Below are 57,671 nucleotides of genomic sequence, written 5' to 3'. Positions count from 1 at the left end.
AGATTATCGTTTTGGTGATAGTGGGCCAAAGTACTTGATGAAAGGGCCACGTTCCAATTTTGCAGTAGTAAGATTTAATCCGGGACAAGATTTTCCAGCGCATTATCATGAAATTATGGAAGAAAATTTCTATGTTCTTGAAGGGAAAATTGATATTTATGTTGATGATGCAAAAGTCACTTTGTCTAAAGGAGAGTTTATTCATATTGAACCTAATGAAGTTCATTATGTAAAAAATCCTTATGATGAACCGATTGTCATGGTATCGACATTGGCACCTTTCCAAGAAGTGGATAAGATTGAAGCACCTGATTTCAAGCCTGAAGATTAAAATAGAGCCCCCTGATGAATGATTCACAGGGGGTATTGTAATTATAATTTTTAATTTTTTATAGAAATGAAAGGAGATTTGTATGACATACCCAGACTATATTTATGAACTCTGCCATGTGACATATGACATGTGGAATAAGGGGTGGGATGAATACAATGGTGGTAATGTAAGTTATCGTCTCACAAAAGAGGAAGCCAGTTCGATTGAAGCAGACCTTGAAGGAACCTCGTACACTTATTACACTGAAAATAGAAAAGAAGTGGAAGTGCTTGATGTCCCTGAGCACGTACAAGGAGAATATCTCTTAATCACCGCTTCAGGAAGTCACTTCAGAACATTGTGTTTACAACCTCATGAGGACACTGGAATCATTCAATTGACTCCAAAAGGGTACCGAGTAGTAGCAGGATTCGTGACGGGAAAACGTCCAACCAGTGAAATCTTCATGCATATACTCGCTCATGCTGCGCGTCTAAAAGTGGATTCCAATCACCGTGTTGTGATTCATAATCATGCGACCAATATTGTTATTTACTCATTATTAGATGAAGTAACGAGTGAATCATTAACGCTTGATTTATGGTCAGTGTTAACAGAATCTATTGTTGTATTCCACGACGGAATCGCTGTGTTGCCTTGGGAAGTACCAGGAACCCAGTTAATCGGTGACGATACAGCCCGTGAACTGGAAACTCATCGCCTTGTTGTCTGGGCTAAACATGGAGTGCTTTCAACCGGAAAAGACTACCAGGACTGCTTTGGTCTCATTGAGACAGCTGATAAAGCAGCACATATTGCCTTAGAACTAAAACGTGTTAGTGGAAAGAGCATCTACGAAAACAACGTCCTTTCAAAAGCAGACTTGAAGAAAGTTTGTGATGTTTTAGGAGTAGAAGGTAAGTATTTAAATAATTAAGTATCTTCATTTTATTAGAAAAGAGATAGACATAGTTCTATCTCTTATTTTTTTATAAAGTCTAGTATAAAATCTGAAATATTCCCATTAACACCTAAATTAAATCTAATTATGGTTGCTATATGTTAATGAAAATATAATAAATAGAGATAAAAATATAATTAGTTCCACATTAATCTGGAACTAGAAAGAATAAAAATAATTGTAGGCATATCATATACTAGAAGTGTGATAAAACGCTTGCAGTAGAAATAAATTGATTAGGGAGTGAAAGCATGAATGCAAGACAAATTTTCCTATTAGAATTTTTGCTTAAACAAAATGAGTATCTCTCAGCAAACCAATTATCTGAAAAGTACGGAGTTTCTACGAAAACTGTTTATCAAGATATTGACAAAATAAATTACTTTTTAGAAGAAGGAGCATTGAACAGCAGAATTATTAAAGTTCCAAGAAAAGGAATCAAGTTATCTGCTGATGAAGAAAGAAAAAGGATTCATGCTTTTCTTTTGGAGAATAAATTTGAATCTGGGGCAGAAAATTATACGCCAGAGTATAGAGAATCAGAGATTATTAAAAGGTTATTTATTAATCAAGATAAATTAGATATCTATGAGTTTGCTGAAGGAATGTTCGTTACAGAATCAACCGTTCATAGAGATATTGATAAATTAGAGAACAATTTAGGAGAGTTTGATTTGAAAATCCGAATCAAACATGATTGTTTTTATGTGGATGGTGATGAGTGGAGTATTAGAAAAGCATTACATTCTTATATAACTCAAAATCCAACAATCCGTAGTGAAGAAGGGTTAGAAGGATTTTTTACAAAAGGCGATGTTGAAAAATGTAGAGAGGCTATTGATAGATTATCTCAAAAGTATCATCACCAATTTTCAGATGATTATTCATGGTTATTACTTACAGAATGTCTAGTTTTTAAAAAGAGAACTGATCAAAATAATTACTTAACGAAAAGAACAAGTAACTTGATAAATGATCTTAACCACTTAGAAGTTTATTTCTTTTCTGGAGAATTGTTGGAGAACATTATTGATAAGCCTTTTTCAGAAATTTCTCCTTATGAGATTGAAGCAATGGCGTATAGTTTGCTTGCTTACGGGTTTAGTATACAATCAGCTGATTATATTCAAAATATTGAGGAGCAGGTAAATGAATTAATCGAAAAAGTATCTAGTTTACTTAGTCTTGACTTAACTAAAGACAAACATTTGAAATTGATGTTATCAAACCACATTTCAAAAATGATTTTCAGATTACGAAATCAAATTTACATTACAAATCCGGCTATAGAGGAAATAAAAAAACAATATTCTAGTTTGTTTAATGTCATTTGGATCGCTATTCGAGACTTGGGTAAATACTATGAAATCAATATTCCTAACGAAGAGTTGGCATTTATCGTAATTCATTTTCAATTGGCAATTGAAAAAATACTAAAACCTTTGAATGTCGTTGTTATCTGTCAAAATGGTATCGCAACTTCAGAATTAATCATGAGTAAGCTCCACAAGATTTTTGATGCAGATGCAAAGATTACAAATATTAGTGTACGAGAAATCGATTTTTATGATTTAAGCAATATCGATTTAATTATTTCTACAATTTCGCTTCCAGATATAACGATTCCTGTGATTGAGGTTAGCCCAATTCTTACAAAAGGGGAAATTGAATCTATAAGAAGTTTCTACACTGATCATATGACTGATAATTACACATTAATGCGAACAAGTTTAGATGGTAGAAAGTTTAACATGGAGTCATTACAAACATTAATTAAGACACCTAAATTAGTTCATGTATCTGTGAAAAATAAAAAAGAATGTATTGAGAAAATGATTGATGAATGCGACCTGTCTAATCGAAGAATTCAAGGGTTTAAAGAGTCAATTCTTGAAAGAGAAACGTTAGGTAGTACAAGTGTATACACAGGAGTTGCTTTACCTCACTGTGATCCAAGATTTGTTAATCAGTCTGAATTAATATTTATGACATTAGATAAGCCGATTAATTGGGGTAAAAATAATGTTAAATTAATCATCCTTATTGCCGTTGCAGAAAATGATATTCCGATTTTTAAAGATAGTTTAATCGCATTATATTCTGTGATTGAAAATCAAGAATTAATGAATGAATTGGTGTTCATGAATAATGGTGATGAAATTAAGGAAAGACTATTAAAGGAGGTGAGCCAAAATGCTAAATGAGGAAGTCTTTGAAATGAATGTTCCAAACATGAAAACGAAAGAAGAAGCGTTAAGCTATTTGGCTGATAAATTAATCAGTAAAGGAATTGTAAAAGAATCTTATAAACAAGCAATTATTGATAGAGAGCATGTTTTTCCGACAGGATTGCAGTTTGAAGCGTATGGAATTGCTATCCCACATACAGATGTAGAACATGTGAATAAAGAACAAATAGCGTTAATGACATTGAAAGAAGCTGTTTCATTTTATCAAATGGGAACTAATGATGTTGAAGTTCCCGTGAGAGTAATTTTTATGCTCGCTCTGAAAGAAGCACACAGTCAATTGACGATGCTTCAACAACTGATGGAAGTCTTACAGGATAAAGACATAATGGAAAGAATCTTGAGCATGGATGAAAATACACCTAACTCGGAGATAAAAGAAGTATTAGCATTAAAAAATATTAAATAATTAAATGGTTTAGTAATAGGAGAGGAGGACAGAAAGCTACTAAATCATCAGTATCAGACTGATATTCTGATTATTATACATTAGGAGGAAATTATAATGTTAGAATTATTTCAAAAATTTATTGATTTAGGAGCCATTGTTGTTCTACCAATTTTAATTTTTATTTTTGGTATGGCTCTTGGAACAAAACCTAAAAAAGCCTTTGTATCAGGTATTATTGTTGGGGTTGGTTTTGTAGGATTAAATATGGTAGTCGATTTGCTAGGAGGTAGCTTAGGACCTGCGGCTCAAGCAATGGTTGAACGTTTTGGTTTAAACTTAACAACAATTGACGTTGGTTGGCCAGCTGCTGCAGCAATTTCCTATGGTACATTGTTAGGTTCGCTTGCTATTCCAATTGGTATCGGTATTAACATTTTACTTTTATTCTTAGGGTTAACAAAAACATTGATGGTTGATATGTGGAATTTCTGGCATGCAGCCTTTGTTGCTTCGCTAGTTTACGCAGTTACACAAGATTTCACATTGGGTTTATATGCTACTGCTACTTATTTAGTAATGATTTACTTATTAGCAGATCTTATTGCACCAGCAATCAAAAAATTCTATGGATTTCCTAATATTACATTCCCACACGGAACTTCAGCACCTGGATTCCTAGTTGCGATTCCTTTAAACTGGTTATTTGACCGTATTCCTGGATTTAACAAAATTGAAGCTAACCCAGAAAGTATCCAAAAGAAATTTGGTGTGTTTGGTGAAAGCACAGTTTTAGGTTTGATTATTGGTATTGCTATGGGACTTTTAGCTGGTTATGATGCAAAAGGAGTTCTTCAATTAGGTGTTAAAATGTCTGCTGTAATGGTTCTTATGCCACGTATGGTATCTCTATTAATGGAAGGTTTAACGCCAATCTCAGAAGCTGCTAACGAATTCGTTCAAAAACGTTTCCCAGGTCGTGAAGTAAATATTGGTATGGACTCAGCATTGTCAGTAGGACATCCAGCAGTATTATCAAGTTCATTACTTTTAGTACCAATTACAATTTTACTTGCAGTCATCTTGCCTGGAAACCAAACATTACCATTTGGTGACCTTGCAACAATCCCATTCGTAGTCTGCTTAATGGCAGCTGTATTTAAAGGAAATATTGTTCGAACAGTTGTCGGTGGAGCGATTTATATGACAAGTATTTTCTATATTACATCATGGGTTGCGCCTCTTGTTACGCAAGCAGCAAAAGCAGCTAACTTTGATTTAGGTGGAAATACAAGTATTACAGCGCTAGCAGAAGGCGGCTTATGGCCAACTTGGTTATTTGTCTTTGCTGGACAAACAGCTCCATGGGTTATTTTAACGATTGTATTAGTAGGCTCATTAGCTGGATTATTCTATATTAACAAAGTGCGTGCTGCAAAATAGGAGTGTATATTATGAAAAAATTATTAGTTATGTGTGGTTCAGGTATCGCAACATCTACTGTGGTAGTTGGTAAAGTAAAACAATGGTTGAAAGATAATGGGTACGAAGATAAAGTCCAAGTATTCCAATCTAAAGTATCAGAAGAAGTAAATAGACTTGATGAATATGACGTAGTTATTTCTACAACAGTAGTTCCTGATTCCGTAAAAGATAAAGTAATTATGGGATTGCCATTACTTACAGGTATGGGAATCGATTCTTTATGGAATGAATTGAAACAAGCATTGGAGGCTTAATCATGAAAGCAAGAATGAGAGATGTTTTGGGAAATGCAAAAAAAGAGCATTATGCAGTTCCAGCAACTAATTTCATCGATTGGAATTCTGCAAAAGCATACAGTGAAATCAGCGAATCTAGAAAATTACCGTTAATTCTTGCTTATGCACAAGTACATTCTCAATATTTAAGTTTAGAAGACGCAGCAGCAATTGGACGTTATTTCCAAGAAGTAACAAATACTCCGGTTGTGTTGCATCTCGATCATGGTCAAGATTTTGAATTCATTAAACGTGCTATTGAACTTGGATTTAATTCAGTCATGATTGATGCTTCATTAGATACATTTGAGGAAAATGTTCGTAAAACGAAAGACGTTGTGGAATACGCACATCAATTTGGTGTAGATGTAGAAGCTGAAATTGGATTTGTTGGAGCAAATGCTGCTTCGAATAATGAAGAGGTGAAATCCATTTATACGAGTGTTGAAGATGCTAAGAAATTTGTTGAAGAAACGAATGTAGATTCATTAGCTGTTTCTATTGGTACTTCTCATGGGTTGTATAAAGGTACTCCAAAATTAAACTTTGAACGGTTAGAAGAGTTGAATGAAGCACTTACTATTCCTTTGGTATTGCATGGCGGGTCAGGTTCTGGAGATGATAACCTAAATCGTTGTGCTACACATGGTATTTCAAAGATTAACATTTATAGTGATTTTATATACTCTGGTGCCAAAGCAGTTGCTGATGGATATGTAGAAAACTATATTGATATTGTGAATTTATCAAGAAAGGGTATGGAAAATACTCTTGAACATTATTACAAAGTATTTGAAACCAAATAAATTAGGAGGAGAAATATGAAAATTGTAAAAAGCAAATTCTTTATCTTCAATCCCAAATCATATTTATTTGGTGATGAATTACTAGAGTTAGCTAAAGAAGCGGACCATTTAGCAGAGGTTTATCCTGAAATTAGTATTTTTGTGACTTGCCCATATGCAGATATTAGTAGAGTTGCGAGTGAAACAAAAAATATTATTGTAACGGCTCAACATTTAGATGGAATTGATTGCGGTAGGGGAATGGGAGCTGTATTACCAGCATCGTTATATAATGCTGGTGCTAGAGCAACGTTCTTAAACCATGCCGAACATCCATTAACAACATCACAAGTAGTGGCGTCCGTAAATAAAGCAAAAGAACTAGGAATGATTACAGTTCTATGTGCGGATTCTATTCAAGAAGCGAGAATGCTTGCAATGTTAGAGCCAACAATTATGCTTTGTGAACCGACAGAGCTTATTGGTACTGGACAAACCAGCGATGATTCTTATATTGTGAAAACGAATGAACAAGTGAAGTCAGTAAATCCTAATATTCTTATGATGCAAGGTGCAGGAATTATGAATGAAAAGGATGTCTATCGGACTATTAAATTAGGCGCAGAAGGTACTGGTTGCACAAGTGGTATCGTAAAAGCTGAAAATCCAAAAGAAATGTTGAGATTAATGGTTGAAGCGATTGATCAAGTGATGAATGAGGGTTAATCATGAGTGTATTTCAAAAAGAGTTTAAAGTTGAAACAAAAGAAAAGGCTGTATCCTATGTGGATATTACGCAAAGTGTAAAAGATACTATTTTAGAAAGTGGTATTCAATCGGGAACTTGTACAGTTGTAACAGCACATACGACATGTTCTATTTTCTTTGAAGAAGATACACATGATCGAGATGAAGACGGAGTGGATTTCTTACAATTAGATTTGAATCGAATCTTAGAAAGTATAGTTCCGCCCCATATAAATGCGCAAAGTTACAATTATCCAGGCGAAGCACACTATAAAGAAGTAGAATCATGGCCTAACCCAGAAGAATGGCTACCAAATGGAGATCGTAGCTACCTTTGGAATGGAGATGCGCATATCAAGGCCACTATTATAGGTGCAAGTGAAACATTAGCAGTAGTGGATGGTCAATTAGGAATTGGTAAAACTGGGTATGTTTATTTTGCCGACTTTGATAAAACACGAGAAAGAACAAGAAAGTATAGAGTCATTGTTTTAGGAGAATAAAGGCATGAAAATAATCATGCAATATATTTTAATTACTAGTTAAGAAAATGAATAAAACGAAAACTAGAATTGCCAAAAACTGGTCGCCATCTATTCATTTTAGGTGCAATAAGATTTTCTTATTGCACCTTTTTTTGAAAAAATCAAAAAAGGTTTTTGTCAACTCGCTTTGTGAAACCGAGAATTTCGAACTAAAATATAATGCTAATTTATATCTATTTTAAGGCGTTTTTGAAGTTCGCATCCAATCTACATATTGTGAAATACGCCAGAAAATATTTTAAAAAGAACAAGTTTACGTGTTAACACGTTAAGTTTTACTTGAAACTGGTTTCGTTTAGTGTTAGACTGAACGCGAGAGCGCTACCAAAGGAGAAAAAAGATTTGGTAGTAAAAAGCTTTTATGAATCAATTAAGGAGGAGAACTATGGAAACGAGATATACACACAGTCCAGAGGACATCAGACATTATTCTACGGAGCAATTAAGAAAGGAATTCTTAGTTGAGAAAGTATTTGAACCAAATCAAGTGAAGTTAACGTACACTCATAACGACCGCATGATTTTTGGTGGGGTAATGCCAGTTGAAGGGAAATTAACTATCGAATTATCTAAAGAGTTAGGAGTGGAATACTTCCTTCAAAGACGTGAAATGGGTGTGATTAATATTGGGGGCCCAGGTGTCATTGAAATTGATGGTGTTTCAGAAAATATGGTGAAACAAGATGGATATTACATCGGAAAAGAGACAAGAGAAATTGCTTTTTCAAGTATTTCTGCTGAAGATCCTGCGAAATTCTACGTTGTGTCCGTTCCAGCACATCATAAATATCCAAACAAAAAATTAAGCATTGAAAAAATTGTTCCACTTTGCATGGGTGAATCTAATACATTAAACCAAAGAAAAATTTATCAATATGTTCATCCAAATCAATGCGAAAGCTGCCAATTACAATTAGGGTACACAGTCCTTGAACCAGGTAGCTCTTGGAATACAATGCCATGTCATACGCATGAACGTCGTATGGAAACATACCTTTATTTTGATATGGAACCTGATACAAGAGTCTTCCACTTCATGGGGACTCCGCAAGAAACAAAACACTTAGTCGTTGGAAACGAAGAAGCATGTATTTCACCAAGTTGGTCTATTCACTCAGGTGTGGGAACGTCAAACTACACATTCATCTGGGGAATGGCTGGAGAAAACATCACCTATACCGACATGGATATGGTTCCAATGCAAGATCTTAAATAGTGAGGAGTAAGTAAAATGACAAATGACATGTTTTCATTAAAAGGCAAAGTTGCACTCGTAACAGGTGCAGTATACGGAATCGGGTTTGCGATTGCAGAAGCGTTAGCTAGTGCTGGTGCCACTATCGTATTTAATGATAGAAATGAAAGTGGAGTAGAAAAAGGGCTAGCAAACTATGCGGAAAAAGGCATTAAAGCTTACGGATATGTTTGTGACGTTACGGATGAACCTGGTGTTCAAGAAATGGTGAAAAAAATCGAAGAAGAAGTAGGCGTTATTGATATCTTAGTCAACAATGCTGGAATCATCAAACGAATTCCAATGCATGAAATGGCGGCTGAAGATTTCCGCCAAGTCATCGATGTGGACTTAAATGCGCCATTTATCGTATCAAAAGCCGTTATTCCTTCAATGATTAAAAAAGGTGGCGGTAAAATCATTAACATCTGTTCAATGATGAGTGAATTAGGACGCGAAACTGTTTCTGCCTATGCAGCAGCTAAAGGCGGATTGAAGATGTTAACACGTAACATTGCATCAGAATATGGATGCTACAATATTCAATGTAATGGAATTGGACCTGGTTATATTGCGACACCGCAAACAGCTCCTCTTCGTGAAATTCAACCGGATGGAGAAAGACATCCATTTGATAAATTTATTATCGCAAAAACACCAGCAGAAAGATGGGGAGAAGCAGAAGATTTGAAAGGTCCGGCCATCTTCCTTGCAAGTAGTGCAAGTGACTTTGTAAATGGTCATATCCTCTATGTGGATGGCGGTATTTTAGCGTACATCGGTAAACAACCTTAATCCTAAACGCCCCTTCCCGTAGAAGGGGTGTTTATTCTGTTTACTTGAGGAAATTATTTTGTTATGATGACTTTAAAATAAAAGGACGGAAGTGTTTATGTGTGTTACCAAAGTATGAAATTATAAAACAAAACATTTTAAAAGAGATTGACGAAGGCAAATTTAAACCTGGCTCTAAAATTTATTCCGAAGGTGATTTGAAAAAAATCTATCAGGTTAGTAATACAACAGTCGTTAAAGCATTAAATGATTTAGTGGCAGAAGGGTACTTGATTCGAAGACAAGGAGAAGGGACCTTCGTTCGTAAAAACATGTTGCATCGAAAAGTTAGTTTCAGTGAAAGACTAACGAAGAAATTCAATCCGCAAAAGAATTCGGAACGAGTAGAGACTTCGATACAAATCTGTAAAGATAAACGAGTTTTAAGTCAATTTGAAGGGAAAGGTCCTTTATATGAAATCGTTCAAAGAGCGATGATTGACGATACTTTATGGAAAATTCAAAAGCGTTTTGTTCAAACGACTTTATTAAGTGAAGAGGCAGTTCGTCATATTACTGATGGTGGAAGTGTCTCTAAAGAGTTGGGTATTGAAAATAACTTAGTAAATATGCCTATGAGCATGACGATTGAATTTAAGACAGTGGATATTCTTGAAACAAACGAGCTCCAAACCAATTCGGTAGTGATTGTAAAGAAAACAATCTTTAACAATACAACCAAAGAAGTGATTGAATACTCGGAAAGCTTTATCCATCCTGATTTTTATGAAGTTAATTTGATTGCTGAATAAAATAAGAATCCTCCTAATGTGGGGGATTCTTATTTTTTTTAATTTTTTAAATAAACCGTTTACAAATTCTAAAAGGAGTGGTAGAATTCATTTATAGGGTTAACACGTTAAGTTAAAAACGGAAGTATGGTCATGATGAAAAAAGTTTGGTCGAGCTGTTTAGTTTTAGCTTTTGCTTTGGTTTCGTCTCTGGGAGTCTCTCAGGGAAATCTTGTATATGCTGAGGATCATAAGGAAACTCAGGCAGAACAAACAGTCAATCTTGTAAAAAATGGAACGTTTGATTCGACCCTCGATACAGGGGAAAAATGGACTGGAAAATCAGCAGTTGATTGGAATACTCCTTGGATTGCTAAAGGAGAAAAAGGAAAGTATAAAATTCAAATTACAGATGAAGCGAATCTTTTAATGGAAGCTGAATCTGAAATGAGAGCGGTAGTAGGACAAGATATTCCAGTTGAACCGAATCAAAAGTATACTTTTTCAGTGAGAATCAAAACAGAAAAATTAGACTCAAAAATTGGTGCTAGAGTTCGCATTATGTCTTATGACAGCAATAACAAACAGCTTTCACCACTTTGGTATAGCAAGAGTTTAGTCGGAGATAACGATTGGACGACGATTACGGAGGAGTTTGTCGCAGGAAGTGAAGCGACAAAAATCCGAGTGGAGTTATTCTTTGAAACAGGAAAAGGAAAAGTTCAATTTGATGATGTGAGCTTGACCAAAAAAAAGGAGAAGAAAGAGACTCAACCGCAAAAGACAAAAGAAATTGATTTTGATGATTCAGTTACTTTAACGACTGACAAACGATGGGTGCTCGATTCCAAATATACGTACAAGATTAAAGACACTTCTGTTGCTACCATTGAAAACGGAGCAATTGTTCCTAAAAAGGCTGGAAGTACTGAATTAGTTGTAAGCGCTCCAGGAAGTAAGGATAAAGTAGTTCCACTGAAAGTGCTTGAACCAAATGCAACCTATGAAAACTTGTTAAAAAAATGGGATGCCATGATTTCTGGGAATGACTTTTACTCGACAGAGAGTAGTTATATGAAAGAAATCTTTAACATTAATGAAAAAGAAGTAGAAGGGTATCTATCTAGTTTCTTAGCAAATGATGAAAAGAAAATTTGGGATGCAGTTGGGGATTACTCTAAATCAGCCAATTTAACGAAGACGTATAGACGTGTGGAACAAATTGCAAAATCAGTTACGAATAAAAACTCAAAATACTATAACGACGACAAAGTTATTCAAGTAGTCAAACATAGCATGAAATTCATGTATGACCATTACTACAATGAAAATACTGAATCTAAAGGAAATTGGTGGGATTATGAAATTGGAGTTCCTCGTGCCATCAACAATATCCTAACGATTATGAATCGTTATTTCAGTAAAGAAGAAATTGCGAAATACTTAAAACCAGTGAGCAAAATGGTTCCAGACCCATCTAAAATCATGGTCAGCCAAAACCGTGGTAAAACAGCTGTTGGTGGGAACCTTTCAGATTTGGGAAAAGTTAAAATCATTGAAGCGCTACTCCTTGAAGATGACGCGAAATTAGAACGCTCAATTCAAGCCGTAAGTAATGTATTAGCATTAGTTTCTGAGGGGGAAGGGTTCTACTATGATGGTTCTTATGTAGATCATACAAATATTGCTTATACAGGGGCATACGGAAATGTATTAATTGATGGATTTTCTCAATTACTCCCTGTTATTCAAGCAAGTCCTTATAAGATTAGTAATGACAAATTAAATGTTCTTTATCACTGGATTCATCAAGGATTCTTACCTTTGATTTATAAGGGTGGGTTGATGGATATGACAAGAGGTCGCTCACTTAGCAGAAAAGTACAAAATGATCACTATGCTGCAGTGGAAGTTTTAAGAGGTATTTTAAGAATTGCCGAAGCAAGTGATCAACAAGAAAAAGCGAAACTTCAAGGACTAGTGAAAGATATCGTTTCTTCCGATGATTTCTACGATACCTTTAAATCATTGAAGTCTTTCTACGATGTTCATCTCTTTGAAAGTCTAATGTCTAATCAGATGGTAGAGGCGACTCCAAGAGATACGTATCTCAAACTCTATCAAGCGATGGACAAAGTGGCTTACTACAATAAAGAACGTGAATTTGCTTTCGGAATTAGCATGTATTCGAACAAGATTCAAAACTACGAATTCATGAATAAAGAAAATGCTAAAGGTTGGTATACAAGTGATGGTGCCTCTTATCTCTACAATGATGATTTAAGTCATTATAGTGATGATTATTGGGCAACCGTTGATCCTTATAAACTAGCAGGGATTACTGAAACGAACGAAGCTAGAGCAAAAGGGTCTGGGATGACAACAATGGATCATTCATTTGTTGGAAGTACAGCGCTAGGTAATAAATACGGAACGGTTGCGATGGACTTCCAAAACTGGAATAAAACACTAACTGCCAAAAAATCATGGTTTATTCTAGGCGATCGAATCGTATTCCTCGGTTCGGATATTAAGAACAGTACGGATAATGAAGCTTATACAGTAGTCGATAACCGTAAAGTTCAAAGAGAATCAAGAAATCGCAGTGCTTCGAAGAATGATTATAGTGTGGTTGCAGACGGAAAAGAAGTTCCTGTTTCAGACGCTGATACCAAAATGCAAGTGAAAGATTTACTCTTAAAATCTAAAAATACGCAAATGAATATTGGATATAAATTCCTAGAACCGACAACTGTTAATGTGAAAAAAGAAAACCGTAAAGGAACTTGGAAGGATATTAATGAAGGACAAAGTGATGAAGAAGTAGAAAATAGCTTCATTTCAATTGTTCAACCACATGATGCTACGAATAATAAATATGCGTATGTCCTCTATCCAAATCGTTCAGCTAAAGAATTTGAAGAGGAAAAGAACAACGATGACATTCAAGTTGTAGAAAATTCTGAAAAAACGCAAGCAGTCTTTGATAAGACGAATCAAATTTACGGAGTTGTAAAATATGATGACTCTGAGTTGACGTTAGAAGATGGTCTCGTATTAAAAGAAAAAGGGATTTATACCATTAAGAAAGAGGGCAATAAACTAGATATTGCATTCTTAAATCCAGAAGATCCTTCAGCAGGCCTACCAGCACTCAACACAGACAAATACGAATTACAAAATTCAACAGAACCTACTGTTGAAAACAAGATTAGATATTACTCGTATTTAGTGAAAAAACAAACAGAAGAAGAAACAACTCAGGAACAAACACAAGAGCAAACACAACAAAGTTCAAGTGAATCAACTACTGAAATTAGAAACACAGAAGATTCAAAAGACTCCAATACAACAAAAGAAGAGACTTTACCTGCCACAGGGGCTAAGAATTTTGAAGTGTATACGTTACTTGGAATTTTATTATTAACAATTTCACTTATTTTTTCAAAAAAACGTTTACAAAAATAAAAAAATAGGGTACAATGAACTTAACGAGTTAACGTGTTAAGTTGCCTTATAGAGAGGTGCAAGAATGATTGATAAAAATATCGAACTTTTGAAAGTGTATCAACCGAATGAGGCGGAGGTCTTAACTCCTGCTTTAGTAGATGAAGCGATCAAAGTTTGTTTAGAAAAAATTGATAGTAACTTAGAGCAGTTGGGGGAACAATACCCAACGCCAGCAACATTCGATAATGACTATAAACCGATGGAAAATATCGAATGGACCAATGGTTTTTGGACTGGAATGTTGTGGCTCGCTTATGAATTTACTGGGGAAGAGAAATATAAAGTAGCTGCCGAAAAGAATGTGGATTCCTTCATTGAACGAATTGAACGATTAATCGAAGTTAATCACCACGACTTAGGCTTCCTTTATACTCCTTCTTGTGTCAGCGCTTATAAGCTAACAGGAAATGAGAAAGCAAAAGAAGCAGCCATTAAAGCTGCGGACCAACTCGCTTCAAGATATCAAGAAAAAGGAAACTTCATTCAAGCTTGGGGAGAATTAGGAGCACGTGATAACTACCGCTTAATCGTGGATTGCTTATTAAATATTCCTCTTCTATTCTGGGCAAGTAATGAAACTGGAGATAGCAAATATGAAGAAATGGCCAAAGCTCACTTCAAGACAACGTTGAAAAACGCTATTCGTCAAGATGCTTCTGCTTTCCACACTTTCTACTTTGATCCAGAAACAGGAGAACCTGCATATGGAAAAACAAGACAAGGGTATTCGGATGATTCTGCATGGGCAAGAGGGCAAGCGTGGTTAATTTATGGAATTGCACTTTGCAATGCGTATGCTCCGGCAGAAACTAATGTCGAATATTTCCAAGCCGTAACAAATTACTTCTTAAACCGTGTACCGGAAGACTTTGTATGTTATTGGGACTTAATCTTTGATGATACTTCGGGCCAACCAAGAGATACTTCCGCAGCTGCCATTGCAGTTTGTGGAATCCAACAAATGGCTAAAGAGCTTCCAAATAATGAAGCGATTAAAGAGTATGAAAAATGGGCAGACAGAATTCTATATAACCTAATCACCAAATATACGGATAAAAAAGGATCTACTATCGTTGCCTTATTAAATGAAGGAGTATATTCATGGCATTCAGGGAAGGGGGTTAACGAGGGAAATATTTGGGGTGATTACTTCTATCTAGAAGCGCTTATGCGTAAAAAGAAAGACTGGGAAATGTACTGGTAAAAAAGAAAAGAAAGGAATGAAAACATGGAAAACAAACCAAACATTAAAATGGTCAGAATTGACGAAAGACTTATCCATGGTCAAGGACAATTATGGATTAAGAGTTTAGGAGTTAACTTAGCCATTTGTGCAAATGATGCAGTGTCAACAGATGAATTACAACAAACATTAATGACAACTGTATTGCCAAAAGAAGTGAATGTACGTTTTTGGACGATTCAAAGAACTGCTGAAATTATTTGGAAAGCTGCCCCACACCAAACAATTTTTGTAGTGGTATCCAGTCCAGCGGATGCACTTCGCTTATGTGAACTAGGATTTCCGATGGAATATGTGAATGTAGGTAACATTCATGCAGCTCCTGGAAAGGATAAAGTATCACAATTCATTTATCTAGGAGAAGAAGACAAACAAGCACTTCGAACAATGAAAGAAAAATTCAATGTTCAATTCAATACAAAAACTTCTCCGGTTACAAATGACGGAGCACAAACTTTAGAAAAATTATTAGAAATGATTAGCTGAAAAGAGGGAGAACAATGGAAATTTCATTAATGCAAGGTATTTTGATTGGTCTAGTGACAGCATTCTGTTATTCAGGGATGTTACTAGGAATTTATACAAACAGAGCAATTGTTATGGCGTTTTTTGTAGGGTTAATTTTAGGAGATATTCCTACAGCATTAACATTCGGAGCTTTAGCTGAATTAGCTTATATGGGATTCGGGGTAGGTGCTGGTGGTACAGTTCCACCTAACCCAGTAGGACCTGGTATCGTAGGTACGATTATGGTAATTACATTAAAAGATCAAGGGATTACACCTGAAAATGCATTAGCACTTTCATTCCCATTTGCGGTATTATTCCAATTCGTTACAACATTCTTATACACATTCTTCGCTGGTAATCCAAAAATGGCTGAAAAAGCGATTGAAAATGGTCACTTTGGTAAATTTAAACTAATTGCACACTCAACTTATATCGGTTTAGCTGTTGCTGGTTTCATTATTGGTATCTTATCTGCACTAAGCCGTCCAGCATTAGAAGCATTTGTTAATGCTTTACCTAAATGGTTGATTAGTGGTTTCGGTGTAGCTGGTGGGTTAATTCCTGCAATCGGGTTTGCAATGATTTTATCTGTAATGTTGAAGAAAGAATTAACTCCATACGTAATCCTAGGTTATATCTGCGTGGCTTACTTAGAATTACCAACAATGGCTGTAGCATTAGTTGGTTCAGTATTTGCATTAATTGCTTACTACCAAAATTCTAATAAACAAGAAGTAGTTGTGGAAACAGTTCAAACTAGCGAAGTGGAGGATTTTAGCAATGGAATCTAAACAAAATAAATTAACGAAACGTGATTATTTTAGAACATCATTAAGATCATACATCTTACAAAATGGATTCAATTATAATACTTATCAAGGGGTCAGCTACTTAAACGTTATCTTACCTGGCTTAAAGAAGATTTATAAAGATGATCCAGAAAAATTAAAAGAAACTGCTAAAGCAAACTTGGAGTTCTATAACACAAGTCCACATTTAGTACCGTTTATTTCGAACTTACAATTAGCGATGTACGAAGATGGTCAAAGTATTGATTCTGTACGTAGTATTAAAATGGCTCTTATGGGTCCTTTAGCAGGGATTGGAGATTCTATCGCACAATTCGGTTTAGCGCCATTGTTCTCTACAATCTTTGCAGGTTTAGCTCTAGATGGTCTAGGATTTGCTCCAATGGGATATTGGTTGGCAATGTTATTAAGTATGTTTGCTATCAAAGTATTCATGGGATATCTTGGATATCGTTTAGGGACAAATGCTATTAAAACTTTAAGCGCTCAAATTAGCAAAATCTCTGAAGCAGCCAATATTGTTGGGGTAACTGTTATCTCTGCATTAGCAGCCTCATTTGTAAAAGCTAAAATTGCCATTCAATATGCGACAACTGTAAGTTCTGGTGAAGAACAAATCGTTTCTATCCAAAAAATCTTAGATAAAATGATGCCAAGATTATTACCAGTATTAATTACAGTATTAGTGTTCTATCTATTGAAGAAGAAAAAATGGAACACTTATCAATTATTAATCCTATTATTCGCAATTGGTATCTTAGCTTCTGTTCTAGGAATTTTAGCATAAGGTGATGAGATGTTTACGAATCTAGAGACATATCAATCTAGATTTTGGTTAAAAGAAGAATTTCTAAAAAAGATAGGGAAAAGTTCAAGTGGGTTTCTGCTTGAACTTTTTTCTAGAGTAGATGCTTTAGTTGACCAGGATTTAGTCTACTATGATCATCAAATGGATATGGAAACGTGTTTTGAAAAATATTCATTTCATGAGTTTAAATGGCACCAAACGCCAAATGGAGATATGGAATGGATCTTCATGTTAAATCGGCAAGGATATCTGGTTGATTTAGCTGTGGCATTTTATATAACAAAAGAAGAAAAATACTTGAAAAAGTGGAAGGAAATCGTTTTTGATTTTATTTTGGAAAATGAAAAAGAGATTTCTCACCCAGAAGCTTCATGGAGAGTTTTGGATGCAGGCATCCGCTTAATGAATTGGGTGAAAAGTTTAACCTATCTTCCTCTATCAAAGTTTAGTGAGGTAGAAAGAAAGCAAATTCAAGAAGCGATGTCTTTGCATGTTAATTATATTCGTACTCATTTACAAGAGAAGCATCTTCTAAGTAACTGGGGAGTGCTTGCAGTCAGTGGTGTTCTTTCTTTCGTATATTTCTTTGATGAACAACCTGAGCTGTATTTGTGGGCTAAAGAAACACTTTTAAAGCAAGCGTCTCTTCAGTTTACAAAAACGGGACTTCATTGGGAACAAAGTCCACTGTATCATCATCAAGTTGTAATGTGTTTTGCTTATTTATTTCAGATTGCTTGTTACATGGGAGATGAGGATCAACACATTTGGAAGGAAGTTTTGATCGAACCCATTCGTGCGAGCTATTATTTATCGAATTCCTCTCACATGCTTTTAGCGTTAAATGACAGTGATACGGTTGATTTTTCTTGGGTCCATTCCTACTATCATTTGCTGGGGTTTGAGAGTGAATGTCCAGAGTATACAATGGGAGTTTTATATTCAGGGAGAGCGTTTGATAAAAAACATAAAGTGAATTTCGAAGACTGGTTTTATGATGAAGTAGGCGGATTAGCGGTTGTAAAAAGTTCAGATATTTACTTCAGTCTGTTTTGTGGCCTTCATGGAAGCTCACATGGTCATGCATCCCTCGGAGCAATCAGTTTAGAAATGGATGGAGTTCATTTTATGACACATCCCGGACGATATACTTACACGGAATGTGAAAATCGAGTTCGATTTAAATCAGAACGGATGCAAAATACGGTTTTAGTAGAAAAAGGGCATTATCCTTCTATTGAAAATTCATGGGGATATCATTGGGTAGCAAAACCTTTATCGATTCAGATGAAAAAGGAGGAAGCTCTCTATTATTTTGAAGCACAATGGAGTATTCCTATGAAAGATAATGAAACTTCTAGTAGAGCTTATGTTAGTCGAAAAATGATTTTGGATACGCAAGCAAAACTTCTTTTGGTGATTGATGAAGAAGAAAGTGGACATGCTTTAGCCCAAAACTTTATCATCCCAACGAAACATTCGAATGATGTGTATTCCAGGTTCTGGACGAATGGAGAGATGGTTACAGAGGCTATCCAATATTCTAAACGATACAATTCGTTGGATGAAGGCATTCAATTAAAAATCAGAAATAAAAAAGATCCCATTTTTACATGTATTGCATTGGAACCTTATTCAGTGGAGAAGGAGAGCATCCCTCGCCTAGATTGTCCAGGAGAAGAAAGAGGGACAAAAATAAAATGTAAAACCAAGAGTGGAGAGTTAACGATCTATTATTCTCCAGAAGATATTCATAATGGACTGAAATATCTAAAAGATTCAAATGGAAATATCGTTTATGGGAGAATGGTTGCTGAGAAAAATAATCAGAAAATAAGATTCAGATAAAAAACTAACCTTTGTTTCATAGCAAAGACGGATTTATAAAGGAGAGAAAGGACATGTCAAGTGTATTAGATCAATTAAAAGAAAACTATATTTTTGCAGTTATTCGTGGAAAATCATCAGATGATGCGATTGAAATTTCAAAACATTCTGTATTAGGTGGAATTAAAAATATTGAAGTGACTTATACAACACCTGAGGCTTCTAAAGCAATTACTGAATTGAAAGCTCTTTATGCAAAAAAATCAGAAGTTGTCATTGGTGCTGGAACGATTATGACAGTAGAGTTGGCTAAAGAAGCAATTGCTGCTGGTGCGGAATTTTTAGTAAGTCCTCACTATGATGCACATATTCAAAAGGTTGCTCATGAAGCTCATATCGATTACTTCCCAGGTTGTGCAACTACGACAGAAATCGTACAAGCGATGAATGGTGGAGCAAAAATCATTAAACTATTCCCTGGTGGAGTTTTAGGCCCTTCATTTATTAAAGATATTCATGGCCCAATTCCAAATGTAAATTTAATGCCTTCAGGTGGAGTTTCTCTAGCCAATATTAAAGAGTGGAAAGAAAAAGGCGCAGTAGCAGTAGGTGTAGGAAGTGCTCTTGGTGCGAAAGTTGCAACAGAAGGGTATGAAAGTGTAACACGAATTGCCAAAGAATTTGTGAATGCTTTGGCTGATTAAATGGAGGTAATTCATCCTTCTTAAAGAATTCTATTTAAGAAAAGAGGAGACAAGATGAGAGTCATCACTTTAGGTGAAATTTTGTTAAGATTATCGACCGCAGATGATGTACGGTTAAAAAGTACAAAAGAGTTCAGAGCCTGCTATGGTGGAGCTGAAGCAAATGTAGGGATTTCGTTAGCTCACTTTGGTCATAATGTCTCGGTAGCAACAGTTCTACCTCAAGATAACCCTTTAAACGACGCTGTCAGTTCCAGATTACGAATGAATGGAATCAATACAGATTTGGTTGCGACAGAATATGGAAGATTAGGAACATACTTTTTAGAGCAGGGGAATGCAGGACGTGCTTCTCGCGTTACATATGATCGTTTATACTCTAGTATCTCTGTTGTGAACGAACTCTGCTGGAATCTAGATAAAATTTTCAAAGGTGTGGATTTGTTGCATATTTCTGGAATTTTGCCAGCACTTTCGAAGAAATGGCAATCATGGACCGTTGAAGTCGTTTGTAAGGCAAAAGAATATGGATGTCGTGTAAGTTTTGATATGAACTACCGTAGTAAGCTTTGGAGTTATGAGGAAGCCTATCCTTGTTTCCAACAAATTTTACCGTATGTAGATATTCTTTCTGCAGGTAGATTAGATGCGATTCATTTCTTGAAAGTTGCATCAGAAGACGAAAATGTTTCCCTAGAAGAAATTTACAAACGAATTCAAGCAAAATATCCAAATATTAAAGTGTTGTATTCAACAAAACGAAATGTCATTTCAACAAATCATAACGAATTACAAGGATTTTTCGTAGGTGAAGATGGAGCATTCGTAGAGTCTAAACTATATGACATTAATCCAATCATCGACCGAGTAGGTGGAGGAGATGCCTTTGCTGCAGGAATTCTAAACGGCGTTCTAAAAGGGTGGGATAGCCAACAAATTGTTGACTTTGGAACTGCAAGTTCAGTCTTAAAACATACTGTTTTTGGAGACTGGAATCCATTCAATGAAGATGAAGTCTTTGAATTTATGAACCAAAAATCGGGACAAATTGTCCGTTAAATTGATATAACAACAATTAGACGTCAGTGTTTATCTCTGACGTCTTTTCATTTGGGCTTATCAAGCGCGAGGAAAACTGTTAAAATAGTGGAGAATAAGCAGTAGAAAGGGAATCGCCATGGTTAAAAATTCTGTATGGATCCAACAAGAAATTGAGGGAGTGAAGCTATATGTTTATCGTTCCAATGTCAAAGATGCTACGACCATTTATTTTTTAGATGGAGATCAATTCGAAGAACCTTTTAATCATTGGATTCGCAAACATCAACCTGCACTCAATTTTGTACTCATAAATGCAAATAATCGAACAGATGATTATACACCGTGGCCTCTCCAGGCGTCAGAAAGCATGCCGATGGATTTCGGTGGGAAAGCTGCAGAACATCTTTCGTTTTTCGCAACACATGTTATTCCATTTTGTGAGAGTAAATATGCTTTTGCCTCAAGCGAAGAAAAGAGAGTTATCGGTGGTTATTCGCTAGGTGGATTATTCAGCCTGTACGCAGCGGTGAACACTAATTTATTTGGGACCGCCCTCAGCTGTTCTTCATCGCTGTGGTTTCCTGATTTTCTGGACTATTTAAAAGAACATCCTTTTAAAGCCGCTCATCCAAAATTATACATGAGTGTGGGAGACCAAGAAGGAACGACTGCGACGAATTTAACAGCAGACCAAACTCTAAATACGATAGCATTAAAAGATTTTTATGAGCCGAAATTTCAAGCAGGTGATTTCCAGTTTACGTTGGAAGTGGGAAATCATGGAAATGATATTCCAGGACGTGCCTGGCGTGCTATTGAATGGGTAGAAGAGAATTGTAGATAATGAACAAAAAATCCACTGGTTTAACCAGTGGATTTTTTTCTAGCGGTGTCAAAGGGTCTCGAACCCCCGACCTAGCGTTTAGGAAACGCTTGCTCTATCCAACTGAGCTATGACACCCTGATACATTTATTGAACCACAGAACCTGCAATCTGTCCATACACAGTCACTTTTTCTTAACAAAATGAGGAATGACAATCTTCATCCGCAAAGCAGATTTAAATAATAAAACTCAATTATGTCTTTAAACAAGAAGGTTTAGAGACCACAGATTTTATGAAAAAAGATGGAGTCCCTTGGGATTCTATGGTGGGAGTAAGAGCGTTTCGTAACTGATGCGAATATGAGACTCTAGGAATTTATTCCGTAGAGACTCATTGAGGCTCAGTAGGTGAGAGACATCGGCTCGAACCGGTAAAGCTCTTATCCCTACCATGAAGATATCCCAAAGGGACGGAATCTAAAGTTTTTAATAGCAATGAATTTAATCTCTAAATCTTCGGTTTATGTATAAAAAAACCGCCAAAAAATTTTGGCAGTTTTTAAGGTTTATTTAGTTTGCTGATTGACGGCGTGAAGATTGCCAATGCGAATACAGACGGAAAATCGAATCGACCGTAAAGATAGCAAGTGCAATCATCCCGGCAGTAATCATTGTTTGACCGAAGAAGAATTTTCCTTTTTCAACATCTCCTACAAAGAAGGCGTATACGGTACGATACATGCCTGCACCAGGAACGAGTGGGAAAAATCCAGGGATAAAGAATACCGTTACGGGAGCTTTAAAATAGCGTGCTGCTAAGTGCGATAAAAACGCAATTGTAAGGCCGCTATAGTAAGTAGCTAGTTGTAATCCAGAACTATCCAAGAAGAAGAGATATACAAACCAACCAATGCCTCCAATAATCGAAATATGAATGAGGAGTCGTTTTGGTGCTTCAAAGACAATACAACTGAAGTAGACAGCGATGAGAGCACTAATCACTTGATAAATCATAAGGGATTTGCACCTCCTGCTAAGACGAGTCCCAAAGCAACAGCAATAGCGACGGAAAGAGCCGTCACAAACGCTTCAATTGCCCGGGCTGCTCCTGAGTTGTAGTCTCCGCGTAATGTATCGCGAATGGCATTTGTAATGGCGGTTCCAGGAACGGCCGGCATGATTAATCCTACAATGGAGATGCCGATTCGAGCGTCCGGAACGAAATGTTTCTGAATCAAAATGATAATGACAATCGCAGGAATAATCGAGATGAGGTTCAACACGAATGTTCCTAATTTTAATTTCGGATCTAACTTATAAACAAATGGCATGATAATCGCTGCTACGGATGCAATGACGAGTTCAATTGGCGTTGCTCCAAATAGAGCAGCGTAGAACCCACACATCAGAATAAGGCCTAAGTCTTTTAACCACTGTGGATATTCGGATTCTTTTAAATCTTGTAATCGTTGATAAGCCGTATCAAGGTCGATTTCTTTTGTCACTAATTGACGAGAAATGGCGTTAACTTTATAGATACGATTTAAATTTGTGTCACGATTTGGAACACGGCGGATTTCTGTAATAGAATCGATGCAGTCATCATCGAGCGTTGCAAAGATTCCAGTCGCCATTGCGAAGGCTTCGCAAGTTTCAAAGTTTGAAGTGGAGAGAATATAGTTCATTGTTTCTTCCACGCGATACGATTCCGCATTGCATTCAAGCATGATTTGACCAGCCAGAATAGCGGTATCCATTAATTTTTTTGCATATGATCGCACAAAGCCTTCCTCCTTACTAAAACACTCTCTAAGTATAGCATACTAGCGGTGTTTTGCTAAGTAGAAATTTTTATGAAATGAAACTGTACTATTTTCATATTGCTTACAAATTAGTACAGCTGTTTTTTTGATGATTGTTTTAACATTGTACTGTTTTTTTAAAAGTATTTAGTGTATTATTAAGATAGCAAATTTTTGGAGGGATATCCGTGGAATTATTTGAAGAATTATCACTTAAATTGAAAGGGAAAGACGTTAAAATCGTATTTCCAGAAGGAGATGAACCAAGAATTATCGGTGCAGCAGTTCGTTTATTAGCTGATGGACTTTGCCAACCAATCTTACTTGGAAATGTAGATGCTATTAATGAAGTAGCAGAAGCTCGTGGATTTAACATTTCTCATTTAGAAATTATCGATCCTGAAACTTATGCGGACGATAAATATGCTGAAATGGTAGCAAGCTTTGTAGCACGTCGTAACGGTAAAGTATCTGAAGAAGATGCGCAAAAATTATTACGTGACGTAACTTACTTCGGAACAATGATGGTATACATGGGCTTAGCAGACGGATTAGTATCTGGTGCGGTTCACTCAACAGGGGACACTGTACGTCCAGCATTACAAATCATCAAAACAAAACCAGGAGTATCTCGTACAAGTGGTGCGTTCATTATGATCAACAGCGACAAATCTAAGAAATACTTATTCTCAGACTGCGCAATCAACATTAACCCTAACGCACAAGAATTAGCTGAAATCGCAGTAGAATCTGCTAAAACAGCTGAATTATTCGGTATTGAACCAAACGTTGCAATGTTAAGTTTCTCAACTAAAGGTTCTGCTAAATCTGAAGAAGCATTAAAAGTAGCTGAAGCAACTAAAATCGCTCAAGAATTAGCTCCAAACTACAACATCGACGGAGAATTACAATTCGATGCTGCATTCGTACCAAGCGTTGGTAAACAAAAAGCTCCAGACTCACCAGTAGCTGGACAAGCAACTGTATTCGTATTCCCAGAAATCCAATCAGGTAACATCGGATACAAAATTGCACAACGTTTCGGTAACTTCGAAGCAATCGGACCAATCTTACAAGGATTAAACAAACCAATCTCTGACTTATCACGTGGATGTAACGAAGAAGACGTCTACAAACTAGCTATTATCACAGCTAACCAAGCGTTGATGGAAAACTAAGGTGCGACAAAGCGCGCTCAAAAGCGATGACGGTTCGAACTTTGCCGTAAGCGACTAGTATAGTCGTGCGGACAAAGTGAGAAAGGCTTGAGCTTTTGCACTTTGGAGCCCGATTTCAAGAGAAAGACAGAAGACAAAAACGACTCGCATCGCGAGTCGTTTTTCTATTTATATAGGCTTATTAGATATTCCCGAATCACAGGTGATGAAGAGAACATCAATAAGCTACTGAGCGGTGCGAGACTTCGCGATTTCTGCGATGGCGAACTCAACTACATAAAAGAAGATAGAATATTTCTAAAGCACAAAAAAAGCAGGTTTAAAACCTGCTTTTTTACTTAAAACGATTATTCACCTTCAGGAAGTACAAATGATAAAACTGCGTATGCTAAAGCTCCAGTTCCTGCAGCTAAGACAGATATTGCCCAGCCGATACGAACTAATGAAACATCGATACCATAGTAATCAGCTACACCAGCACAAACTCCCATAATTTTCTTTTCTTTTACATTACGTGTTAAACGTTTTTCCAAATGAAATCACTCCTAATTGTTAAGATTATATTAAATGTATCGTAGGCTATTTATGGAAGACAATTAGTTTTACTACATTTCACGGAAAGAACTAGATTCTTTCAAAAACAGATATGAATTTTCGGTGAATTTCACAAAATATTCATATTCCGGCTGATGTTCTTATTATGAGAATGGAGTAAATTTATATACTTTATTATTAAATAATATATCTCATCCGAAAGATTATTTATTAGATTTCTATTTGAGAAATCTCTTGATAGCAAGGGTTCTGGTTCATTGTTAGAGGTTCTAAATTTATAATAATTTTTTATGAGCAAATAAATTGCTTTAATATTTAAGTGATGATAATCTTTAATTAAGCCAAGAGAGAAGACGTCGCTTTCTTGGAAAAACAACGAAAAAGAAATGAGGAATTTAAGAATTTAATATGAAAAACATTTTATTTGTAGTAGGAAGCTTACGTAAAGGAAGTTTTAACCACCAAATGGCTAAAAAAGCAGAACAACTTTTAGAAGGAAAAGCAACAGTATCATACTTAGACTACTCAAACCTTCCATTAATGAACCAAGATTTAGAAACTCCAGTATTACCTGAAGTACAAGCAGCACGCGATGCTATCGGTAAAGCAGATGCTATTTGGATTTTCTCACCAGTGTATAACTTTGCTATTCCAGGAACAGTGAAAAACTTAATTGACTGGATGAGTCGTGCTCTAGATTTATCAAACCCAAGTGGACCTTCTATTTTACAAGATAAAGTAGTAACAGTATCTGCATTAGCAGCAGCTGGGCATGATCAATTATTCGCTTCATATCAATCATTATTACCATTTGTACGCATGCAAGTAGTAGGTGATTTCACAGCTGCAACAATTAACCCAGAAGCCTGGGGAACTGGTGTTGTTACATTAAGCGATGAAGTAGTAGCAGGACTTGAAAAACAAGCTGAAGCATTATTAAATGCATAATTAAATTTCAAACTTAACTTAAGGAAGCAGTCTCTCTTTGAAGGAGGCTGCTTTTTTTGAACAGTATACGAACAGACATTTGCCCTAGACCTTCCTGTTATGCTAGAATTGTACTGATATAGACATAAAAAGGAGCATTATTCATGTATGAATATTTTAATGGAGAGTTAGCGCATATCTTACCAACAGCTATTGTTATTGATGTGCATGGCGTAGGCTATCAAGTGGTATTTGCAAACCCATACCGCTTGCAAGATTCTCTAAAAAAACAAATTAAAGTTTTAGTACAACAAGTTGTTCGTGAGGATTCGATTACATTATACGGATTTATCTCAAGCGAAGAACGCGAATTATTCCAACGATTAATTAGTGTTTCTGGTATTGGTCCAAAGAGTGCGATGAGTATTTTAGCAAATGACGATACAGAAGGATTCGTGAACGCTGTAGAAAGTGGGAATGTCACTTATTTAACAAAATTCCCAGGAGTTGGTAAGAAAACAGCGCAACAAATTATTTTGGACTTGAAAGGGAAGTTTGAAGCACTACCAGAGGAAACAACGAAAGCAGTCGTTTCAACGAACCAAGCCACTCTTGAAGAAGCGAAAGAAGCATTACTGGGCCTTGGGTATTCTGCAAAAGAAATTACAAAGATTTGGAAGTCACTGGAAGCTACTGCTCCAAGTACGACGCAAGAGGCATTAAAAGTGGCCTTTAAACTATTGATGAAATAATGGAGGATTATCGTGGAAGAAGAACGTTTTATTGACCAAAACCCGCCTGACGAAGTGGAAGTACAAGACGAGTTATCACTAAGACCACAGACGTTACAACAATATATCGGGCAACAAAAAGTAAAAGAAGAACTTGCCATTTATATTCAAGCGGCGCGTAGTCGTTCTGAAGCCTTGGACCACGTGTTACTATACGGACCTCCGGGGCTTGGGAAGACGACACTTGCGATGGTCATTGCTAATGAATTAGAAGTTGGTATTAAGACAACCAGTGGGCCAGCGATTGAACGCCCAGGAGACTTAGTCGCTCTTTTAAACGACTTAGAAGCAGGAGATGTTTTATTTATCGACGAGATTCACCGATTGCCACGTGTAGTGGAAGAGATGCTGTATTCAGCGATGGAAGATTTCTTTGTGGATATCGTAGTCGGACAAGGGCCAACTGCGCATCCGGTGCATTTTCCATTGCCGCCGTTTACGTTGATTGGAGCAACAACTCGTGCAGGGGCACTTTCTGCACCGCTTCGTGACCGTTTCGGGATCGTAGAACATATGGAATACTACGATGAGGCTTCTCTGTCTGAGATTGTTAAACGCAGTGCAAATGTCTTTGATAGTGAAATTAAGGATGAAGCCGCTCTTGAGATTGCGCTTCGTTCTCGCGGGACACCGCGTATTGCCAATCGTCTCTTAAAGCGTGTACGTGACTTTTCTCAAGTATACGAAGAAGGGATGATTTCAAAAGAAATTACGCAACAAGCCCTAAAAGTCTTGCGAGTAGATGCTAAAGGGTTAGATCATATTGACCGTAAATTATTAACGGCGATGATCGATTTATACGATGGTGGTCCTGTTGGGCTTGGTGCCATTGCGGCGAATATTTCAGAAGATGCGGAAACCATTGAAGATATGTATGAACCTTATTTATTACAAATTGGATTTTTAAAACGGACATCACGCGGTCGTGTGGTGACGCCGGAAGGATATGCTCACTTAGGGCGCTTATATCCTTTAGCGTAAGGAAGGAAATAGAAATGAACTATACAACGAAAGATTTCGACTTCGATTTACCCGAAGAATTAATCGCTCAAACTCCATTGAAAGACCGTACGTCTTCACGTTTATTAGTGGTGGATAAAACAACACATAGCATTGAAGATAAACATTTTTCTGATTTACTAGATGAATTAGAAGAAGGAGATACACTTGTTGTGAATAACACACGTGTACTTCCAGCTCGTCTTTATGGAACAAAAGAAGAAACAGGAGCTCATATTGAGGCCTTACTATTAACGAATACGGAAGGTGACAAGTGGGAAACACTTGTAAAACCTGCCAAACGTATGAAAGTGGGTAGTGTTGTTTCTTTTGGAGATGGCCGACTTAAAGCAACGGTTGTCGAAGAATTAGAACAAGGTGGACGTATCATCGAGTTTTCATACGAAGGAGTATTCCTAGAAGTGTTGGAATCTCTTGGGGAAATGCCTTTACCACCTTATATTAAAGAGCGTTTAGAAGATAAAGAACGTTATCAAACCGTTTATGCTAAAGAAAATGGATCTGCAGCAGCACCTACAGCTGGCTTGCACTTTACGGAAGAATTAATGCAAAAAATCCGTGAGAAGGGCGTGAATATTGTTCCAGTAACGCTGCATGTTGGTCTAGGAACGTTTAGACCTGTTTCTGTGGATTCTCTTGAAGACCACAAGATGCATTCAGAGTATTATAATGTGTCAAAAGAAACTGCGGATATGATTGAAGCGACTAAAAAAGCTGGTAAACGAGTGATTGCTGTTGGGACGACTTCGATTCGTACGTTAGAAACGGTTGCTAGAGACAACGATGGGCATGTGGTGCCTGCGAGTGGATGGACGGATATTTTCATCTCTCCTGGGTATGAGTTCCGTGTGGTGGATGCATTTGTGACGAATTTCCACTTACCAAAATCAACGCTTGTGATGCTTGTCAGTGCTTATCTTGGTCGTGAATTCACACTAGAAGCCTATCAGCACGCCATCGAAGAACGTTACCGCTTCTTTAGTTTTGGCGATGCAATGTTTGTGCATAAATAAAGGAAAAAGACCTTCGGTCTAACTACGAACCATAGGGAACTCTTCATGGTAGAGATAATAGCTGTATCGGATTGAGCCTTTTGTCTCAATCCTACCGAGCTTCAAACTGACTCTAGGAAATGAATTTCCAGAGTCAGTAATTCACATCGATTACTAATCGCTATTACTTCTACCATAGAATCCCTATGCTTCTTCATTTGCCCACGGTCCTTTTGTGCGATTTATACAGAACATTGCTAAAAGGAGAGAGACATTCTTAGTGTGTGCTTATAAAATAAAAAAACAGAAGTTAAGGTTCAACTCTTAACTTCTGTTTTCTTTTGATTTCATAAATACGTGTTGGATGATAAAGATAGCTGTGGTTACGAGTACTCCTACGGTTACGGCACTTTGTACGTTGTAAGGTGTTTGAGAGAGTGCACTTCCTAAATAGTAAGTAACTTGGCTAAGTATCAATCCCCATACGATGGTAACAATATATTTCACGGACAACCCTTCTTTCACTTCTCATTATAGTACAAGGGAGATTCTTTTGACAATAGATGGGTTGAAAAACTTTCCAAAAGGGAGCGCGAATGGGGAAGATATGCTATAATAAGACGACAAATATGAGAGGAGGAACCTTATGCCGTTTACAACTTTACAAGTATTCAGTAGCTATTCATTACTCAAGAGCACGATTCGTTTAAATGAATATGTTGCGACTGGAAAATTATTAGGTTATAAACAATTGGCCCTAACAGATGATGGTGTATTGCACGGCGCAGTGGAGTTTTATGAGCGCTGTATTCAAAATGGAATTCAACCGATTCTAGGATGTACATTCGAGGTTGCCTGGAAGAGTGATGCTTCTAGAAAAGAAATGCTCATCGTCTATGCAAAAGGCGCTAAGGGGTACGAATCCCTCCTGAAACTTTCAACCCTTTATCAACAAGGGCTTACTTGGACAAAGGAGATGACGGAGTGGATTGCCACTCATAGCGAGGATGTGAAAATCGTTCTTCCTCCAATGGATAGTGAGTGGGTTGCGGCGCATTCTAAGGGCAGACTTGAAGCAGTTCTAGGAGCTGTGAAGGAAGAGTATGCTGGCGTTGAGATTGCTGTAGGGATTACTCGTGAAATGGTTGAACGCGGTGAGTTCGACACAATGCGTGAAGGGATTGAAGCTGCTGGTGTGATTCCAGTTGCCTTTAGCGTCTCTCGTTATTTAAATACAACTGATTATTTCCCTTGGAAGGTTTTACAAGCGATTCGACTAGGGGAAACTCTCTCGTTTACTCAAGAAGATGCATCAGGGAGTGAATCTTTACCAGAAGCGACTTCGATGGCGAAGGTGTTCCAAGTGGTAGAAGGTGGAGTGCTTCTTTCTAACTTAGAAAAGTTTACAAAAGATTTAGTGGTAGAGATTCCTCTAAGAGACACCATGCTCCCTAAATTCCCAGTTCCAGGTGGGAAGACGAGTGCAGAGTTCCTTTATGAATTATGTGAGGCTGCTATGCTGGAGATGGGGGTAACGACACCTGTTTATGTGAACCGTCTTAAAGAAGAGTTGGCTGTTATTCATGAAATGGGATTTGATGATTACTTCCTAATCGTTTGGGATATTATGCGTCAAGCGCGCGAGAAAGGCATTCAAACCGGAGCTGGTCGTGGATCTGCGGCAGGTTCACTTGTAGCGTATCTCTTACATATTACAGGTGTTGATCCGATTCGTTATCACTTGCTATTTGAACGTTTCTTAAACCGTGAACGTTATACAATGCCTGATATCGACTTGGATTTTCCTGATGATAAGCGTGAAGATATTTTAGCATATATCGTTTCAAAATATGGAAATCAAAATGTAGCACAAATCGTGACATTTGGTACGCTTGGAGCGAAACAAGTGATACGTGATGTATGTAAAGTCTTTGGCGAAAACATCATTACAGTTCAGAAGTTTTCAAATAATATCGCTCAAGGGAAAGTAACATTAGAGCAGACCTATAAAGAAAATAAAGCATTTCGAGAACATGTGGAAAGTAGCGAGCGCAATCGCAAACTATACCAAGTGGCCAGAGCTCTGGAAGGTCTTCCTCGTCATTCATCAGTCCATGCTGCAGGTGTTGTATTATCGCAAGAAGATTTGACAAAGACAGTTCCTTTAATGAAACGAGACAAAGGGTATTTGGCGTCATTTCAGGAAGCAGATTGGATGCTAACGCAGTATGCGATGCAGGCTGTTGAAAAAGTGGGTCTTCTCAAGATGGACTTACTTGGGTTAAGTAACCTGACATTGCTGCATAAGGCAATCCAACAAACTCAAAAGATTACGAAAAAAGAATTGGATATTACGAAGATTCCTCTAGACGACCCTCGTACGTTTGAACTCTTCCAAAAAGCACAGACGAACGGGATTTTTCAATTCGAGTCAGACGGTATTCGCCGTGTTTTGAAGGAAATGAAACCAACTGAATTCGAAGATTTAGTGGCAGTACTCTCGTTGTACCGTCCAGGACCAATGGAGCAAATTTCTCATTTTATTAATCGTAAAAAAGGAACAGAAATCGTTCAGTATCCGCATGCATCTCTTCAAAGGATTCTTGAACCAACCTATGGTATTTTGGTCTACCAAGAACAAGTTATGCAAGCTGCAAGTGAAATGGCTGGTTTTTCTTTAGGAGAAGCGGATATTTTACGTCGTGCGATTGGTAAGAAGAATAGTGAAACTATCGCTGCACAAAAAGAAAAATTTGTGCAAGGCGCCGTTTCAAAAGGATACAAACAAGAAGATGCCGAGACGGTCTACGACTACATTGAAAAGTTTGCCAACTATGGATTTAATAAATCACACGCAGTAGCTTATGCGATGCTGTCTTATCAATTGGCGTACTTAAAGGCAAACTATCCTACAGCGTTCTTTACAGCCTTGTTCCAAAACGCGAGTGCGAAATCATCGAAGTTACAAGACTATCTTGTAGAAGCGCGTCAATTAGGGATTAAAATATTGCCACCAAGTATCAATAATAGTTTTGCTGATTTCGTAGCGAACGATAGTGGTGTTATTGTCGGTCTCAACAGTATTAAAGGAATTAGACGAGACTTTGTTGAAAGTATCGTGAAGAACCGTTATGAGTATGGACCGTTCAAAGGGTTCCAAGACTTTGCATATCGAATGGGTGCTCAATATACAAAAGAACCACTTTTAATAGCGTTAATTAATGCGGGAGCCTTTGATGAGTTTGGTGAAACACGGGCGACGCTGAAGGCGAATGTGGATGCTGTTGCTAAAAGTGTGAAATTCCATGGATTGAATTTATCACTTGAGGATGACTTAGAAGTAGCCTTCACTCATGTAGAAGAAGAGCCGCTCCTCCAACGCATTGGAGAAGAAATCGAAGTGCTAGGATTTTCAGTTTCGCCACATCCTTCCTCGAAATACGATCCTCTTTTGAAGAGTGGATGGATTCAAGCCATTCAAACTGTTTTTGAAGAAGGATATATGCGTTTTGTAGGATTGATTGTGGACATTCGTAAAATCTCCACTCGTAAAGGAGAGCAAATGGCGTATGTCACACTTCAAGATGCGTCTGGGATGATCGATGTAGTTGTCTTTCCATCAACACTTGCTGAAATCTATCAGCATCTTCAACAAAATACGATGGTCCTTATGGAAGGTCGTGTGAAGAGAGGACAAAAAGGACAATGGCAATTGCAGTTAAATCGTATGTATCCTATGAGTTTTGCTGATAAGTTGCTAACTGATTCATCTAAAAAGTTGCAAATTGCGATTCGTCCAGAAAAACATACTTCAGAAGTATATGCGGAAATCAAACAACTCGTGACCAAATATAAAGGAGTGACACCTGTTGAATTATTCCTTGTGAATAGTAAGACTCTCGTAAAGAATTCTTTTGCAAACGGTGTAAATCTTGAGTCAAAGCTAATACCTAGTCTTATCGACTTTTTAGATAAAGAATGTATAAAAATTGTAAAATGAAAAAGTTTATGAAAATGAAAGACATTTGTTCTAAAAAGTGATAAAATGAGAACAAATGGGCTTGTTCCAGTAAAAATAAATCTAAGAGGTGAATCTTTGTGAAACGCATTGCTGTTTTAACAAGTGGAGGAGACGCTCCAGGGATGAATGCCGCTGTACGTGCCATTGTACGTAAGGGTATTTATGAAGGCTTTGAAGTCTATGGAATTAACTACGGTTTTGCCGGTTTAGTGGCTGGTGATATTCGTAAATTAAATCCGTCTGACGTGAGCGACATGATTGGTCGTGGGGGTACATTCTTGTATTCTGCGCGTTATCCTGAATTCGCAAATCGCGAAGGACAAGAAAAAGGGATTGAACAATTAAAGAAATTCGGTATTGAAGGTCTTGTTGTTATCGGTGGTGACGGAAGCTATCAAGGTGCCGTTGCTTTAACGAAGCTTGGTTTCCCAACAGTTGGGGTTCCAGGAACGATTGACAATGATATTCCTGGTACGGAATATACAATTGGTTTCGATACTGCAATCAATACTGTATTAGAAGCGCTAGACCGTCTTCGCGATACTGCGACATCACACGTTCGTACGTTTATCGTTGAGGTTATGGGTCGCCGTGCTGGAGATATTGCACTTTGGACAGGGGTTGCTAGTGGTGCAGAACAAATTTTAATTCCTGAACAAGATTTTGATTTAGAAGCTGTTGCAAAAGAAATCAAACAAGGACGTTTAAATGGGAAGAAACATACGTTAATTCTTCTAGCGGAAGGCGTAATGTCAGGGGACGAACTGGCCAAAAAATTACGTGAATACGATAGTGATTTCCACACTCGTGTTACGGTTCTCGGACACGTTCAACGTGGGGGAGCTCCTAGTGCTCGTGACCGCGTTCTTGCAAGCCGAATGGGTGCCAAAGCAATCGATTTGTTAAAAGAAGATATCGGTGGCGTTTGTGTTGGCGTTAAAGCTGAAGAAATTATCTACAGTGATATCGTTGAAACATTAGCAAACGGCAAACATTTACCTAACTTAGAGTTGTATCAATTAAATAAAGAAATTTCTTTCTAAAAAAATTAAAGGAGTCAAGGACAAAATGAAAAGAACTAAAATCGTATGTACAATTGGGCCAGCTAGTGAAGCTCCAGAAAAATTAGCTGCTTTATCAGAAGCAGGAATGAACGTTGCGCGACTAAACTTCTCACATGGTGACCATGAAGAGCATTTAGCACGTATCAATACAATCAAAAAAATTCGTAAAGAAACTGGACGAGTAATCGCGATTCTTTTAGATACTAAAGGACCTGAAATCCGTACACATGATATGGAAAATGGTGCGATTGAATTCCACACTGGTGATGTGGTTCATATTTCAATGACTGAAGTGCTAGGAACAAAAGAAAAATTCTCTATTACTTATCCAGAATTAATCAACGATGTTAAACCTGGATCAATTATCTTAGTAGATGACGGTTTAGTAGGTTTAGCTGTTACTGAAGTAGACCACGCAAATGGAGAAATTGTCTGCGTCGTAAACAACAGCGGTGTTGTTAAAAACAAAAAAGGTATTAACGTTCCTGGTGTTAAAACAAAATTACCTGGTATCACTGAAAAAGACCGTGCAGATATTATTTTCGGTATTGAAAATGATATTGACTTCATCGCAGCAAGTTTCGTTCGTCGTGCTTCAGACGTTCAAGAAATTCGCGATTTATTAAAAGAACATAATGCAACACACATTCAAATTATTCCAAAAATCGAAAACCAAGAAGGTATCGACAATATTGACGAAATCTTAGCTTTATCTGACGGTTTAATGGTTGCTCGTGGAGACATGGGTGTTGAAATCGCTGCGGAAGAAGTTCCGATCGTTCAAAAAATGTTAATCAAGAAATGTAACACATTAGGTAAACCAGTTATTACTGCTACTCAAATGTTAGATTCAATGCAACGTAACCCACGTCCAACACGTGCGGAAGTTGGTGACGTAGCGAATGCTATCTTCGACGGAACAGATGCAGTTATGTTATCTGGTGAATCTGCAGCAGGGGATTACCCAGTAGAAGCAGTTCGTACAATGGCAAATATCTGTGTTCGTACAGAACAAGAAATCCGTGTACGTGACAAATTCAAATTAAAAGCATTCAACGAAAACGATGTAGCTGAAGCGATTGGTCGTTCAGTAGCACATACAGCTAAAAACTTAAAAGTTAAAACAATTGTTGCTGCAACAGAATCAGGACATACTGCGAAAATGATTTCTAAATTCCGTCCTGACGCAACAATCTTAGGTGTCACTTCAACAGAACGTCAACAACGTGCCTTAGCATTAATCTGGGGTGTTAAACCAGTAATCGTTGATCGCGCTAAATCAACTGACGAAATGTTTGAATTATGTCTTCAAGCAGTACGTGACCACCACACTGCTAAAGAAAACGACTTAGTAATCATCACTGCTGGTGTTCCTTTAGGAATTAAAGGTACAACAAACATGATGAAAGTAGCTCGCTTATAATTCATTCAATAATCAAAAGGTTTGAACGAATCTAAAAGGTTTGTTCAAGCCTTTTTTTTATAAAATCGAGAGCGTAAGTGTAAGTGCTTCAAAGATTCATGCGTATCCTTTAAGAAAAAGGCCCAATTTACAGGATAAAAATGACTGTAAGCCCTATTTTGTGGTAAAATAAAAGGACAAATGTAAAAAGAAGGAGGTTTGTTATGACAAGTGAATTATCGACTGTTGTTCAAGCCATTATCACGGATGAAAACGAAAAGTACTTTTTTGTGCAAAAGAGTGGAGAAACATTTCGTCTAAAAAAGAACGAAGCTACAGAATCACTCAAAATTGGTGATGTTGTAACGGGATTCTTATATGAGAATTCTTCTCGTAAAAAAGTCTTTACTCTGAATATTCCTGAAGTAACAAATGAAAGTTATGGATGGGCAAGTGTGACACAAGTCAGAAAAGACTTAGGCGTATTTGTAGATATTGGTTTAGAAGATAAAGATATGGTAGTTTCATTGGATGAACTTCCAAGTATGAAAGAGTTATGGCCAAAGAAAAATAATCGTTTATATGTAACATTGATAAAAGATAAAAAAGATCGTACATGGGCAACGATGGGGGATGGAAACGCACTTAATGATAAAGTGATTCGTGGTCACAAAGGGCTGTTGAATAAAGATTTAACTGGAATTGTGACACAAGTGCGCCTGGTTGGGACTACCATTATGACGCCAGAAGGATATAAATTGTTCTTGCATCCTTCAGAACGATTGTATGAACCAACACTTGGTGAAGAAATTTCTGTTCGTGTGATTGGCTTACGACCTGATGGAGTCCTTAATGTATCAATGAGACCTAGAGCACATGAAGCTATTGGAGATGATGCGGAAATGATTATTGCGATGCTGAAGAATCGACCAACGCATACACTTCCATATTGGGATAAAAGTGATCCTAAAGTCATAAAAGAGATTTTTGGAATTAGTAAAGGACAATTTAAACGTGCCATTGGAAACTTGTTAAAAGCAAAACGAATTACACAAGAAGAAGGATTTATTCATCTGATTGAAGAATAATGAGTGGAGGCGAGTCGCTTGTCATCTATTTCTATTGAAGGGATTCAAAAGAAGTTACAAGAAGAAGGATTCAAACTAACCCTGCAAAGACAGGCAACAGTTGAGATTCTTCTGGAACATTTAAATGAACTATTGACAGCTGAAGAAATTTATATGTTTGTAAAAGAAAAATATCCAGATATTGGATTAGCAACAGTTTATCGAACATTAGAAATTTTAACGGATTTAGAGGTAGTTACCAGAAATATATTTGATGATGGTATTGGTCGCTATCACTTGAAGCAGTCTGTTAGCAGACATTTTGCCCATCATTTATTATGTGTTAAATGTGGTCAAATTCAAGAGGTGGAAGAGGACCTTCTCATTGATGTGGAACAGAAAGTGTTAGAGCAGTTTCATTTTCAGGTGTTGGATCATCGGCTGACTTTCCATGGAATTTGCAAAAATTGCCAGCAAAAGGAAGGGTAGAAGATGAAAGAATTACACTACTTTCTGGATAGTATTGCTGTTCAAGGCTTATCCGATAATACGGTTTCCAGCTATAAACGAGACTTAGAGAAGTTTTCTCAGTTTTTAGAAGAACAGAAGGTGACACGTCTTCAAGATGTGGACCATACGACAATGGTACTATTTCTACAGAAATTAAAAAAAGACGAATATGCTGTTAGTTCAACAAGTCGCATGATTAGTTGCTTGAAGAAGTTCTTCCAGTTTCTCGTGCAAGAGCGAATGGTAGAGCGAGACCCAACACAGCAAATTCATCCGCCAAAACCGAAGAAGCAGTTGCCAAAAGCGCTGAGTATCGATGAAGTGAACCGGTTGCTTGAGGTACCAGATACCTCAACGGTTCTAGGCTTAAGAGATAAGGCGATGCTCGAACTCTTATATGCAACAGGGATGCGTGTAAGCGAACTGATCAGTATTGAACTGAGTGATTTACATTTAGAGCTTGGATTCCTACAAACGATTGGGAAAGGGAATAAACAACGCATTATCCCGATTGGACAAGAAGCAACCAACTGGATTCAAAACTATTTAGAGTATGCACGGCCTGCTTTAGAAGACGAGAAGAAGTTATCGAATGTCTTGTTCTTGAATCACAGAGGTGGACCGTTTACACGTCAAGGTTTCTGGAAGAATTTAAAGAAGATTGTCCAGACAGCCATGATTACAAAGGAAGTGAGCCCGCATACATTGCGCCATTCCTTTGCAACACATATTTTAGAAGCGGGTGCCGACCTTCGAATCGTGCAAGAATTACTCGGACACTCGGATATTAGTACGACACAAATTTATACACATATTACAAACGAACGAATGAAGGAAATTTACAAACAAGCACATCCTCGTTCGTAATAAAGAAAATGGAGATGGAATCTATGAAATTTAAAAGAATACATGTCATTGTAATGGACTCTGTAGGTATTGGAGAAGCACCCGATGCTGCAAAATTTGATGATGCAGGTTCACATACTTTAGGCCATATTTCAGAAACTGTAGGCCTAAATGTGCCAAATATGCAACGTTATGGTTTAGGGAATATCGCTCCTTTAAAAACAGTTCCACCAGTAGAACATCCAGAAGGAAGCTATACGAAACTTGAAGAAGTTTCTGTTGGTAAAGATACAATGACAGGTCACTGGGAATTAATGGGCTTAAATATTAAAACTCCTTTCCGTGTTTTCCCTAATGGTTTCCCACAAGAATTATTAGACCGTATTTCTGAGTTCTCAGGAAGAGGAATCGTATGTAACTTACCATACAGTGGAACAGCGGTTATTGATGACTACGGTAAACACCAAATGGAAACAGGCGATTTAATCGTTTATACTTCTGCTGACCCAGTAATGCAAATTGCTGCTCATGAAGACATTATTCCGCTAGAAGAGTTATATCGTATTTGCGAATATGCACGTGAAATTACAAAAGACGATCCATACATGATTGGTCGTATTATTGCACGTCCATATGTAGGTGAACCTGGAAACTTCCAAAGAACTTCAAACCGACATGACTATGCGTTAAGCCCATTTGGCGAAACAACATTAGACTTCTTGAAGAAAGATGGCTTTGATGTCATTGCAATTGGTAAAATTAACGATATCTTTAACGGACAAGGAATCACTGAATTCGTTCGTACAAAAGACAACATGGATGGCGTAGATAAACTTGTTGAAGTATTGAAGAAAGACTTCACTGGTATGAGTTTCTTAAACTTAGTGGACTTTGACGCGGTTTATGGACACCGTCGTAATACAAAAGGATACGGTGAAGCGCTTGAAGCATTTGATGCTCGTATTCCAGAAATCGTAGAAAACATGAAAGAAGATGATTTACTCATTATCACTGCTGACCACGGAAACGATCCAACATTCAAAGGAACTGACCACACTCGTGAGTACATTCCTGTGTTAGCCATCAGCAAATCATTGAAACACCCAACACACTTACCAGAAGGGCACTTCAGCGATATCGCAGAAACAATCAGCGAAAACTTTGGGGTAGCATCAACTGGTAACGGAACAAGCTTCTTAAAAGAATTAAACTAATAGAGAAAGAGGGAACAACATGAGCAAATACGAACAATTAGTCGAAACAAAAACGTTTTTACAAGAAAAAGGCATTGGTCACATTGATTTCGGAATGATTTTAGGATCCGGGCTTGGTGAACTTGCTGGAGAAGTGAAGAACCCATTAATCTTTGACTATAAAGATATTCCAAACTTCCCAGTATCAACTGTAGTCGGTCATGCTGGCCGTCTTGTATACGGTGAATTAGAAGGCAAACAAGTTCTTATCATGGATGGACGTTTCCACTACTATGAAGGTTACGATATGGAAACAGTAACGTTCCCAATTCGTTTAATGAAATTATTAGATGTTGCAACAATTATCGTTACAAACTCAGCTGGTGGTGCAAACCCAACATTTGAACCAGGGGACTTAATGATTATTACAGATCAAATTAACTACACTGGTACAAACCCATTAATCGGACCAAACGATGACCGCTTTGGACCTCGTTTCCCTGATATGAGCCATGCTTACCACGAATACGGACAAGAAGTGGTTCGTAAAGCGGCTAAAGAATTAAACATCAATATCAAAGAAGGAGTATACATGGGATACTCTGGACCAACATACGAAACACCAGCAGAAATCCGCTTCACTCAAGCAGTAGGTGGGGACGCGGTAGGAATGTCAACAGTTCCTGAAGTTATCGTAGCTAACCATGCTGGTATCAAGGTGATTGGGATTTCATGTATCACAAATTTAGCTGCAGGAATGCAAGCAAACTTAAACCACGAAGAAGTGGTAAAAACAACACAACGCGTTAAAGAAGTGTTCAAATCATTGGTTCGTAAAGTGTTAGTTTTATATTAAGAGACGAACCTCGAGGAGGAATGAATTTGTTAGTACCTTATTCAGCAACGAATAAAAAAATTGTGATGGGATTATTATCCTATATCCCAGAATTCAAGGACTTTAAACGATTGCAAGAGGAAATTGAAGAAATCGCGACGAATCCATCGATTAAATGCTGGCTTTTTAAAGAAAGTGACAGTGAGAATTTTATTGGATTGATTGGAGGAGAAAGCACAACAGACACGGTTATCATTAAATACTTATCGGTGTCACCTTCGTTTCGTGGGGAAAATATTACATTCCAAATGTTAGAAGATTTAGCAAAGATGGAAGATAAAGTATTGAGTGGAACAATTGAGACGAGTGTGATTCTCGCAAAATGGAATAAACATCGTGTAAGTGAGGAACCATGGAAGATTTAACAATTAAAGTAGCTGAATACGAAGGACCGATGGATGTCCTCTTGCATCTGATTCGTGAGATGAAAATCGATATTTACGATATTCCGATGAATGAATTAACGAAGCAATATTTGAACTTCATTCATTCTATGAAAACTTTGGAGTTGGAAGTGGCAGCTGAATATTTAGTAATGGCATCAACCTTATTAGAAATCAAAGCAAGAATGCTTCTTCCAAAACCAAAATTAGAAGAGTTGGATGAAGACGGGGAGCTAATCGTAGAAGATCCTCGTAATCAGCTAGTCCAACAACTATTGGAATATCAACAAATTAAAGAAAATGCCAAAAAGCTAGAGGAGCTTTCTTTCCTAAGGGGGTTACACTTCGGGAAAGAAGCAAGTGACTTGTCTTCTATGCAAGAAATTATTCCTTTAAAAGAAGGAGAAGTGACGACTCAAGATTTATGGAATGCGTTAAAGAAATTAGCGCGTAAGAATATTGCTAAGATGCCGCTAAAGGCCAATATTCAACATGAAACGCATACAGTTGAGGAATTGATGGATTCGATTATTTCAAAAATCGAGCATACAGATAAGAAACAAGTTCCATTCGAGGAATGTTTCCCAGCGTTCAACAGACATGCGATCACAACAACATTTTTAGCGATGTTACAGCTCGTTCGTGAACATCGTGTACGTTTTATTCAAAGTTCTCCATACGAGGATATTTTGATTGAGAAAAGACAAGAAAAGGAGAAAGAGAGTGACTAATTACATTTCAGTATTAGAAGGCTTACTATTTGTTGCTGGAGATGATGGGATTACATTAGAAGAAGCAAGCTATATTTTAGAACTCGAAAGAAGTGCGGTTCGTCAGTTGCTAGATGAATTAAAGAAACGCTTAGAGGACGAAAATAGTGGCCTAGAACTTCTTCTCACAGCTTCTCATTATAAACTTGTGACAAAGGCTAGTTTAAAATCCTATATCGAAAAATATGCGGTTTCTCCATATTCTTCTCAATTGTCTCAAGCCTCTTTAGAAACGTTAGCGATTATCGCGTATAAGCAGCCTGTCACACGTGTGGATATTGAATCGATTCGTGGCGTTCAAAGCAGTGGTTCGATTCAAAAACTATTACTAAGAGATTTAATCGAAGAGGCTGGAAGATTAGAGACGCCTGGTCGTCCAAAATTGTATAAGACAACAGCTTATTTCATGGATTACTTTGGATTAGAATCGCTCGATGCACTGCCAGATGCATCTGATTTATTCGATTTAGACTCTGAAGAAGCGAACCAATTATTTAGAGATAATCATGATTTATTTGAAGAGCTGGAAATGCGCTCTAAAGAACATCATGAAGTAGAAGAAGAGAAAGAGTAGGTTTTTTTGTGGAAAGATTACAAAAAGTAATGGCACACGCTGGTGTGGCATCCCGCAGAAAATGTGAGGCATTTATTCAAGAAGGCCGTGTGAAGGTCAACGGTGAAATCGTCAGAGAACTTGGATTTAAAGTAGGTGCCAATGATAAAATTGAAGTAGACGGGATTCCAATTTATAAAGAAGAACCTGTGTACTTTATGTTTTATAAACCAAAAGGTGTGCTTTCAAGTGCGAGTGATGATAAAGGAAGAACCGTTGTGACGGATTATTTTAAAGATGTAGAGCAACGCGTGTATCCGGTAGGCCGTTTAGACTATGATACAACAGGGCTTCTTTTATTAACAAATGACGGAGAGTTTTCGAACTTAATGACGCATCCAAAGTATCACGTGGAGAAAAAATATATCGCCAAGGTTAAAGGTGTTCCAACGCCAAGACAAATGCGTCAATTGGAACGTGGAATCGTCTTAGATGGGAAGAAAACGTCAAACGCAATAGCTCAAATTTTATCAGTTGATACAGATAAAGGAACAGGGATTGTCGCTTTAACGATTCACGAAGGATGGAATCATCAAGTGAAGCGTATGTTTGAAGCAGTGGAATTACCTGTTATGAAATTAAAACGTGAAGAGTTTGGATTTTTAACGTTAGAAAACTTACGCCCTGGAGACTATCGTGAATTACGCTCATTTGAAGTACAGAAACTAAGAAAGCTCGTTTTAGACGAAAAATAGATTTCTATTAGGGAGTCATACAAAGAAAAACGGACTCATACTGTTGTGAGTCCGTTTTGTTTATTTATTCTTCTGTAAAGGGTCTGTTTTTTCGTTTAATGGCACCAGTTGGACAGGCTGTATAAGCATCTTTGAACTTTTCCAGCGTATCTTCTGGTAGTGGAACTGTTCCGGTATTGTTGTCTTGTATTACAAAGGCAATCCCTTCCGCATCGTACTCGAAGATTTCAGGAGCACGTAGTTGACAGATTCCACAGGCGATACATGAGTCGCAATCAACTTTTGTATAAATTTTTGAAAGAGAGGATTTTTTATCCATGAGTCAGTACTCCTTTTATCAAATTTGGATATTACATGCAATCAAGTCGTATGGTGTAGTTCCTGTAAATCGATTATATCGTATTTTAACGGGAAATCGTACCATGTCGACTTTAATTGGCGTGACAGAAGATAAAACTGAAGTCTTCTTTGCTAGCTTGCCTCATTTAAAAGAAGAGTACTTTCATCAATTAGTAGATGGATTTTTCCGTGAAGGAATAGTTAGCGAAAATGAATCAGGCATAGTGCTACTGAAAGAGATTCCAGAATTTTCGCTTGTGACAAATGGAAGACATGCTGTCAATTATTTGATGCATCCATATTCGTTTGCACAATTAAGAGATGTGACAAGACTTTGGGTCGAATGGATTAGTTATCACCGTTACGAAGAAACAAGCTATCGTCCTTTAATTCAAAATGTATGGTTACAGCAATTATTTAAGAGGTGGTATAAAGAAGAAAAAGAGAACATTACACCAGCTTGGTTTAGTAGTGTTGTGGATGAATTCAAGGTTTGGTCTGAGAAACAAGAAGAATCTGTGAAAGGACATTGGGTAGGGCTTTTTAATGGAGCTAAGTCGACGGCGGCTCTAGAAAATGAGCTTGTTTCGTTATGGGGATTCACCACGGTTGAAGACTGTGAACCTCTTTCGAGATTAGTCTTTATGAAATGGGTGAGTGATGTCTTTGAGGAACCTGAAAATTCTCCAATTGCTTATGGATGGTTTTCTAAAATGTTTGAATGGATTTCTCATGAAACGAGTTCTGTTCAAGAAACAGTTCGTCTATTTGAAAAAGGATTAAAACGAACGGAGATTGCACGTCTTCGTAAACTCAAAGAGAGCACGATTAATGACCATCTCTTAAAGTATGTGTTACTTACAAAAGAGGCATTATATGAACGTGTTGAAGAAACGAAAGCTTCCGTGGCATATAAATCCCTCTTTGAAAATGGACAATATCCTAGGTATAAAGAAGCTAAAGACCAATTTGAAGCAGAAGGGAAGAAAATGGATTTCTTCTTATTCAGATACTATCAAATTAAAGCCTTAAAGGAGCGTGAATGACATGGATCCAATATTGAATCGATTCGGATATGATGCGTTTAGAGAAGGACAACAGGAAGTTATCAGCGCTCTTGAGGAAGGGCATGATGCGATTGCGATTTTACCAACAGGAAATGGAAAATCATTTATCTATCAATATATTGGAATAAAGGATAAATGCAGAGTAGTCATCGTTTCGCCACTGATTGCCTTAATGGTTGATCAAGTGGCTAGTTTAAAACAGATGGGGATTCATAAAGCCGTGGCCATTACTTCCCTTATGACTGAAGCAGAGAAAAATTATATTTTAAGTACGTTAAATGAGTATCAATTTATTTTTGTTTCTCCAGAAATGCTGCAAGCGCCAAGATTCTTTAAGCAATTATCAAAACTTGAAATTGGATTACTCGTTGTCGATGAGGCGCATTGTATATCGCAGTGGGGGTATGACTTTAGAAGCGATTACCTATTTATTGGTAAGATGAGAAAAAGTTTAGGAAGTCCTCGAACGTTAGCGCTAACTGCGACAGCGACGACTCAAGTCATTCATGATATTTATACATTTTTAGGATTAAATAAAAAGGAGACGACTTATTTCCAAGGACATGCCTTCTTGAAGAATCGTGAAATTGATGTTATTTCGGTTGAAGGTCTTCGTAGCAAGATGCTTTCTGAATTGTTGAAGCGTGTGGAATATCCTTGTATCGTGTATGCATCAACGATTAAAGAGATTGAAGGGTTAAAAGAATCACTCCAAGAGGAAGGATTTACAAAAATTGATACGTTTCACTCTAAAAGACATAGTAGCGACCGTCAAACGATTCAGCAAAAATTCCTTAGAGGCGAACTCAATATTTTATTAGCGACAAGTGCTTTTGGAATGGGGATTAATCAGTCAAATATTCGTACGATTATCCATTATCAACTTCCACAGACACTTGAAGATTATGTGCAACAGATTGGTCGTGCGGGTAGAGACTTGCAATTTAGTCGTTGTATTGCCTTGGTTCATTCAGACGATTTTCCCCAAATGAGACGTAAGATTGAACGCTCCTATGAAGTAGATGCCGAGGAAGAGACGGAACTTCATCAAAATATCAAAGAGATAGTGAATGCGTTTCGTTGGAATAATGATCAAACGAGTTTATTCATAAAAAAACAGCGAGAGCGTAAATTAAAGCAAGCAGAGCGGATTGAAGAATTTGCGACAACGACCTTGTGCAAAGAACTATATCTAGCTCAGTTTTTCGGAGAAAAAAGGAAAGATTCGTGTGGGAAGTGTAGTAGTTGTAGGCATCTTGATTTATTTTTAATGGAGATTACTTCTAAGTGGAATGAAGTGGAAAATTCAAAAAATTCCTTTGAAGAGAGCTTTAAAAAATTATTTAATCTCTGATTAAATAGAGTGATTTTTAATTATTTTATGCTACAATAGAGCTAAAGTAAAAGTTTGCACCTAAGCACATAAATATGCTATATTGTTTAGTGAATTGACTGAGGATTGTATTGGGTCAAATTAGGAGGATTTTTGATGAGTGATAACTTTAATAATGATGACTTAAATAAAAATGAAGAACAACCATGGGAAAGAAAATTTGGTGAAGATGAAAACTTAAAAAACCGTCAATTTTCTCGTAGTGCAAGAAATTCTGGAGGGAAAGCAGTAGCTCCTTTATCAAATGTACTATTATTTGTATTCCTAATTGTAATTGTTGCACCAGTATTATTCATGATGTGGTTCTCGATTAGTAATAATAGTAATCAAGTGAAACCTAGAACTGCTGATGATGTTATGCTTACTAAAACGGTTGAAACAACGACAGTAGCACCAGAAACAACAGTTGCACCAACTACAAAACAAGAAGCAACAACAACAGCTCCTGAAGCAACTACGACTGCTCCTAGACAGGCTGAAACAACACAACAAACGCCTACAACAGCAGCGCAACAAAATGGAAATTACGGAACATATGTAGTTAAACAAGGAGATACCTTATACCGTATTGCTGTAAATCACGGAATGGATGTTGCTACATTAAAACAAATTAATGGTTTATCAGGGGATAATATAGCTCCTGGAACTACTTTAAAAGTTAAACAATAATGATTAGTTAATTTTTAGAAGTCTGAGACGCAAGACGTTTCAGACTTTCTTTTTGAAAGGAAGAATAGAATGCAAGTTGCAATTGATGGACCAGCTTCATCTGGAAAAAGTACGATTTCAAAAATGATTGCTAAAGAAACGAATTTTCTATATTTAGATACGGGTGCGATGTATCGTGCAACAACATTGGCTTTTCTAAGAAATAAGATTGCAGTAGTGGATGCTGAAGCAATCAAAGATTTATTAGAGAATTTAGTGATTAGTTTTAGAAATACGGATGAAGGCCAACTCGTTTTCTTAAATGGGCAAGATGTTACACATGAAATTCGTGATCTAGAAGTCACAAGAAATGTCTCTGAAGTTTCAGCGATTAAATCAGTAAGAGCAAAACTTGTTCAAATGCAAAGGGAAATTGCCGAAAATCACTCCATTATTATGGATGGGCGGGATATTGGAACTGTAGTACTTCCAAATGCTGAATTGAAAATTTTCTTAGTAGCTTCAGTTAAAGAACGTGCATTGCGCCGTTTCAAAGAAAACCAAGAGAAGGGTATCGAATTATCTCTTGAAAAATTAGAAGAAGAAATTGCTCACCGTGACTATTTAGACAGTACTCGCAAAGAGTCTCCTTTGAAAAAAGCGGATGATGCAATTGAAATCGATACAACAAGCCTATCAATTCAAGAAGTTGTTTCTAAAATCACGAATCTTATCCAAGAAAAGTTAACGAATTAACCAGATTTTACACAAAAACACTAGAATTCGTTTTCATTTAGTGGTATGATTGTAAATGGATAAAAAGTTTGATTTTACACAAAAAGTAAACTTTGCGTTCGTATGAATTGTCGCGCTAGGAGGAAGTCACATGTCAGAATTACAAACAATGCAAGATGCGCTAGATATCGTTAAAGATATTCAAATCGGAGATTTAGTACAAGGTGAAGTATTAACTCTACAAGATAAACAAGCCATCGTCGGAATTATCGGTGGAGGTGTTGAAGGGGTTATTCCTTTCAATGAATTATCAACATCACCAGTGGAACGTGTAGAAGACGTTTTATCAGTAGGAGATGTTGTTGATTTAGTAGTCATCAAACAAATCAAAGATAAAGAAAATGGAAGTTTCTTACTTTCTAAAAAACGTGTAGATGCACGTAAAGTTTGGGAAGAAATTCAAGCTAAATTTGATAATAAAGAAATTATCGAAGCTCCAGTTGTGGATGCTGTTAAAGGTGGTTTAGTAGTAGATGCAGGAGTTCGTGCTTTCGTACCAGCTTCTATGGTATCAGACCACTATGTTGATAACTTAGCTCAATTCAAAGGCCAAACATTAGCTTTTGAAATCGTTGAAATCGAACCAAGCGAAAATCGTTTAATCTTATCACGTAAAAACTTAGTTGCAGCTGAAAAAGCAGCTAAGCGTGCAGCTGTATTTGAATCAATTCAAGAAGGTTCTGTAGTGACTGGTAAAGTTGCTCGATTAACAAACTTCGGTGCGTTTATCGACTTAGGTGGAGTGGACGGATTAGTTCATATTTCACAAATCTCTCACGAACATGTTGCAAAAGCAAGCGACAAATTAGAAGTTGGCCAAGAAGTTCAAGCAAAAGTTATTTCTGTAGATCCTGAAAGCGGACGTGTATCATTATCAATCAAAGATACATTAGCAGGACCATGGGATAACATTGAAGAACGTGCTGCAGTTGGTTCAGTATTAGATGGTTTAGTAAAACGTCTAACTACTTTCGGAGCATTCGTTGAATTATTCCCTGGAGTAGAAGGGTTAGTTCACATCTCTCAAATCGCTCACCAACATATTGCAACACCACACGAAGTTCTTAAAGAAGGTCAAGAGGTTCAAGTGAAAGTTCTTGAAGTTCATCCAGAACAACAACGTATTTCTTTAAGTATTAAAGCTTTACAAGAAGCTCCAAAACCTGAAAAAGAAGAAGTTGAAGAAGTGGTTGAAGAAACCTACGAATTACCTGAAGAAGATGTTTCATTCTCTTTAGCAGATCGTTTAGGTGATCAACTTTCTGAACTTAAAGTTGAAGAATAACATTCATATAAAAGTTAAGTGGAAATAGTCTGGACTGGTTCCAGACTATTTTTATGATAGAATTAGAGAAAAAGGAGGAATAGTATGTCAACACCAGTTATTGCCGTTGTAGGAAGACCAAATGTTGGGAAGTCTACAATTTTTAACCGTATTGTCGGTGAACGTATCTCTATCGTAGAAGATATTGCCGGTGTCACTCGTGACCGTATCTATTCTGAAGGTGAGTGGTTAGGTCACTCATTTAATATTATTGATACAGGTGGAATTGATATTACGGATGAACCGTTTATGTCAAATATCCGTATGCAAGCAGAGATTGCGATGGAAGAAGCAGATGTGATTATCTTCCTTACAAGTGTGAAAGAGGGCGTGACAACGACTGACGAACACATTGCAAAATTACTCTATCGTACAAATAAACCAGTTTTACTTGCTGTTAATAAAGTGGATAACCCAGAATTACGTTCAGAAATTTTTGATTTCTATGCGTTAGGATGCGGCGAGCCATTTCCAATCTCAGGAAGTCATGGTTTAGGTCTTGGTGATTTATTAGATGCAGCTGTTAAAGCTTTCCCTGAAGATAAAGGAGACGAAGAGGATAAAGATGTAATCAAGTTTAGTTTCATCGGACGTCCAAACGTAGGGAAATCGAGTTTAGTGAATGCGATGCTTGGTGAAGAACGTGTAATTGTATCGAATGTTGCAGGAACGACACGTGATGCCATCGATACAACTTTCGAAGACGAAGAAGGTACTGTCTTCAAGATGATTGATACTGCCGGTATTCGTAAGAAAGGTCGTGTCTTTGAATCCACTGAAAAATATAGTGTTCTTCGTGCCTTAAGAGCGATTGAACGAAGCGATATTGTTTGTGTGGTCTTGAATGCCGAAGAAGGAATTCAAGAACAAGATAAGAAGATTGCTGGATACGCTCATGAAGCCGGTAAAGGTGTCGTTATTTTAGTGAATAAATGGGATACTCTTGAAAAAGATAATTCAACGTATAAAGAGTTTGAGGACAAGATTCGTCAAGAATTCCTATATTTATCATACGCTCCGATTATCTTTGTATCTGCAAAAACGAAACAACGTCTCTCAAAAATCCCACCAATTCTAAAAGAGATTCATGAAGTTCGTTCACGTCGAATTTCATCTTCAGTGCTGAACGATGTATTGATGGATGCTATTGCCATGAACCCAACTCCAACGGATAAAGGAAACAGATTGAAAATTTACTATATGACACAAGTAGCGATTCAACCACCTACGTTTGTTACTTTTGTTAACGATGTAGAATTGATGCATTTTTCATACGAGCGGTTCTTAGAAAATAGAATTCGTTCTGCTTTCGGTTTTGAAGGGACTCCAATACATATGATTACCCGTCAAAGAAAGTAAAAAAAATCATATCTATCTTATAAAAGACGATATAAACCATTGAAACTATTCTCTTAGAATGTTATACTTTAGAAGAAATCAAAACTATTTAGATTTCCAGATTAGTTGGACCACTCAACAAAATCTGATAGAAATTCTTATTTGATGGAGGTGAAACTAAAATGGCTAACAAAGCAGAATTAGTAGATCGCGTTGCTAAAAAAACGCAATTAACAAAGAAAGATGTTTCAGCAACAGTTGAAGCTTTATTCGAAACAATTCAAGAGGCTTTAAAAGCAGGTGAAAAAGTTCAAGTTATCGGATTTGGTAACTTTGAAGTTCGCGAACGCGCTGCTCGTAAAGGACGTAACCCTCAAACAGGTAAAGAAATTAAAATCAAAGCTTCTAAAGTTCCAGCATTCAAAGCTGGTAAAGCTCTTAAAGATGCAGTTAAAAAATAATTCAATTGAACTATTTTCTTAGCAAGAAGTTTTAAATGGTGTTATATTAGAGATATCTCTATATAATGCCATTTTTTATTATATACATATTTATTAATAGTTTTTATTATATCAAGGAGAATTTATGACTACAGTAATTAAAGACATACAACAAGCTTTAGAAGAACAAGATATTGAAAAAGTATATGAATCTTATCATCGATTTTTTGATCATTTTGACCCAGAAAATGACCTTCAAGAGATGGCGGACTTGGCAACATATTCTGTATCCATCGGGTTCTATGAAGAAGCAAAAAGGGCTTTGTTACGACTTACAGAAGTTGAACCAGATGAAGCGATTTGGACGATTTTACTAGCTGAAATTTTAGTTGCTGAAGGTGAAACAGACCAAGCGTTATCGATTCTGTATGATATTCCAGAAACAGATCCAGACTATCCAAGTGTATTGGTGGTACAATCAGAAGCATATCGTGAAGAAGGGGACTTTGATTTAGCAGAGAAAAAACTCTTAAAAGCAAAAGATTTGGAACCGGATGAAGCTATCATTGATTTCTACTTAGGAACATTATTATTTGAAGCGGGTAGTTTCGAACGTAGCGCCTTTTTCTTAGAGCGTTTCTTAAAGCAAAATCCAGAGGAAACTGGGGAAGAGGAACGTGCACAAGAATTGTACGTTGAAGCAACTTTGAGAATGGGAAATAAAGAGCCCTTAGAGCAATTTATTGGGGAAGAGAGTATTGACGGGCTATCAAGTGATTTACTCACTCAAATGGCTTCGTATGAGTCTATTGAGGGCAACTACGAAAAATCTCTCGAGTACTATATGGAACTTCTAGAACGTGAACCTGAAAATAGTGAAGTGACACTAAACGTAATTCAATGTCTCTTAATCTTAAAACGTGATGAGGAAGCAAAATCCTATGCTAAGAAATGGATTGCTTTTGATGAATTGAACGATGAAGCACATCGTATTCTTGGACAAATTGAAATTGCAACAGGAAATCAACAGGAAGGATTACTTGAATTAAAAGAAGCCGTAAACTTAAATAATGATTCAATTCTCAATGTGACAAGCTATGTTGAAGCTTTGAATGAGGAAGAAGAATATGAGGAAAGTATTGCATTTCTAGAGAGCCTAGAAACAAAAGAAGATGCTGTTATTCTTTACTTGTTTGCGAAAACTTATGAAGCAATGGAAGAGTACAGTGAAGCATTTACGAACTATCAAAAAGCTTATGAAGCAGGTGAAAGTTCCTTAGAATTCTATGAAGATTACATTCGATTTATGATTGAAGAAGGAAGAAAGGAACAAGCAAAAGTAGCTTTACAAGAAGCTTTGAAATTAGATCCGTTTAATCCAGAGTTTATTCGTTATTCATTTATTTTTGAAGAATAGGAGTGGTATAATGTTTAACCCAAGTTTAGAAACCAAGAAAAAGTTTATTTCGTGGTTTATTTCGAACCATTCTTTAAAAAGAAGAGAATCCCTTTGGATTTTGAATTATCTTTTAAACCATGAATTATTATTGAAACAAATTCATTTTGTTGAACATGTAGAATCAACTCCAAAAGGAATGTTGTTTTCAACGATTAAACCTGCTCAAGAATCCTTCTTATTTTTTAAAGAAGGGACCTCTTTTGATAATCCAGAAGTTGCTTTTCATGATATGCGTCTTCATTGGAAAGAAGATTGTTTCGTTGAACTTGATTTTCCAAATGCATACAAAAGTATGGTAAGTTTTGGTGTGTTAGAAAAGAATCCGTATTTCATTTCAGAACTTGATGAAATAGATTCTGTAACAGAAGAACTACAAACCATTCAAAAGGAAGTTCAAATCTCGCAGTTAAAACTAGAAATCAATGAAGCACTTGAAAAAATGGACTCAGAACTCTTTATGCAATTAACAAATCGATTAAAGGAGTTAGAAAATGAATAAATTTAATCGAAAAATTGACATTCTATCGGTTCCACTTTTTGTTGCAGCTTTACCTGTTTTACAAACCTTAAAGAAGGCTGGACATGAAGCAGTATTTGTTGGAGGGTCCGTTCGAGATTTAGTATTGGGTAAAGAGATTTCTGATGTAGATATAGCAACAAGTGCCACACCTGAAGAAGTGAAATCTTTATTTTCCCATACGGTAGATGTAGGTATTGAACATGGTACAGTACTAGTCATTTATCATCAAGATAGTTATGAGGTTACCACCTTTAGAACGGAAGGGACTTATCAAGATTTTAGACATCCGGATTCTGTTACCTTTGTTAGAAGTCTTGAAGAAGATTTAATGAGACGGGACTTTACCATTAATGCATTAGCTATTAATGATCAAGAAGAAATTGTCGATTACTTTGATGGGCTTAAAGACTTGGAAAACTCTATCATTCGATGTGTTGGAAATCCTATGGAGCGTTTTAATGAGGATGCGCTTCGAATGATGAGAGCTATACGATTTGCAGGTCAATTAGGTTTTACAATAGAATCGAAGACGTTTAATGCCATTCGTGTTCTGAAAAGTAATTTAGAACGTGTTGCGGTGGAGCGAATGAAGGTAGAATTTGAGAAAATGATTGTTAGTTTGCATCGTAACAATGCGTTTCTTGCATTTATCGAATCAGATTTGTATCAATCATGTCCGGATTTTGCAAATTCTAGAGAAACATTGAAAAAAATTGGAGAGTTTCCAGTGAATTCTATGTCGATTCTTCAAGCGTGGGTTTTATTTGCGTATTATAATCAATTAAGTGCTTCCGAGCTAAAAAAAGTATTAAAAAATTGGAAATCTTCAAATGAGCAAATTTCTGAGACGTTGATAGGATATCAAACGTTTCTTAAGCGTTTAGATAAAGAGTGGGATTCATTCATGGCATACGAATGTTCAGAAAGGATTGCTATTGAAATTGAAGGATTACTCCCTGGACTTGGTAGAACTGAAAATCATAATATCTTAACTCAAGTGTATATAACTTTACCTATTCATTCTATGCAAGATATTCAGATAGATGGATTTGGTGTAAAAGAAGCATTAAAGCTTGAAAAAATGGGGCCAAAGATAGGGAAAGTTCTTCAAGCAGTTGAGAAGGCCATATTATCTGATGAATTAAAAAATGAAAACCATGAAATTGTTGATTGGATAAGGAACCATTTTCTCGAAAATTAATGCTATGAAATCAATTTCATTTTTTCATTTATTAGTATTAAGTCTTGAATGAAAGGCGTTTCAATGGTAAAATTAATCTTGTAAGCAATAATATTTTAAGGAGTGACCCTATATGAAAAAGGTTATGTCAGGTTTACGATTTGTATTTAGAAATGGAGAAACATGGACGATTAATCGCCGTTTGATTGGTGACTTATGGATTAAAAAAGTTACAACTTCATTTGGACGTATTAACGGTGGAGAATTCCAAGAAATTCACCCATGTGAATCATTACGTATTGAAATCTTACCAGAAGCTGACCACGTAATGTCTGAAGACATTAACTTAGGTGGATTAGAATTAGGTATGTTCGAACGTGTTAAAAAATATAGCGATATTGAATTAATGGATATTTTATATTTAGATGGAAATCATCCAAAATCAGACGTAGTTGTTGAAACTGACCGCGTTTATTTCCCATACAGCCCTGTAGATGAAGATGGAAATGACAACAAATTCCAAAGTTCAGCTATTGGATCTCACGGAAACTTATTTATTGTAATTGATCCTGAAAAATCTGTAGAAGATATCTATCCTGAAATTTAATGAATTTAGAAAGTCTAAGACTATTTTGTCTTAGACTTTTTTATATTAAAATTTTTATATAAGAGGCTAGTTCTTTTCAGATTTTAAAGGTATAATGAAGCCAGAATAATTTAAAGGAGAGAGAGTATGAAAGTATGTTTTATTGCAGCTGAGGCAGCTCCTTTCGTGAAAGTTGGAGGTTTAGGAGATGTTATTGGCTCTCTACCGAAGGCGCTTCGTGAACTGGGAATAGATGCTCGAGTAGTATTGCCCCTATATTCTAGCATTGATCGTGAACGATTTGGATTAAAATATAGTGGATATCAGTTTGTTGATTTAGGTTGGAGACACTTATATTGTGGAATATTTGAAACTGTAGTTGACGGCGTTCCGTTTTATTTTATTGATAATGAACAGTACTTTAAGAGAGAGAGTATTTATGGACAAGCCGATGACGGTGAGAGATTTGCTTTCTTTTCCAAAGCTGCTCTTGAGATTTTACCTGGTGTTGACTTTAAACCAGACATTGTTAACGTAAACGATTGGCATACGGCTCTTTCTGTCATTTATTTAGATGTGTTGAAGAGTAGAGAAGCAGATTTCTATAAAAATATGAAAAGCGTTCTTTCGATTCATAATATTGAGTTTCAAGGACGATTTAACCCGTATGAAATGGGAAATCTATTTGGGCTAGATAATAAATATTTCGATGCGTTAATTTATAATGGTGATTTAAATTTATTAAAAGGTGCTATTCAACTCGCAGATCGTATCAATACTGTTAGCGAAACCTATGCTCGTGAGATTTTAGATCCTTATTTTTCATACGGATTAGATAAAATTTTGATTGTTGAACAAGGAAAATTAAAAGGGATTTTAAACGGGATTGATATTGAAAAATTTAATCCTAAAACGGATCCGATTATTCCTATTAACTATGATATTCATACTTTTGAAGATAAAGTAAAGAATAAGCTAGAACTTCAAAAAGAGTTAGGATTAGAAGTAAGCGAGGATATTCCATTAATTGGTATGGTAACAAGATTAACTCATCAAAAAGGAATTGATTTGCTATTACAGGCTAGCGAGGATATTTTAAGAACTGGAGCACAGTTAGTTGTGTTAGGAACCGGAGATGCTCATTATGAAAGTGCTTTACGTTCTCTAGAAAATTATCGCCATGATCGAGTTCGCAGCATTCTTCTATTTTCTAATGAAATGTCCGCAAAAATATATGCTTCCAGCGATATTTTCCTAATGCCTTCTAAAACCGAGCCTTGTGGTTTGTCACAATTAATCTCAATGAGATATGGTACAGTCCCTGTGGTACATCGTGTAGGTGGATTGCGAGACACCGTAATTCCTTTTACTGGAGTAGAAGGAAATGGATTCACGTTTGAAAGTTTCCAATCGGGAGATATGATGGATGCAATTTATCGTGCAGTAACTTGTTTCTATCAATCACCTGGTGAATGGAATCAAATTATCCAAAATAATCTCAATAAAGATGTTAGCTGGGAAAAATCTGCTAAACAATATTTGTCGTTGTATCATGAAGTGCTGTAATAAGAAAGAGGAAAATAAATGGTTGATAAGAGCTTAGTAAGTCGTGTTGATAATTCGTTGAAAAATCAATTTGGGGTCACTATTTCGAACGCAAGCAAGCGTCAAGTCTATGAAGCATTAATGAGATCTGTTCGAGATATTTTAATGGAAAAGAAATTTAGTTATGAACAAACTTTAAAACAAACTCGTCAGAAACGTGCCTATTATATGTCAATGGAATTTTTAGTTGGCCGTACTTTGCGAAATAATTTGTTTAATTTAGGACTTGAATCAGAAGCAAAAGATTATTTGAAAGAAAATAACTTTTCATTAAATGAAATCTATAATATGGAACCAGACCCAGGACTTGGAAATGGTGGTCTTGGAAGACTTGCTGCTTGTTATTTAGATGCATTAACAAGTAATGAGTATCCAGTAACAGGATTCTCTATTCTCTATGAATATGGTATCTTTAAGCAAGTTATTACTAATGGTTGGCAACAAGAGTTTCCAGATCAATGGTTAGATTTAGGAAAGTATGGTCTAGTTTACCGTCATGATGAAGAAGTAGAGGTCCGTTTCTATGGGGAATTAGAACAAGTGATGACAGATACGGGTTTAAAAGTAATCCATAAAAATTACACCTCTATCCAAGCAGAACCTTATGATTTATTGATTTCAGGATATGACGCTTCTGCAGTAAATACACTACGTCTATGGGAAGCAAAAGCCAAAACTGGCTTCAACATGAAGCTGTTTGAACGTGGTGAATATACTAAATCATCAGAGGCTGAAGCAATTGCGTCTTCTATTTCTAAATTATTATATCCAGCCGACGTTACTAACGAGGGTAAAGAGTTACGAATTAAACAACAATACTTCTTTATTAGTGCTTCATTACAACAATTAGTGAAGAACCATTACCATGAATTTGGTACATTAGAAAACTTTTCTGAACACGTTGCGCTTCATATTAATGATACCCATCCTGCTATGGGTGTTGCTGAATTAATGCGCTTATTAGTGGATGAATATGGATATGATTGGGACAAAGCATGGAAAATTACGACAAAAACATTTGCTTATACAAACCACACGATTATGGCAGAAGCTTTGGAAAAATGGGCAGTTTCATTATTCCAACCAATTCTTCCTCGTATTTATTCTATTATTGAAGAAATTAATAGACGATTCTGTTTATGGGTAATAGAACAAGGAAAAGAATATACCTTAAGGGATACAGCGATTATTTATGACGATATGATTAAGATGGCAAATCTTTCAATTGTGGGTAGTCATTATGTAAACGGGGTATCAAAACTGCATAGTGATATTCTTGTTCGTGATACTTTTAAAGCATTCAACGAATTATATCCAGGGAAATTTGGAAATGTGACGAATGGTATAGCTCATCGACGTTGGTTAGGACAAGCCAATCCGGAGCTAGCCTCTTATTTAGAACAATTAATTGGAAATGATTTTATTAAAGATCTTTCTGGCATTTCTAAATTGAATGCCTATAAGGATGACGAAAATGTTTTAGAGGCACTTAGAGAAATTAAACTAAAGAAAAAAGAGCAGTTAGCAGACTATATTCGCGAAACTCTTGCGATTTCAGTAAATCCTCATTCAATCTTTGACGTACAGGTGAAGAGATTACATGAATACAAACGTCAATTATTAAATGCTTTGCACATTGTGTATCTTTACCATGAGATTAAATACAGCGGATTACGTCCGACACCACGCACATTTATCTTTGCTGCGAAAGCTTCTTCAGGATATCAAATGGCGAAAAACATTATTAAATTTATTCACTCGATTTCTCAAATGGTTGAAAGTGATGAATTAGTGCGTGAGTATATTAAGGTAGTATTTATTCCAGACTACAAAGTAACGTTAGCAGAAATCATTTTGCCAGCTGCGGATGTCAGTGAACAAATTTCTCAAGCAGGTAAAGAAGCTAGTGGTACAGGTAATATGAAATTAATGTTAAATGGTGCAGTGACTCTTGGTACAATGGACGGAGCGAACGTTGAAATCTACGAAGCTGTAGGAGAAGACAATATCGTGATTTTCGGGCTAGAAACAGAAGAGGTAGAAGCGTTATATGCTCAAGGTTATAAACCATGGGAGTACTATAATCGTTCACCTAAGATTAAGACAGTTCTTGATTTCATCCGTACAATGACGGTTGGTGGAATGAATTTCAACTTCATCGTGGATTATTTATTAACTCAAGATCATTATATGTGTCTTGCAGATTTTGATAGCTATGTTGAAGCACAAGAACGTATTGAAAAAGCCTATAATGATTCCAATAAATGGATGAAGATGAGTCTAGCAAACATTGCAAACGCTGGAATATTTTCAGCAGATCGTTCTGTGGAAGAGTATGCGAAAGATATATGGCATATAAAAAAGGTAGAAGGCTAAATAAAAAGAAGATTATCACGGTTCTATAATTTTTAGGGTTGATGGAAATTTTC

The 57,671-nt window shown here is 36.7% G+C and carries 55 protein-coding genes, 1 tRNA gene and 1 pseudogene (1 of these 57 running past the window's edge); 51 read left to right on the top strand and 6 right to left on the bottom strand.

Annotated features, from left to right (window positions below):
* From HMPREF3106_RS05930 to HMPREF3106_RS05830, 21 genes are all read left to right on the top strand, one after another.
* Positions 1–331, top strand: partial view of a cupin domain-containing protein gene (locus tag HMPREF3106_RS05930; RefSeq protein WP_005605801.1) — the 3' portion only. 26 nt of this gene lie to the left of the window's left edge; only the last 331 of its 357 coding nucleotides appear in the window; its start codon lies beyond the left edge, outside the window; it ends in the stop codon at positions 329–331.
* Between the two features lie 82 nt (positions 332–413).
* Positions 414–1,250, top strand: a complete 837-nt coding sequence (rhaD, locus tag HMPREF3106_RS05925; RefSeq protein WP_070445011.1) for a rhamnulose-1-phosphate aldolase — start codon at positions 414–416, stop codon at positions 1,248–1,250.
* A 275-nt stretch (positions 1,251–1,525) separates the two neighbouring features.
* On the top strand, positions 1,526–3,478 hold the full coding sequence (locus HMPREF3106_RS05920) for a BglG family transcription antiterminator (protein ID WP_070445008.1): 1,953 nt from the start codon (positions 1,526–1,528) through the stop codon (positions 3,476–3,478).
* A complete protein-coding gene (locus HMPREF3106_RS05915) occupies positions 3,468–3,932 on the top strand; it encodes a PTS sugar transporter subunit IIA (RefSeq protein ID WP_070445005.1) in 465 nt (154 codons plus the stop codon). Before HMPREF3106_RS05920 ends, HMPREF3106_RS05915 begins: the two co-directional genes overlap by 11 nt.
* Positions 3,933–4,028: 96 nt before the next feature.
* Positions 4,029–5,354 (top strand): PTS galactitol transporter subunit IIC, encoded by a 1,326-nt coding sequence (locus tag HMPREF3106_RS05910; RefSeq protein WP_070445002.1) that lies wholly within the window; start codon positions 4,029–4,031, stop codon positions 5,352–5,354.
* Between the two features lie 11 nt (positions 5,355–5,365).
* On the top strand, positions 5,366–5,650 hold the full coding sequence (locus tag HMPREF3106_RS05905; RefSeq protein WP_005605792.1) for a PTS sugar transporter subunit IIB: 285 nt from the start codon (positions 5,366–5,368) through the stop codon (positions 5,648–5,650).
* A gap of 2 nt (positions 5,651–5,652) precedes the next feature.
* Positions 5,653–6,477 (top strand): class II fructose-bisphosphate aldolase, encoded by an 825-nt coding sequence (locus HMPREF3106_RS05900; protein ID WP_049554420.1) that lies wholly within the window; start codon positions 5,653–5,655, stop codon positions 6,475–6,477.
* A gap of 15 nt (positions 6,478–6,492) precedes the next feature.
* Positions 6,493–7,182 (top strand): triose-phosphate isomerase, encoded by a 690-nt coding sequence (locus HMPREF3106_RS05895; protein ID WP_049554421.1) that lies wholly within the window; start codon positions 6,493–6,495, stop codon positions 7,180–7,182.
* A 2-nt stretch (positions 7,183–7,184) separates the two neighbouring features.
* Positions 7,185–7,706: a YjbQ family protein gene (locus tag HMPREF3106_RS05890; protein WP_049554422.1), complete on the top strand. Its 522-nt coding sequence runs from the start codon at positions 7,185–7,187 to the stop codon at positions 7,704–7,706.
* A gap of 427 nt (positions 7,707–8,133) precedes the next feature.
* Positions 8,134–8,964, top strand: a complete 831-nt coding sequence (gene kduI, locus HMPREF3106_RS05885) for a 5-dehydro-4-deoxy-D-glucuronate isomerase (protein ID WP_070444999.1) — start codon at positions 8,134–8,136, stop codon at positions 8,962–8,964.
* Between the two features lie 15 nt (positions 8,965–8,979).
* Positions 8,980–9,777, top strand: a complete 798-nt coding sequence (locus tag HMPREF3106_RS05880; protein WP_070444996.1) for a gluconate 5-dehydrogenase — start codon at positions 8,980–8,982, stop codon at positions 9,775–9,777.
* A 101-nt stretch (positions 9,778–9,878) separates the two neighbouring features.
* On the top strand, positions 9,879–10,568 hold the full coding sequence (locus tag HMPREF3106_RS05875; protein ID WP_070444993.1) for a GntR family transcriptional regulator: 690 nt from the start codon (positions 9,879–9,881) through the stop codon (positions 10,566–10,568).
* Between the two features lie 132 nt (positions 10,569–10,700).
* The gene (locus tag HMPREF3106_RS05870; protein ID WP_070444990.1) at positions 10,701–14,015 is read left to right on the top strand and encodes a polysaccharide lyase family 8 super-sandwich domain-containing protein; all 3,315 of its coding nucleotides are present in this window, start codon (positions 10,701–10,703) and stop codon (positions 14,013–14,015) included.
* 64 nt (positions 14,016–14,079) lie between these two features.
* On the top strand, positions 14,080–15,261 hold the full coding sequence (locus HMPREF3106_RS05865) for a glycoside hydrolase family 88 protein (protein WP_049554427.1): 1,182 nt from the start codon (positions 14,080–14,082) through the stop codon (positions 15,259–15,261).
* Between the two features lie 24 nt (positions 15,262–15,285).
* A complete protein-coding gene (locus HMPREF3106_RS05860) occupies positions 15,286–15,786 on the top strand; it encodes a PTS sugar transporter subunit IIB (protein WP_049554428.1) in 501 nt (166 codons plus the stop codon).
* Positions 15,787–15,800: 14 nt separating this feature from the next.
* A complete protein-coding gene (locus tag HMPREF3106_RS05855) occupies positions 15,801–16,601 on the top strand; it encodes a PTS mannose/fructose/sorbose/N-acetylgalactosamine transporter subunit IIC (RefSeq protein WP_005605771.1) in 801 nt (266 codons plus the stop codon).
* A complete protein-coding gene (locus HMPREF3106_RS05850) occupies positions 16,591–17,406 on the top strand; it encodes a PTS system mannose/fructose/sorbose family transporter subunit IID (protein WP_005605769.1) in 816 nt (271 codons plus the stop codon). Before HMPREF3106_RS05855 ends, HMPREF3106_RS05850 begins: the two co-directional genes overlap by 11 nt.
* Positions 17,407–17,415: 9 nt before the next feature.
* Positions 17,416–19,275: a heparinase II/III family protein gene (locus tag HMPREF3106_RS05845; protein ID WP_070437060.1), complete on the top strand. Its 1,860-nt coding sequence runs from the start codon at positions 17,416–17,418 to the stop codon at positions 19,273–19,275.
* Positions 19,276–19,328: 53 nt separating this feature from the next.
* Positions 19,329–19,958 (top strand): bifunctional 4-hydroxy-2-oxoglutarate aldolase/2-dehydro-3-deoxy-phosphogluconate aldolase, encoded by a 630-nt coding sequence (locus HMPREF3106_RS05840; protein WP_070437061.1) that lies wholly within the window; start codon positions 19,329–19,331, stop codon positions 19,956–19,958.
* Positions 19,959–20,012: 54 nt separating this feature from the next.
* On the top strand, positions 20,013–21,017 hold the full coding sequence (locus HMPREF3106_RS05835; protein ID WP_070444987.1) for a sugar kinase: 1,005 nt from the start codon (positions 20,013–20,015) through the stop codon (positions 21,015–21,017).
* A 118-nt stretch (positions 21,018–21,135) separates the two neighbouring features.
* Positions 21,136–21,843, top strand: a complete 708-nt coding sequence (locus HMPREF3106_RS05830) for an alpha/beta hydrolase (RefSeq protein WP_049554442.1) — start codon at positions 21,136–21,138, stop codon at positions 21,841–21,843.
* Between the two features lie 43 nt (positions 21,844–21,886).
* Here the strand turns inward: HMPREF3106_RS05830 and HMPREF3106_RS05825 are convergent.
* The 3 genes from HMPREF3106_RS05825 to HMPREF3106_RS05815 all read right to left on the bottom strand — a co-directional run bounded on the left by HMPREF3106_RS05825 (position 21,887) and on the right by HMPREF3106_RS05815 (position 23,605).
* Positions 21,887–21,960, bottom strand: a tRNA-Arg gene (locus HMPREF3106_RS05825).
* A 434-nt stretch (positions 21,961–22,394) separates the two neighbouring features.
* Positions 22,395–22,838, bottom strand: a complete 444-nt coding sequence (locus HMPREF3106_RS05820; RefSeq protein WP_005605748.1) for a threonine/serine exporter family protein — start codon at positions 22,836–22,838, stop codon at positions 22,395–22,397.
* Positions 22,835–23,605, bottom strand: a complete 771-nt coding sequence (locus HMPREF3106_RS05815) for a threonine/serine exporter family protein (RefSeq protein ID WP_049554443.1) — start codon at positions 23,603–23,605, stop codon at positions 22,835–22,837. The genes HMPREF3106_RS05820 and HMPREF3106_RS05815 overlap by 4 nt, the downstream gene beginning before the upstream one ends.
* A 209-nt stretch (positions 23,606–23,814) precedes the next feature.
* On the opposite strand from HMPREF3106_RS05815, the gene pta reads away from it, so the two are divergent.
* Positions 23,815–24,804, top strand: a complete 990-nt coding sequence (pta, locus tag HMPREF3106_RS05810) for a phosphate acetyltransferase (RefSeq protein WP_049554444.1) — start codon at positions 23,815–23,817, stop codon at positions 24,802–24,804.
* A gap of 347 nt (positions 24,805–25,151) precedes the next feature.
* On the opposite strand, the gene HMPREF3106_RS05805 is transcribed toward pta, so the two are convergent.
* The gene (locus HMPREF3106_RS05805; RefSeq protein ID WP_005605744.1) at positions 25,152–25,337 is read right to left on the bottom strand and encodes a PspC domain-containing protein; all 186 of its coding nucleotides are present in this window, start codon (positions 25,335–25,337) and stop codon (positions 25,152–25,154) included.
* Between the two features lie 430 nt (positions 25,338–25,767).
* On the opposite strand from HMPREF3106_RS05805, the gene HMPREF3106_RS05800 reads away from it, so the two are divergent.
* From HMPREF3106_RS05800 to queA, 4 genes are all read left to right on the top strand, one after another.
* Positions 25,768–26,307, top strand: coding sequence for an NADPH-dependent FMN reductase (locus HMPREF3106_RS05800; RefSeq protein WP_049554445.1), 540 nt, complete (start codon positions 25,768–25,770; stop codon positions 26,305–26,307).
* 143 nt (positions 26,308–26,450) lie between these two features.
* The gene (gene ruvA, locus HMPREF3106_RS05795; RefSeq protein WP_070437072.1) at positions 26,451–27,038 is read left to right on the top strand and encodes a Holliday junction branch migration protein RuvA; all 588 of its coding nucleotides are present in this window, start codon (positions 26,451–26,453) and stop codon (positions 27,036–27,038) included.
* Between the two features lie 12 nt (positions 27,039–27,050).
* Positions 27,051–28,058 (top strand): Holliday junction branch migration DNA helicase RuvB, encoded by a 1,008-nt coding sequence (gene ruvB / locus HMPREF3106_RS05790; protein WP_049554447.1) that lies wholly within the window; start codon positions 27,051–27,053, stop codon positions 28,056–28,058.
* A 14-nt stretch (positions 28,059–28,072) separates the two neighbouring features.
* On the top strand, positions 28,073–29,110 hold the full coding sequence (gene queA, locus HMPREF3106_RS05785; protein ID WP_049554448.1) for a tRNA preQ1(34) S-adenosylmethionine ribosyltransferase-isomerase QueA: 1,038 nt from the start codon (positions 28,073–28,075) through the stop codon (positions 29,108–29,110).
* Positions 29,111–29,413: 303 nt separating this feature from the next.
* Here queA and HMPREF3106_RS05780 read toward each other — a convergent pair whose 3' ends face one another.
* Positions 29,414–29,596, bottom strand: a complete 183-nt coding sequence (locus HMPREF3106_RS05780; RefSeq protein ID WP_049554449.1) for a YjzD family protein — start codon at positions 29,594–29,596, stop codon at positions 29,414–29,416.
* Between the two features lie 139 nt (positions 29,597–29,735).
* Here HMPREF3106_RS05780 and HMPREF3106_RS05775 point away from each other — a divergent pair, with 139 nt between their 5' ends.
* The 12 genes and pseudogenes from HMPREF3106_RS05775 to HMPREF3106_RS05720 all read left to right on the top strand — a co-directional run bounded on the left by HMPREF3106_RS05775 (position 29,736) and on the right by HMPREF3106_RS05720 (position 42,548).
* Positions 29,736–33,089, top strand: a complete 3,354-nt coding sequence (locus HMPREF3106_RS05775; protein WP_070444984.1) for a DNA polymerase III subunit alpha — start codon at positions 29,736–29,738, stop codon at positions 33,087–33,089.
* Between the two features lie 98 nt (positions 33,090–33,187).
* On the top strand, positions 33,188–34,153 hold the full coding sequence (pfkA, locus tag HMPREF3106_RS05770; RefSeq protein WP_005605729.1) for a 6-phosphofructokinase: 966 nt from the start codon (positions 33,188–33,190) through the stop codon (positions 34,151–34,153).
* Between the two features lie 25 nt (positions 34,154–34,178).
* A pseudogene (gene pyk / locus HMPREF3106_RS05765) lies at positions 34,179–35,585 on the top strand (pyruvate kinase); the annotation flags it as partial.
* 215 nt (positions 35,586–35,800) lie between these two features.
* Positions 35,801–36,664 carry a CvfB family protein gene (locus HMPREF3106_RS05760; RefSeq protein WP_070437075.1) on the top strand — a complete coding sequence of 288 codons (864 nt, stop codon included), beginning with the start codon at positions 35,801–35,803 and terminating at the stop codon, positions 36,662–36,664.
* Positions 36,665–36,682: 18 nt separating this feature from the next.
* Complete coding sequence (locus tag HMPREF3106_RS05755) at positions 36,683–37,132, top strand: Fur family transcriptional regulator (RefSeq protein WP_070437076.1); 450 nt, start codon at positions 36,683–36,685, stop codon at positions 37,130–37,132.
* A gap of 3 nt (positions 37,133–37,135) precedes the next feature.
* Entirely contained in the window at positions 37,136–38,020 is an 885-nt protein-coding gene (gene xerD / locus HMPREF3106_RS05750; protein ID WP_070437077.1) for a site-specific tyrosine recombinase XerD, read from the top strand.
* A 23-nt stretch (positions 38,021–38,043) separates the two neighbouring features.
* Positions 38,044–39,213, top strand: coding sequence for a phosphopentomutase (gene deoB, locus HMPREF3106_RS05745; RefSeq protein WP_148128790.1), 1,170 nt, complete (start codon positions 38,044–38,046; stop codon positions 39,211–39,213).
* Between the two features lie 19 nt (positions 39,214–39,232).
* On the top strand, positions 39,233–40,048 hold the full coding sequence (locus HMPREF3106_RS05740; protein ID WP_049554457.1) for a purine-nucleoside phosphorylase: 816 nt from the start codon (positions 39,233–39,235) through the stop codon (positions 40,046–40,048).
* A gap of 26 nt (positions 40,049–40,074) precedes the next feature.
* A complete protein-coding gene (locus HMPREF3106_RS05735) occupies positions 40,075–40,452 on the top strand; it encodes a GNAT family N-acetyltransferase (protein WP_049554458.1) in 378 nt (125 codons plus the stop codon).
* Positions 40,440–41,201: a segregation and condensation protein A gene (locus HMPREF3106_RS05730; RefSeq protein WP_049554459.1), complete on the top strand. Its 762-nt coding sequence runs from the start codon at positions 40,440–40,442 to the stop codon at positions 41,199–41,201. Before HMPREF3106_RS05735 ends, HMPREF3106_RS05730 begins: the two co-directional genes overlap by 13 nt.
* Positions 41,194–41,814, top strand: coding sequence for an SMC-Scp complex subunit ScpB (scpB, locus tag HMPREF3106_RS05725; protein ID WP_048710093.1), 621 nt, complete (start codon positions 41,194–41,196; stop codon positions 41,812–41,814). The genes HMPREF3106_RS05730 and scpB overlap by 8 nt, the downstream gene beginning before the upstream one ends.
* A gap of 8 nt (positions 41,815–41,822) precedes the next feature.
* Complete coding sequence (locus HMPREF3106_RS05720; RefSeq protein WP_070444978.1) at positions 41,823–42,548, top strand: pseudouridine synthase; 726 nt, start codon at positions 41,823–41,825, stop codon at positions 42,546–42,548.
* 64 nt (positions 42,549–42,612) lie between these two features.
* Here the strand turns inward: HMPREF3106_RS05720 and HMPREF3106_RS05715 are convergent, their stop codons facing one another.
* Positions 42,613–42,867, bottom strand: coding sequence for a ferredoxin (locus HMPREF3106_RS05715; RefSeq protein WP_070437080.1), 255 nt, complete (start codon positions 42,865–42,867; stop codon positions 42,613–42,615).
* Here HMPREF3106_RS05715 and HMPREF3106_RS05710 point away from each other — a divergent pair.
* The 13 genes from HMPREF3106_RS05710 to HMPREF3106_RS05650 all read left to right on the top strand — a co-directional run bounded on the left by HMPREF3106_RS05710 (position 42,866) and on the right by HMPREF3106_RS05650 (position 57,618).
* Positions 42,866–43,933 (top strand): helix-turn-helix domain-containing protein, encoded by a 1,068-nt coding sequence (locus HMPREF3106_RS05710; protein WP_070444975.1) that lies wholly within the window; start codon positions 42,866–42,868, stop codon positions 43,931–43,933. The genes HMPREF3106_RS05715 and HMPREF3106_RS05710 overlap by 2 nt on opposite strands.
* A 1-nt stretch (position 43,934) precedes the next feature.
* The gene (locus tag HMPREF3106_RS05705) at positions 43,935–45,308 is read left to right on the top strand and encodes a RecQ family ATP-dependent DNA helicase (RefSeq protein WP_070444972.1); all 1,374 of its coding nucleotides are present in this window, start codon (positions 43,935–43,937) and stop codon (positions 45,306–45,308) included.
* Positions 45,309–45,443: 135 nt separating this feature from the next.
* A complete protein-coding gene (locus HMPREF3106_RS05700; protein WP_070444969.1) occupies positions 45,444–46,016 on the top strand; it encodes an SAG1386/EF1546 family surface-associated protein in 573 nt (190 codons plus the stop codon).
* A gap of 69 nt (positions 46,017–46,085) precedes the next feature.
* Positions 46,086–46,751, top strand: coding sequence for a (d)CMP kinase (gene cmk / locus HMPREF3106_RS05695; protein WP_070444966.1), 666 nt, complete (start codon positions 46,086–46,088; stop codon positions 46,749–46,751).
* A gap of 130 nt (positions 46,752–46,881) precedes the next feature.
* Positions 46,882–48,075, top strand: coding sequence for a 30S ribosomal protein S1 (gene rpsA / locus HMPREF3106_RS05690; protein ID WP_049554466.1), 1,194 nt, complete (start codon positions 46,882–46,884; stop codon positions 48,073–48,075).
* Positions 48,076–48,159: 84 nt separating this feature from the next.
* Entirely contained in the window at positions 48,160–49,473 is a 1,314-nt protein-coding gene (gene der / locus HMPREF3106_RS05685; RefSeq protein WP_070444963.1) for a ribosome biogenesis GTPase Der, read from the top strand.
* Between the two features lie 161 nt (positions 49,474–49,634).
* Positions 49,635–49,913: an HU family DNA-binding protein gene (locus tag HMPREF3106_RS05680; protein ID WP_005605703.1), complete on the top strand. Its 279-nt coding sequence runs from the start codon at positions 49,635–49,637 to the stop codon at positions 49,911–49,913.
* Positions 49,914–50,037: 124 nt separating this feature from the next.
* Positions 50,038–51,309, top strand: coding sequence for a tetratricopeptide repeat protein (locus HMPREF3106_RS05675; RefSeq protein WP_070444960.1), 1,272 nt, complete (start codon positions 50,038–50,040; stop codon positions 51,307–51,309).
* 10 nt (positions 51,310–51,319) lie between these two features.
* Positions 51,320–51,850 (top strand): YpiB family protein, encoded by a 531-nt coding sequence (locus tag HMPREF3106_RS05670; RefSeq protein ID WP_070437086.1) that lies wholly within the window; start codon positions 51,320–51,322, stop codon positions 51,848–51,850.
* A complete protein-coding gene (locus HMPREF3106_RS05665; protein ID WP_083278702.1) occupies positions 51,843–53,072 on the top strand; it encodes a CCA tRNA nucleotidyltransferase in 1,230 nt (409 codons plus the stop codon). Before HMPREF3106_RS05670 ends, HMPREF3106_RS05665 begins: the two co-directional genes overlap by 8 nt.
* Positions 53,073–53,184: 112 nt before the next feature.
* Complete coding sequence (locus HMPREF3106_RS05660; RefSeq protein WP_005605696.1) at positions 53,185–53,658, top strand: hypothetical protein; 474 nt, start codon at positions 53,185–53,187, stop codon at positions 53,656–53,658.
* Between the two features lie 126 nt (positions 53,659–53,784).
* On the top strand, positions 53,785–55,203 hold the full coding sequence (gene glgA / locus HMPREF3106_RS05655) for a glycogen synthase GlgA (protein ID WP_070437087.1): 1,419 nt from the start codon (positions 53,785–53,787) through the stop codon (positions 55,201–55,203).
* An 18-nt stretch (positions 55,204–55,221) separates the two neighbouring features.
* Positions 55,222–57,618, top strand: a complete 2,397-nt coding sequence (locus tag HMPREF3106_RS05650) for a glycogen/starch/alpha-glucan phosphorylase (protein ID WP_070444957.1) — start codon at positions 55,222–55,224, stop codon at positions 57,616–57,618.
* Positions 57,619–57,671: the final 53 nt, after the last annotated feature.

This window comes from Granulicatella sp. HMSC31F03 (genome assembly GCF_001807725.1).
GTDB lineage: Bacteria > Bacillota > Bacilli > Lactobacillales > Aerococcaceae > Granulicatella > Granulicatella adiacens.
This window is presented reverse-complemented; position numbering and strand designations above follow the sequence as displayed.

Bases quoted from the DNA above. Each gene is read 5' to 3' on its own strand.
- rhaD (WP_070445011.1), top strand. From the start codon at position 414: ATGACATACCCAGACTATATTTATGAACTCTGCCATGTGACATATGAC.
- HMPREF3106_RS05920 (WP_070445008.1), top strand. From the start codon at position 1,526: ATGAATGCAAGACAAATTTTCCTATTAGAATTTTTGCTTAAACAAAAT.
- HMPREF3106_RS05915 (WP_070445005.1), top strand. From the start codon at position 3,468: ATGCTAAATGAGGAAGTCTTTGAAATGAATGTTCCAAACATGAAAACG.
- HMPREF3106_RS05910 (WP_070445002.1), top strand. From the start codon at position 4,029: ATGTTAGAATTATTTCAAAAATTTATTGATTTAGGAGCCATTGTTGTT.
- HMPREF3106_RS05905 (WP_005605792.1), top strand. From the start codon at position 5,366: ATGAAAAAATTATTAGTTATGTGTGGTTCAGGTATCGCAACATCTACT.
- HMPREF3106_RS05900 (WP_049554420.1), top strand. From the start codon at position 5,653: ATGAAAGCAAGAATGAGAGATGTTTTGGGAAATGCAAAAAAAGAGCAT.
- HMPREF3106_RS05895 (WP_049554421.1), top strand. From the start codon at position 6,493: ATGAAAATTGTAAAAAGCAAATTCTTTATCTTCAATCCCAAATCATAT.
- HMPREF3106_RS05890 (WP_049554422.1), top strand. From the start codon at position 7,185: ATGAGTGTATTTCAAAAAGAGTTTAAAGTTGAAACAAAAGAAAAGGCT.
- kduI (WP_070444999.1), top strand. From the start codon at position 8,134: ATGGAAACGAGATATACACACAGTCCAGAGGACATCAGACATTATTCT.
- HMPREF3106_RS05880 (WP_070444996.1), top strand. From the start codon at position 8,980: ATGACAAATGACATGTTTTCATTAAAAGGCAAAGTTGCACTCGTAACA.
- HMPREF3106_RS05870 (WP_070444990.1), top strand. From the start codon at position 10,701: ATGATGAAAAAAGTTTGGTCGAGCTGTTTAGTTTTAGCTTTTGCTTTG.
- HMPREF3106_RS05865 (WP_049554427.1), top strand. From the start codon at position 14,080: ATGATTGATAAAAATATCGAACTTTTGAAAGTGTATCAACCGAATGAG.
- HMPREF3106_RS05860 (WP_049554428.1), top strand. From the start codon at position 15,286: ATGGAAAACAAACCAAACATTAAAATGGTCAGAATTGACGAAAGACTT.
- HMPREF3106_RS05855 (WP_005605771.1), top strand. From the start codon at position 15,801: ATGGAAATTTCATTAATGCAAGGTATTTTGATTGGTCTAGTGACAGCA.
- HMPREF3106_RS05850 (WP_005605769.1), top strand. From the start codon at position 16,591: ATGGAATCTAAACAAAATAAATTAACGAAACGTGATTATTTTAGAACA.
- HMPREF3106_RS05845 (WP_070437060.1), top strand. From the start codon at position 17,416: ATGTTTACGAATCTAGAGACATATCAATCTAGATTTTGGTTAAAAGAA.
- HMPREF3106_RS05840 (WP_070437061.1), top strand. From the start codon at position 19,329: ATGTCAAGTGTATTAGATCAATTAAAAGAAAACTATATTTTTGCAGTT.
- HMPREF3106_RS05835 (WP_070444987.1), top strand. From the start codon at position 20,013: ATGAGAGTCATCACTTTAGGTGAAATTTTGTTAAGATTATCGACCGCA.
- HMPREF3106_RS05830 (WP_049554442.1), top strand. From the start codon at position 21,136: ATGGTTAAAAATTCTGTATGGATCCAACAAGAAATTGAGGGAGTGAAG.
- HMPREF3106_RS05820 (WP_005605748.1), bottom strand. From the start codon at position 22,838: ATGATTTATCAAGTGATTAGTGCTCTCATCGCTGTCTACTTCAGTTGT.
- HMPREF3106_RS05800 (WP_049554445.1), top strand. From the start codon at position 25,768: ATGAAAAACATTTTATTTGTAGTAGGAAGCTTACGTAAAGGAAGTTTT.
- ruvA (WP_070437072.1), top strand. From the start codon at position 26,451: ATGTATGAATATTTTAATGGAGAGTTAGCGCATATCTTACCAACAGCT.
- queA (WP_049554448.1), top strand. From the start codon at position 28,073: ATGAACTATACAACGAAAGATTTCGACTTCGATTTACCCGAAGAATTA.
- HMPREF3106_RS05775 (WP_070444984.1), top strand. From the start codon at position 29,736: ATGCCGTTTACAACTTTACAAGTATTCAGTAGCTATTCATTACTCAAG.
- HMPREF3106_RS05760 (WP_070437075.1), top strand. From the start codon at position 35,801: ATGACAAGTGAATTATCGACTGTTGTTCAAGCCATTATCACGGATGAA.
- xerD (WP_070437077.1), top strand. From the start codon at position 37,136: ATGAAAGAATTACACTACTTTCTGGATAGTATTGCTGTTCAAGGCTTA.
- deoB (WP_148128790.1), top strand. From the start codon at position 38,044: ATGAAATTTAAAAGAATACATGTCATTGTAATGGACTCTGTAGGTATT.
- HMPREF3106_RS05740 (WP_049554457.1), top strand. From the start codon at position 39,233: ATGAGCAAATACGAACAATTAGTCGAAACAAAAACGTTTTTACAAGAA.
- HMPREF3106_RS05730 (WP_049554459.1), top strand. From the start codon at position 40,440: ATGGAAGATTTAACAATTAAAGTAGCTGAATACGAAGGACCGATGGAT.
- HMPREF3106_RS05710 (WP_070444975.1), top strand. From the start codon at position 42,866: ATGAGTCAGTACTCCTTTTATCAAATTTGGATATTACATGCAATCAAG.
- HMPREF3106_RS05715 (WP_070437080.1), bottom strand. From the start codon at position 42,867: ATGGATAAAAAATCCTCTCTTTCAAAAATTTATACAAAAGTTGATTGC.
- HMPREF3106_RS05705 (WP_070444972.1), top strand. From the start codon at position 43,935: ATGGATCCAATATTGAATCGATTCGGATATGATGCGTTTAGAGAAGGA.
- HMPREF3106_RS05700 (WP_070444969.1), top strand. From the start codon at position 45,444: ATGAGTGATAACTTTAATAATGATGACTTAAATAAAAATGAAGAACAA.
- cmk (WP_070444966.1), top strand. From the start codon at position 46,086: ATGCAAGTTGCAATTGATGGACCAGCTTCATCTGGAAAAAGTACGATT.
- rpsA (WP_049554466.1), top strand. From the start codon at position 46,882: ATGTCAGAATTACAAACAATGCAAGATGCGCTAGATATCGTTAAAGAT.
- der (WP_070444963.1), top strand. From the start codon at position 48,160: ATGTCAACACCAGTTATTGCCGTTGTAGGAAGACCAAATGTTGGGAAG.
- HMPREF3106_RS05680 (WP_005605703.1), top strand. From the start codon at position 49,635: ATGGCTAACAAAGCAGAATTAGTAGATCGCGTTGCTAAAAAAACGCAA.
- HMPREF3106_RS05675 (WP_070444960.1), top strand. From the start codon at position 50,038: ATGACTACAGTAATTAAAGACATACAACAAGCTTTAGAAGAACAAGAT.
- HMPREF3106_RS05670 (WP_070437086.1), top strand. From the start codon at position 51,320: ATGTTTAACCCAAGTTTAGAAACCAAGAAAAAGTTTATTTCGTGGTTT.
- HMPREF3106_RS05665 (WP_083278702.1), top strand. From the start codon at position 51,843: ATGAATAAATTTAATCGAAAAATTGACATTCTATCGGTTCCACTTTTT.
- HMPREF3106_RS05660 (WP_005605696.1), top strand. From the start codon at position 53,185: ATGAAAAAGGTTATGTCAGGTTTACGATTTGTATTTAGAAATGGAGAA.
- glgA (WP_070437087.1), top strand. From the start codon at position 53,785: ATGAAAGTATGTTTTATTGCAGCTGAGGCAGCTCCTTTCGTGAAAGTT.
- HMPREF3106_RS05650 (WP_070444957.1), top strand. From the start codon at position 55,222: ATGGTTGATAAGAGCTTAGTAAGTCGTGTTGATAATTCGTTGAAAAAT.